Here is a 57,671-nt window from a genome sequence, read left to right as displayed (position 1 = left end):
CTCCACCTCGTCCATAGTAAGCTCTATAGTAATTACGATCTCTGCGAATTACCTCTGTAAAGTCGATAATTGCTTCATGGTAATTTTCGAGGTCTTTGTGACAACAGCCTCTTCTTTGGTGGATTTTAATATCTTCTGGGTCTAAACGAATGCTTTGGTTAAAATCTTGAAGCGCTGCCTGATAGTTTTTTAACTTAATATAAATATCGCCTCTCAAAGTGTATGCTATCTCATTCACGTCACTATTATTAATAGATAAAGCTTGATTGCAATCATCTAGTGCCCTCTGTAAGTTACCTGTAATCTCAAATAAGGATGCACGAAATGAATACCCTTGAGCAGAATTAGGTTGAAGTTTCAAAAATTCATTGCAATCTTTAAGAGCTTCTTGATTATTTCCCAACTTTTGCCATGCAATTTGTCTGTACCAGTAAACTTGGGAGTCATTAGGGGTTAGTTGCAATAATCGGTTGCAGTCTTCAATGGCTGCTTCGTAATTTTGACTTTGAATATGTAACTTTGCCCTGATACGTAATTCTTCACTTTCATCCGAATTATTCATGTTAAATAGTTCCTTTTAAAACTCTACTCATGGCTTTTTTATAGTTAAAGTAAATGAAGCGATCGCCCCCTGCACCCTCCGCATCCTTTGCATTACCGCATGGTAGATTCGAGGGAGCGATCGCCCAACCTTTAACTTTTCCTGTAAATGTGGGCGATCGCAACTTTTCTCAATCAATCCTTCCATTTCTGAAGCGTAGTTGCGTAGAAATTCGCTTTACGCCAAGCTTCCTCAGCAGATGAGGCTTTACCAGCAGATTCATTTCCAACATATACTTCGCCAGTATCCTCGTCCCAATAATAATCGTAAGAAGAATCTGTCGGCGTTTTAACTGTACCCATGTGTTTTCTAGCCATAACTACTCCCTTGATTTTTATAAGATTCAACTCAATCTCAGTATTAACTGAACTCTAATTAGCAGGTTTCCTGAAGCGATCGCCTAACATTTAACTTTTCTTGTAAATGTGGGCTATCGCCACTTTTCTAATCACAATTAATCCAGTAATGAGTCCAACCAACTACTAACTCCTTCATCAACGGATGCACCTGTAGTTCCATACAGACTGTTTCCGTAGCCTGCTCTTGTGTCATCTTCCCTCCTAGAACCACCATATTTTGCGTATATTTCTTGGCGTACACTTCCCTCCGTAGTTCTAACATACCAACTCCCATTTTCTTTGTAATAGTGAACATGGTTTTTTGAACCACTATAATTCCGGTCAATATCATCTTCAGTTTTGCCCAGTAGAATCTGAGTTCCACTTCTATCCACTTTGTAGTAGCAATCATTACCAATTTTTTGAGCATTATCAGGCCAATCAGCCATCGACTTTTTCCTTATTAATAATACTGACTTGATATTAAGTATAGTACAAGGATGAGTTTGGCAATATCGGAAATGTCGGGACTTTTCCCAGACAGCCCGATCGCAAATGTCGGAATCATGTCGGAAATGTCGGAATCATGTCGGAAATGTCGGAAAGATCGGATATAATACGACAAATCGCAGCACACGACTGACCTATGGACATCGCAGAAGTCTTAAAACTCGCGGACGAGCTCATCTTCGCGAAGACGGGAGAACATATAGACTATCTGCAAAAAGCTATCCTTGAAGGGACATTCCAAGGTCGGACATATCCAGAAATTGCTGAAGCGACTCATTCCAGTGAAGGCCATACCAGAGATATCGGTTCGGAATTATGGCAAATACTCTCAAAGGGATTGGGAGAAGATATTACTAAAAGAAATTTTAGAGCAAGAATAGAAAAGGTAGAGTTTAACAATTTTTCATCGGCTACCGTTAAAGGAGATGTAACAGTTAATAACGTCAATATTTGTCAAGAAAGGGCGAGAAGTCCAACAGAACCCCAAAACCCCCAACAAACTCCCAAACAACTCCACATAGATTTAGGCGACGCACCCGAAATCTTCACCTTTTTCGATCGCACTTCTGAACTCTCCACCCTCGAAAACTGGATAACGGGCGATCGCACTCGCCTCATCGCCCTCCTAGGAATCAGCGGCATCGGCAAAACAACCCTCTCCCTAAGCCTGATCGATCGCATAAAAACCCAATTCGATTACGTCATCTATCGCAGCCTCCGCTTTTCCCCAACCCTCGATGCAACCCTCACCAACCTGCTGCAAATCTTCTCCCAACAATCAGAAATTCCCCAAAACATCGAAACCAAAATTGCCCAAATCCTCGATTACCTGCGAAAATACCGATGTCTGATTGTCCTAGATGACGTGCAAATGCTTTTTAGCAGCGGACAAGTCGCAGGACAATATAAAACTGGATATGAAGATTATCAGTTATTTTTTAAACTAATTGCCGAAGTTTGTCATCAAAGTTGTTTGATATTGAATAGTTGGGAAAAACCCAGAGAAATTGCCCGATTATCAAAAGAGTATCATCCCGTGCGATGTTTTGTATTGGGAAGTTTAGGAGTCGCAGCTAAAGAAATTTTGAACTCACAAAAGTTATCCGATCAGGAAACATGGTCAACTTTGATTGATATTTATCAAGGCAATCCTCTGTGGTTGGAGTTGACTGCAACGCTGATTCAAGAGTTGTTTGGGGGGAGAGTTTCTGAGTTTTTGCAGTGCGAGATGCCGATTTTAGATGAAGGGTTGCAATCTCAGTTATCTCAACCTTTTGCGCGTTTGACTGCGGCAGAATTGGCAGTGATGATTCACCTAGCTAATCAACCTGAACCCGTTGCTGTGTCGCAAATTTTCAACAAAATACCGTTTTCGCCGTCAGAAATAGTCAATGCAGTGCGAACTCTTGGAAATCGCTTTTTATTGGATGCTGTAGAAGAGGAACAGATAACTTTGTTTAGTTTGAATCCTGTGATGAAACAGTATGTAAAAACTCAGTATTCTTAGTCCGCGTAGGCGGACTTTGTTTGTGTAGAAGCGGTTTCAACCGCCGAGTGATAAAGGGGGGAACAAACCCGGATTTAATTTAAGTGCGATCGCACCCATTCCCGAAACTCTCTAATTCTCGCATTCTCTCCCTTTTCTGAGTCTAGGTGCATAAACTGTGCGAGCTCTTTGACAGGAAACGAGGCAAATGCCAAACTGGTTTCCGACTCGATATAACCCGTATCATTTAAAATGTTAATTATTAGTTTCCCCTGCTTCCAAATCCAAACCTCCGGCACTTTTAAGTCCGCATAAACCGCCATTTTATTAATAGATGAGCTAGTCCAATCAATTTCCACAGCTAAGTCTGGTGGCGGGTCATTTTTGAGATCGATTGTTAATTTACCCCGCATTAAAGCTTCATTTTGAATATAAAAACATTCATCAGCTTCGTTGCCAGCTTTTTTCGGTTCCGAACGCCAAGTAGATGATTTTAATCCGATAATTTCAATCCCAATTTCCTCAGAAAGTGCTACAATTAGCCGACCGAGAGTCCAGCTATACCTTTCATGTTCTGGTAAAGGTACAATAAGTTCCAAAGTTCCTTGGTAGTAAGTCATGCGCGGCGTTGAACGTTCCGCAAATATTTCTAACAAGTGTTCGTAGGTTTCCCAACTGATATCATGTAAAACCAGGTGAGAACCTGCAAGCTCTTCTTTACTGTAGGTCAGGGTTTGAACCATTGCAAATACTCCACGAGAACTTTAACTCTATTTTACTGTATTGAACATTGGACAGGTGCGATTCCCTGCGGGATAGCTTCGCACGCGCGTACATTACCAGATTGATTCAAGATTCAAAATAAATCCGGGGAGAACATCTTCACCGGATACAGTGGCTGGAGATTCTAGCACTTCAACTTCTTGATTCAGACGGTAAATTTCTACTTGCCGCGATTTGCGATTAATTAACAAACCCAAACCTGCACCATTATCTCGATACTCTTTCATCTTATCCTGAGTTTCTTTCAAACTATCGCTGGGAGACATTAACTCAACGACAAAATCAGGACAAATGGGGGGAAATTTCTTTTGTTGTTCAGGAGTTAGTGCATTCCAGCGTTCTAATTTTACCCAAGAAGCGTCAGGAGAGCGATCGGCCCCATTAGGAAGTTTGAAACCGCCAGAAGAATCAAAAACTTTACCCAGTCTACTTTGGTTATTCCAAATCCAAAGCTGTGCCGTTAATCCTGCATTGCTGCTGCTAGTTTCTCCTCCTGCTGGTGACATGATAATTAATTCTCCCTTAGCTGTACGCTCAAATCTAATATTTTTATTTTTTTGACAGAGATCGAAAAATTGATCGTCTGTCAGCTCAATAATCGGGTTGAGGTTGATGGTGATGGCAGTCATAGCGGTATTTTTTGTGGCTAAACGACCTTTAGTAACGATCGTAGCATATTGAGTGAGTCTTGAGGCAATACGGTTCAGTTAAGAACAATTTGATATCCAAAAGATACCTATATGTCCCATAAAACCATGAGACTAAATTTGTCGGAGAGCGTTAACTGAACCGTATTGGGTCTTAAGGGCGATCGCACTCCCATTCATCAAAACCATCCCAAAAATATAAGGACACAGCATTGCTGTGTCCCTACAGATTAAAGGCGATTGTCCGAAATTCGGATGCTTATTCTACCCCCTCAATCCGGTCTTCCACCTCCTGATAAAGTTCACGCAAGCGATCCAAATTACTCTCCGAAGTCTCCCAATAACCCCGGCCATTCACCTCAAGCAAAGTGCTCACAATCTTGCGGAAAGAATGAGGATTCAGATTCAGCAAACGCTTCTGCATCTCCTCATCTTGGATAAACGTACCGTTCACATCCTCATACACCCAATTATCCACCGCGCCCGCAGTCGCACTCCATCCAGTCGTATTCACCAGACGCTTAGAAATCTCCCGCACGCCTTCATAACCGTGCGATAACATCCCCTCATACCACTTCGGATTCAGCAGCTTAGTCCGCGAATCTAAACGCACGGTTTCTGATAGCGTCCGTACCTGCGCGTTGGCTGTTGTGGTATCAGCAACAAAGGATGTTGGTTTCTTGCCATCTGCGCGCAAACTGCCGATTAATTTAGTCGGATCGGAGTCAAAATAGTGCGACACGTCGGTTAGGGAAATCTCGGCAGAATCCAAGTTTTGGAATGTTACTTCAGCAGTTTTTAAGGATGATTCAAAAATCTGCCTGTCTTGTTCCATTGTTCCGGGATTGTCGGAAGAAAAGGCGAAGGATTTGCGGGTTAAGTACATTTCCTGCAACTCGGCTTCGCTTTCCCAAGTGCTGTTTTCTACCGCTAAGTTGACGTTAGATGAATAGGAACCAGAGGCATTGGAAAATACGCGGGTTGCTGCTTGTCGCAGGTTGATTCCCATTTCTTCGGCTTGCTTCAAGGCGTGTTTGCGGACGAAGTTCATCTCTAATGGTTCGTCGGCTTCCGCTGCCATTTTCACGGCTTTATCTAACAAATTCATTTGGTTGATGAACAAGTCGCGGAATACGCCGGAACAGTTAATTACTACGTCGATCCGAGGGCGTCCCAACTCTTCTAAAGAAAGCAATTCGAGTTTGTTTACCCGGCCCAAAGCGTCGGGAACTGGCTTCACTCCCACCATCCACATTACTTGGGCGAGGGATTCGCCGTAAGTCTTGATGTTGTCGGTTCCCCACAACACAACGGCGATCGTCTCTGGGTAATTTCCGCCGTTATCAACGCGCTGTCTTTCTAACAGCCGATCGACTACAAGCTTAGCAGACTTAACCGCCCCCGTTGTAGGGATTGACTGCGGGTCCAAAGCGTGCATATTCTTGCCAGTCGGCAAAACATCCGGGTTGCGAATCGGATCGCCACCGGGGCCGGGCAGAACATACTCGCCTTCTAACGCGCGCAACAAAGCGCCTAATTCGTTGTCGGCACAAACTTGCTGCAAGCAGAATTCCAGATACTCAAACAGCGGTTTAATCGGTTCTGGATCGATTTTTTTGTAACCTGCGGCGTGCAAAGCTTCAACCCAAGGTGTTTTCTTGCCCATGTTGAAGAAATTCAACTTAGAAACAAGGGAAACTCTACCCTCAGCGTCGGTTTGTTCCTTCACCAAAGCGCCAACGGCATCCCGACAGGCCAAGGTGATGTTTTGCAGCAATTCAACATCAGTTAAAATGCCTTTGTCGCTGTTGGTGTAAATTTCGCCGATATCGCGTCCGAGACTGTTAGCAATAATCCGTGGCAAGCTGATCAGCCCGTCTTCTTCGCGGTCTAAATTGGCGATATTTACCAAAGTTGCGATCGCCTCTTCAGCAGTCGGCGGCTTACCGATAACGTGCAAACCGCAAGGTAACAACCGCGACTCAATTTCCATCAACTTGCGGTAAACCAAGCCAACTAAATTGTCCCGTTCCTCCGCAGTCATTCCCGCAGCAACCCCTCTTTCTTGTTCCGGAGGTAGGGCGATATCTTTGTCTAAATTCACCAAACGGCATTTTTCGACGATCGCATCCACAATCGGCACACCGCGCCCAGTCTCTTTCAAAGTTTGATAAGAAGCAATTAACTCGCTGAGTTCCTGCAAACCTTTGTACAAACCAGCATTTTCAGCCGGAGGAGTCAGATAACTGATTGTTTCAGCATAACTGCGGCGCTTGGCAATTGTTGCCTCGCTGGGATTGTTGGCGGCGTAATAATAGATATTGGGAATTTTGCCGATCAAACTGTCGGGATAACATTCCCCAGACATTCCCATCTGCTTACCTGGCATGAATTCTAGCGAACCGTGAGTGCCAAAGTGCAGCACCGCATCCGCACCCCAAATGCGCTCCAAATATGTATAGTAAGCAGCAAAACCGTGGTGCGGGCTGGCGGAACGAGAGAATAACAACCGCATCGGATCGCCTTCGTATCCAAAAGTAGGTTGCACGCCGATAAACACATTGCCGAAATGTTTGCCAAAAATCAGCAAATTTTGTCCGTCGCTGTTCAAATGTCCCGGAGGCGGGCCCCAATTTTCTTGCAAGCGTTCCGAGTAAGGAGTGAATTCTTCGTATTCAGCTACGGACATCCGGTAAGCAACATTTAATTCGGGACTTTGGTATTGGGCTGTTGCGTCGTGGATGACTTCTTGCATCAGTTTTTCGGCGGAATCCGGCAATTCTGGCAAGTCGTAACCGTTGCCTTTTAAGGCTTTCAATACTTGGTAAATCGAGCCGAAAACGTCCAAATAAGCGGCTGTTCCGACGTTGCCTTTGTCCGGCGGGAAACTGAAAACTGTGATCGCAACTTTTTTATCTAATTTTGGTTTGCGGCGCAGCATTGCCCACTTCATAGCGCGCTGGGAAATTGCTTCGATTCTATCTTGTAGGGCGATCGCCTTGCCAGTTGCGCCATCACGTCCCGACAAAATAATCGGTTCGATCGCGCCATCCAACTCGGGAATGGCAATTTGCAAAGCAACTTGAATCGGGTGCAAGCCTAAATCGCTATTTTCCCACTCTTCCGTCGTTTGGAAAACCAGCGGCAAAGCCACCATGTAAGGGCAGTTTAGCTTTTTCAAAGTCTCGATCGCCTTCGGGTGATCTTGTTTCGCCGGGCCACCCACCAAAGCAAAACCAGTCAGAGAAACCACCGCATCAACGATCGGCAGCGGTGCAACACCTTTGGTCCCAACTTCCAAGAAAAAAGTTTCGACTGGTTTCGAGAAGTCCAAACCGCCGGCAAAAATCGGCACCACCCGCGCCCCCATTGCCTCCAATTCCTGCACCATTGCTACATAGTGCGCGTCATCTCCGGTGACTAAGTGAGTCCGCTGCAACACCAAGCCGATGCAAGGTGCGAGGGGGTCTTTGAGGTCTGCCGAAATATCTTTGCGGGCGTTGTACCAGGTGAGGTATCCTTTTACATCCTCAAACATCGACGGTGCCAAAGGATGCCAAATTCCCATATCCGGGTAGACAACGGGCTCTTGAAAAGTTAGCTGTTCCTGGCCTTTGAAGACATATTTATGTGACAGCATCAGCAAGAAGTTTTCCAAGTTTTCTTGGGAACCTCCCAGCCAATACTGGAAACTCAGCATGAAGTTGCGCGCATCTTGGGCTTTGTCAATGGGCAAATATTTCAGCACTTTCGGCAAAGTTTGCAGCAGTTTCAGCATTCCGTCTTGGAAGGAACTCCCGGATTTTTCCTTCCGTTTTTTCATGAATTCGCCGATCGCACTTTTGCTTTGTCCCAACTGTGCCATCGAGAAACTGCCCATTTTATTTAGCCGCATCACCCCTGGCATCGACGGGAAGACGACGGCGACATCCAAGCTGTCGCGCAGCGGTTCCACCGCCGCTACGACTTTTTCCGCCAAATCTTCGATGAATATTAGAGAAGCAATAAATACATTGGCATCCGCCACATCCCGCTTGAAGGCCTCGTAATTTTCCGGGCTGCGGAGTTCCTCGATCAGGTAGCCGCTGATTTCTATTGCCAAATTCGGATTTTTCTTGTTTATCGATCGAACCGCTGCCGACAGGGCGCTTTGATACTGCGGTTCCAGTACGACATAGACCACCTTCATTAGCGATCGCCCCTGCAAGTTTTCCGGCACAACGTGGCGAATGGTGGGCTTGACGTGAGTGAACATCCGGTTAGGCTCCTTTAAGATGCTGTTTTCGGGAATCGGGAATTTTTTTATCCCATAAGCATTTTTACCAGAAAACGCTTGCCATTAGGCGATTTGAGCCTGCACATGACACAATTCGACAAATTTAGGTCAACTTTTCGTTACATTTTTTTATAAATTCCTTGAGCAAATACTCCATTTTTTATTTACCAAAGTTTACTTGACATTATAGTTTTAATGTGTATAGGATTAATTAGTAGGATAAAAATAATTAAAAATTAACCAACAATTGAGAAAAAAATCCTGAAAAAAGTGCCACGTTTTGTAGAATAGATCGAACTTGCGATCGCTCAATTAACTGAGGAAAAAAAAGCATAAATTCGGCAGAATCGAGCCTTAGATAATTGCTGAGTTCGCAAAATAGATATGTTCCCAGTAATTTAAAACCCTTTCATAACGTCTGTTTTGTGTAAATTCCTGATCGGCGATCGAGTTCATGGAAAGCTAATTGCTATCAACTCTCAAACTCATCAAAACTTTAGGGGGAAAACATGGCTAACTACGCAATTTTCGACGAACAATTCTACCTCGCCTCATATCCTTGGGTCAAACCAGCCATTGACGCAGGAGTCATCTCATCTGGGAGAGAACACTTTGAAAAATTCGGGCGAGAAGGCGGTCTAACTAAAGTATCGCGTTATTTTGACGAAAATGCTTACCTTGCTGGGAATCCAGACCTCGCACCTTTCGTCCGCACCGTCAACCCAAACGCACCTTTTGCTACAGGCCTCGATCACTTTATCCAGTTCGGTTACGATGAAGGACAGCGCCGCACTCAAGTATCACCAGAATACAACGAAAGCTTTTATTTAGCAAACAACTCGGAACTTCAACCGTTTATTCAAAACGGAACTTTCAAATCAGGCTTCGACCATTTCATTCAATTCGGGGCCAAAGAAGGTCGGTTTGGGACTTCATTTTTTGAACCGGAATACTTAAAAGAAAACCCCGACATCGTGCCGTTTGTCAACTCTGGAAACTTGAGAACCGGCAGGGAACACTTCTTCAATTTTGGACAATTTGAGCCTGCCCGCGACGCGACTTTTGTCGGCACCCGTACCAACGATGTTTTAACTGGTGTTGGCGTGGGCGATGTCGAACTTGTGGGAGTGGAAGTAGGTATTGATCGCAACGGCAATCGGCAGTATGAAAGCTTTGGCACCAATGAATTCGATGTCTTGATTGGTGCCCCAGGAACTAATACATTCGTACTCGGAGTTCCTACTACAGCCGGGAATGTCACCCCGACACCGCTATATTTAGGTAACGGTCAAGCTACGATTCGCAACTTCGACATAGAAAGCGATTTTATCCAACTGCAAGGAACTTCTTTAAACGGCTACAGCCTGACTCCCATTGGCAATAATTTGTCAATCCAGCGTTTTGGAGATGTGCTCGGCGTGATTGAAGGAGGAGCAACCTTGGGTTTAACTTTCCAAGAATCTAACGGTAATGGTACTTTCTTGATTGGTTAGTCATTGGTCTTTGGTCATTAGTCCTTAGTCATTAGTCATTAGTCATTAGTTATTAGTCATTAGCTAATGCTGATGATTAATGATTTTTTATTGGTGGTGGGCGATGGTTCTATAAAAAAGTACGATCGCACTTTACATTCTTTAAACAGCAAAATATGAATTACGATATCTTCGACGAACAATACTACCTTTCGCAATATCCGTGGCTGAAACCAGCCATAGATGCAGGAATCATCAAATCTGGAAGAGAACACTTTGAAAAATTTGGTCAAGCCGCCGGCCTCACAAAAATATCGCGGTATTTTGACGAAGATACTTACCTTGAGGGAAATCCAGATATCGCACCCTTTGTCCGTACTCCCAACAATCCAAATGCGCCTTTTGCTACAGGCTTAGACCACTTTATCCAATACGGTTACGAAGAAGGACGCACGCGAGTATCGCCTGATTACGACGAAGCGTTTTATGTAGCAACTAACCGAGATTTGCTGCCGTTTATTCAGCAGAATTTTTTTCAAAATGGTTACCAGCATTTCATTCAATTCGGAGTACAAGAAGGTCGTCTAGGAACTTCTTTTCTTGAGCCAGAATACTTCGTTAATGTGTTTGATGCTATTAGCGCTGGAATCTTGAAAACTGGTCGGGAACATTACTTTAAGTTTGGGCAATTCGAGCCAAGCCGCGAGGCAACTTTTGTCGGAACTTCCGGTAATGACATCCTCACTGGTATAGGGGTAGGGAAGGTCGAATTAATTGGAGTTGAAGTAGGTTTTACCTATCCCGGCCCCCGAAATTATGAAAGTGACGGCAGCAATGAATTCGATACTCTCACTGGCGGTAGCGGCCGCGATAAATTCGTGCTCGGTGACATTGTTGGCTTCAGGGGAGGAACCCTCTCATCCAGACAGTTCTACATCGGCCCAGGTTTTGCTACAATTGAGGACTTTACTCAAGGTCAGGATATCATCCAGATAGGGATTCCCTTAGATCAATTATTGGTGTTTCCAATCAACAATAATCGAGATTTAGCTATCCAAACGAATGGCTTTCCAGTCGTTGAAAATGGAGTTTTCATAGCCAGTCGCTTTGACACAATTGCTGTTGTTGAAGGTGGCGGCAATCTCAATTTAAATTTATTACCAGGATCTAGTGTTATTAGATCTTTCCTTGGGTAGAAATCTCGCAGCTATTCAGAATTTTCTTTGGGATGCTGTCGGTGCGATCGCCCATTTTGCGAATGTGCGATCGCACTTTTGTCTTTTCCCTAAAAATAATAACACAGGCTTAATAATAATTAACTTGACATAGTGAGTTCGTAGAGTTATTTATAGTGGGTCAAGTTTAATCGACAAGTAAGCAGACTAAGCTTGGAGCCAAAATTATGACTAATTATGACATTTTTGACGAACCATACTACCTGGCGCAATATCCTTGGGTGAAACCGGCTATTGATGCAGGAGTTATAAAATCTGGGAGAGAACACTTTGAAAAGTTCGGTCAAGCCGCCGGTCTCACCCAAGTATCGCGGTACTTTGACGAAGAAACCTATCTAGCTCAAAATCCAGATATTGCTCCTCTGGTTCGCACCCCAAACAATCCAAACGCGCCTTTTGCGTCTGGCCTCGATCACTTTATTCAGTTTGGCTACGAACAGGGTCGTACCCAAGTATCGCCTGACTATGACGAAGCGTTTTATGTAGCAACTAACGAAGATCTGGTGCCGTTTATTCAGAATGGAACCTTTAAAAATGGCTACCAGCACTTCATTCAATTCGGGGCAAAACAAGACCGTTTTGGTACTTCATTTTTTGAATCAGAATACTTAAGGGACAACCCCGATATTCTACCGTTTGTCAACTCTGGAGCTTTGAAAACAGGTAGGGAACACTACTTTAATTTTGGGCAATTTGAGCCTAGTCGCTCTGCGACTTTTGTCGGAACTCCGGGCAATGATATCGTCACTGGTTTCGGTGTGGGGAATGTCTCATTAATTGGAATTGAAGTCGGTTTACAAAGCAACTTCAGCTACGGTTATGAAAGTTATGGCAACAATGAATTCGATACTCTCATTGGCGGTAGCGGCCGCGATACATTCGCTCTCCAAGGCATTTCAATGGGTAGGACATTGGCCACAAGTACACAGTTCTACATCGGGCCAGGTTTTGCCACTATTCGGAATTTTACCCAAGGTCAGGATAATATTCTGCTAAAAGGAATTCCCTTAGATCAATTATCAGATCGATTATTGTTGTCTTCCATCAACAATAACCGAGATTTAGCTATCCAAACTCGCCAAGTCGGTGTATCTGGCAGCGGTCTGTTTGACACAATCGCTGTTATTGAAGGTGGCGGAAATCTCAGTTTGAATATAATCTACTCACAAGTAAATATTTTTCTTAATATCCTTTCACTTGAGTAGAAATTTTGAAGATATTCAGGATTTGCCTGATTGCTGTTGTCGGTACGATCGCACATTCGCAAAATGGGCGATCGCACTTTTGTGTTTGCCCTAAAAATAATCAAACAGGCTTAACAATAATTAACTTGACATACTGAGGCAGTAGAGTTAGTTATAGTGGGTCAAGTTTAACCGACAAGTAAGCAGACTAAGCTTGGAGAAATAATTATGACAAATTATGACATTTTTGACGAACCGTACTACCTGGCGCAATATCCTTGGGTGAAACCAGCCATTGATGCAGGAATCATCAAATCTGGAAGAGAACACTTTGAAAAGTTCGGTCAAGCCGACGGCCTGACCAAAGTATCGCGTTACTTTGACGAAGCTACTTACCTTGCCGGCAATCCAGACATCACACCCTTTATCCGCACCCCCAACAACCCAAATGCACCTTTTGCGACGGGCCTAGACCACTTTATCCAATACGGTTACGAAGAAGGTCGATCGCGCGTATCGCCAAATTATGACGAAGCGTTTTACATAGCAAATAACCAAGATTTACTGCCTTTTATTCAGAATGGAACTTTTAAAAATGGCTACCAGCACTTCATTCAATTCGGAATCAGAGACGGTCGGTTTGGTACTTCTTTCTTTGAATCGGCATACTTATGGGCAAACCCCGATATTGTGCCCTTTGTCAACTCTGGAGCCTTGAAAACTGGTCGCGAACACTACTTCAATTTTGGGAAAAACGAGCCTAGCCGCTCTGCGACTTTTGTCGGAACTTCCGGCAATGATATCGTCACTGGTGAAGGGATAGGGAAGGTCGAATTATTTGGAGTTAAAGTAGGAGAACGATCGACAATCTTCGGGGCGGAGAGTGACGGCAGCAATGAATTCGATACTCTCATTGGCGGTACCGGTCGCGATACATTCATGCTCGCCTACACTTTTTCGGCGGGCATAAGCGGGATTGTAATCCAACCGTTCTACATCGGGCCAGGTTTTGCTACAATTCGGAACTTTACCCAAGGTCAGGATCAAATCCTGGTTCCCTCTCGTTTTTTAGATAACTTCTTGGTGTTTCCCATCAACAATAATCAAGATTTAGCCATCCAAACGAACGGGGTTTACGTCCGTAGAAATGGAGTTACCAGTAGCTTTGACACACTTGCTGTTATTGAAGGTGGCGGAAATCTCAAGTTGAATTTATTACCAGAATCTTCTTTTGGGACACTTTTACTTGGATAGAAATATCGCAGCTATTCGGGATTGGTATTGGTCTGCTGTCGGTGCGATAATTAATTGTACCCTCCAGAAACCGGGTTTATCGAATAAACCCGGTTTCTAAGTCTTTAATGCCGATCGCGCGCTAGCTTCAAAACCTCAACCGTATCTTTGTGACCTTCCGAAGACGCCCAAATTAACGCAGTCCAAGTATTATTATCATACGCTTTGATATCAGCTCCTTTATCGATTAAAAATTCCACAACTTGAGTGCGCCCGCTACCTGCCGCACTCATCAAAGCCGTCAAACCAAAATTAGTTTTAGCATTCACATCCGCCCCCGCCTCCAGCAAAAGCTGTACAATCTCCGTATGTCCGGCAGCAGCGGCACTCATTAACGGCGTCCACCCGTCATTATCCTGACTGTTGGGCCCCGCACCTGCCGCCAGCAATTTTTTGACGATCGCCGAATTGCCAGCCTCAGCCGCAGTCGTCAAAGCCGTCGCACCTTCCTCATCCTTGGCATTGATATCTGCACGCTGTTTGATCGCACTTTCTACAGCCGCAACATCACCCGTCTTGACGGCATTAATTAAATCTGTCATAAAATCTCCCTTGCATCCTTTCAAATCTTAAATCCTATGGCAGTAGATATTTTAATCCTCTCCAACGGCCCCGGAGAATTGGCAACTTGGGTGCGTCCCGCCGTGCAAGCTTTGCGCGAGCAATTGGCAAACGCGGGCACTCAAGCCCGCATCTCTGTGGTGCTGTCCCCCTGTCCGCACGCCACCGGGAAAGAAGCACAAATCGCTTGTTCCTACCCAGAAGTTGACAGAGTGCAAGCACCGGAGCATTTTTTTCCTTTCCTATTATCTGGCAAAACTGCTGGAAATTGGGATTGGTATGAAACAGGAGTTGTTTTGTTTTTAGGCGGCGATCAATTTTTTACAGTTGTGATTGGCAAAAGGCTAAAATATCGCACTGTTATTTATGCTGAATGGGACGCGCGGTGGTATCGCTGGATTGATAAATTTGCGGCGATGAAACCTGAAGTTTTTGCTAAAATTCCCGAAAAATATGCTAATAAATTTACAGTTGTTGGAGATTTGATCGCCGAAGTAGGGAACGGGAAATCGGGCAGGGCGGGCACGGGGGCACCGCCCCTACGGAAAATAGAATTAATTGGATTGTTGCCCGGTTCTAAAGCGGCTAAATTAGCTTTAGGTGTACCGTTATGTTTGTCGATCGCCCAATCCATCCACCGCCTCCGCCCTGAAACTCGTTTTGTAATTCCCGTTGCTCCCACTATAGATCTAGAAACTTTAGCACGTTTTGCCGACCCGGAACAAAATCCTTGCCTGCATTTATTTGAGAACGCCAGCGCCGAACTTCATTTAACAGAACCGCCGTTTTTGGAGACAGCAAATAAGTTGCAAGTAGAACTTTGGACGCAGACGCCCGCCTACGATTTGCTATCAGAATGCAGCCTGTGTTTAACTACTGTGGGAGCGAATACTGCCGAATTGGGTTCGTTAGCTGTACCGATGATTGTTTTGATTCCGACGCAGCAATTGGATGCGATGAAAGCTTGGGACGGATTGCCGGGATTGCTGGCAAATTTGCCGTTAGTCGGTTCAGTTTTTGCGACGGGGATTAATTGGCTAATCTGGCAATTGGGAAAGGGAAAGCTTTATGCTTGGCCGAATATTTGGGCACAGGAGGAGATTGTGCCGGAGTTGATTGGGAAGCTGGAACCGGAAGTAATTGCTCAATTGGCGATCGACTATTTGAGCCATCCTGATAAATTAGCACAGATGGGCGATCGTTTGCGTGCGGTTCGAGGAGAATCGGGGGCGGCGAAAAAAATTGCTGAATTGGTTTGTGAAGAAATTGAGGTGCAATAATCAATAAAACCTCGTAGGGGCGGGTTCACCAACAATCTCTGACTGTAATTCATAATCTAAATAAACCCGCCCCCGCCCAACGGTAAATCTCAATCTGCATTATTCCAGTATTTTATAAATAAAGGTTGATACAGGCTATTAGTTGGGTGGGGGCGGGTTTTTGAGATTGTCGGTTTTTGGCAATTATTGCTGGTGAACCCGCCCCTACAGGAACTTAACCTCGATCGTGCTTAGCAATCACCCAAACAGCGTGGATCGTACCCGGAAACAAGAAAAAACAGCTTAGAACCAGGTTGATCCAAAAATCTCTGCCCATGCCGACAGTCATAAATACGCCCAGAGGGGGAACAAAAATTGCAGCGACTATGCGAATTAAATTGCTCATCTCAGTTAATCCCAACGAGTTTTCTCTTTCAATTTAACTTCACTGACTGACAGAGCCTTTCCCGAAAAACTTAGGCGGTGCTGCCATAGTGTAAACTTCGGTTTCAGCGGCGATTACCTGGCGCAAGTGACCGGGAACTTGCATCAACCCCAACAGTGTAATTCCGTCGAACATCCGCAACCCGCCAGTTGTTTTCTCGGCGAGTAATTTGTCAGTAACTTCGGGATCGGGTCGCGTATTTATTTCTTGATTAGAAGCTATCGCAAAACCCCAAGGAGCTCCGTAAGTAGAAATAAAGCTGGTGCAGGATTGAACATTGGAGAAAACAGATTTCAGGGTATTTACAATGCGAGCGTGCATTTTCATTTCTGCAGGAGAAACGGGGCCCGCTTGCACTACGAAATATCCGTTAGGTGACATTACGCTGCGAACTTTCTCAAAATACTCCTTGGTAAACAACTGGAAAGATGGGCCTTCTTCAATGGGATCGGACAAGTCAGAAATGACAATATCCCAATCATTGTCCGTTTTATCTAAATAGTCCAAAGCATCGCCGATTACTACTTCGCAGCGGGGGTCGTCAAAGGCATTTTGGTGCATTTCGGGCAGGTGTTCGCGGCAAGCTTCTACTACTTCGCCGTCAATGTCGATCATCACGACTTTTTCAACTGTTTTCCAGCGCAGCACTTCTCTAATTGTAGCTCCTTCTCCGCCGCCGAGAACGAGGACTTTTTTGGGTGAACCGTGACAAATCATGGCTGGGTGCACCAGGGGTTCGTGGTACAGAAACTCGTCGCCTGTACAAGATTGCCACTTACCGTCTAAAACTAAGCCTTTGCCGTAGGTACCGGTCTGAACTACGTACATTTCTTGATAGGCTGTTTTCTTGTAAGCGAGCACCGCGATAACGCCGTGGACGTAAATATCCCAGGGGGTAATGTACTCGCTCATCCAAAAGTCTGCACGAACTTCGCTACCTGACATCAATTACTCTCCAAATATAAACTGCTGTGTCGATGTTGTCACAAGTAGTAGTTCTTAACACAAAATGGTGCGGGTGTGTGAGTACGATCGACACATTAAAGTGAGATTTCGGAGGAATGGTATAGTGTGATTGCGTTCTGGGAGCAATTGGCTTGGTACTTGAGATTGCTTGTGGGCGATCGCGCGCCCAGTCGAGATCACTTTTCCCGTCGCCCCCGGTCGAGATCACTCACATTTAATATTTTCGCCAGCAACGCCGGCGGGTTTTGTACAAAGGTTGTGTGAATCGGGCAATTTTTAGCGCTGGGCCCGCCTTTATAAGTTTGCGATCGGCCTGCTTATTTATCAATAATCGGATGAAAACCCCGCAAATGCGAGAGCGGGGAATAAAAGTAGCGATCGGTTTTCACCCGACTTGTTATTAATAACTTGACATTGAGAATGTATATTAGATATGATTTTTAGACCTAGCCAAATAAAGGCAGCGTTGAAGTTTTCGGGCCAAATTGCCGACGCGATGTGCGACAAAATTATCACTAGGTAAAGGGTGCAACTAAATTTACTGATTAAACTGTTAGGGCACTATTTTTAGGTTCAAAATAATAGCCGATGGAACCAACAGACTGGGAAAACAGAATCAAAGAGCTGGAAAATGAAAATCGAAGGCTGCGGGAAAAACTCGAAAATTCGGAAACAGAACGGAGCAAATTACAAGCCCTTAATCAAGAAAAAGAATCTTTGCTAAAAAAGCTCACGGAGGAATTTAGAGATTCCGAAAATATTTTAAAAGCAAGAATGTCTACACTAGAAAAAGCTTTGCAAAACCAGCAAACAACGCAGCTCAAATTGATCGAAGCTGAGAAAATGTCGGCTTTGGGCATTTTGGTAGCTGGTATTGCCCACGAAATCAACAATCCCGTCAACTTCATCTACGGCAATATTACCTATGTCAATGACTACGCTGGCGACATTTTAACATTGCTAGCAATGTACCAGGATAGGTATCCCGAAACAGATGCAGAGATTGAAGCTTTTCTGGAAAAAATTGACATCGACTTTTTGCGCGAAGATTTGTTGAAAACTCTTTCGTCAATGAAAGTGGGCTCCGAGCGCATCCGCGAAATTGTGTTGACTTTACGCAACTTTGCGCGGGTAGATGAAGGTGAAAAGAAACCAGTTAACATTCACGAAGGAATTGACAGCACCTTGTTAATTTTGCAGCACTTAACTAAAGAAAAATCCGGTTATTCCGCTATTAATCTTATTAAAAATAATGGAGACTTGCCCAAGGTAGAGTGTTATGCGGGGCAATTAAATCAGGTATTTATGAACATTATTAATAATGCTGTTGATGCCCTGCGGGAGCGAGAGCAAAAGTCTTCAGTGGACGATATCGAAGCCAACCCTATCCAGATGACAATTACTACTTCTATTATTTCCGATAATTGGGCAAGAATTAGCATCAAAGATAATGGTCTGGGAATGAATGAATCTGTAAAAGCAAAAATTTTCGATCCGTTTTTCACCACCAAACCAGTTGGTCACGGGACGGGTTTGGGATTGTCAATTAGCTATCAGATTGTTGTGGACAAACACGGCGGGAGGTTGGAGTGCATATCCGCAATTGGAGAAGGGACTGAATTCGTGATCGAGATTCCGATCGCCAATTCCCGCAGCTAAGATCGATCGATCGAGCTAAACTGAGGGATAATGAAAACTCCCTTTGACCGCGGCTCCTCCTAGTTTGATGTGCAACCCTATGTCTACTGTCACTTTTGGTTTGTCAACCCCTATAGCGGCAGAGGCCGGGGCATCCTACGGCAGCAGCGAACCGCCACAACGCCCCACCGTGCAAGCAGAGTGGATCGAGGTATTGGTGGACTCTCCTTTCAGGGTTGCGGGGGACTCCCCTGGGGAGGAAAACAAGTTATTTACCTATCGTTTACCTGCGGAACTTACCGTGCAACCAGGGGATATCTTGAGTGTACCCTTTGGCAGTCAACAGGTAGGGGCGATCGCAATTCGGTTCATTTCTCAACTGCCGCCCGACTTAGATCCGGCGCGAGTTAAAGATGTCGAAGATGTTGTCAGTACAGGTTTTTTCCCACCGACTTACTGGGAATTGCTCGATCGCACTGCCACCTATTATTGTACACCTTTAATTCAAGTAATTAGAGCCTCGCTGCCGCCCGGTTTGTTAAGCCGTTCCGTGCGCCGAATTCGCTTAATTAAGGACGCAATTTCTCCGAATGCCGAAACATTTCTCAATCCCGCCGCGAGTCAAATTTTGCAATTGCTGCAAGCTCAAAAAAACGGCGATTACACTTGGCAATACCTCCAGCGCCAAGTTAAGGGAAGTTATCGGGGATTGAAAGATTTATTGAAACGCGGTTGGGTAGAAAGTTATTTAGAACCTCCCAATCCTCCCAAACCACAACTCAAACCGGCAGTGACATTAATTGCTAGTGCATTTGTCACAGATTTAACCAAGCGGCAACAAGAAGTATTGGAAGTTTTGCGGCGCGGCGGCGGTGAAATGTGGCTGAATGATTTGTTGAGAATTTGCAGTGCAAGTTCTTCGGTTGTAAAAGCTTTGGAGCAAAAAGGTAGCGTTGTAATTGACCAAAGGGAAGTTCTCAGGGGCGATCGCGGAATTTCTCAATTGCCCGATGCACCCAAAACTTTAACTCATTTTCAAGCTGAAGCTTTAGCGTTTATTAACTCTTTTTCGGGATTCCGTCAAGTGCTGCTGCACGGCGTTACAGGTTCCGGGAAAACCGAAGTGTATTTGCAGGCGATCGCCCCAATCTTAGCCAGCGGCAAATCCGCCCTCGTGCTCGTTCCCGAAATCGGCCTCACACCGCAACTTACAGACAGATTCCGAGCCCGTTTTGGCGAGCAAATTTGCGTGTACCACAGCGCCCTATCCGACGGCGAACGTTACGATACATGGCGTCAGATGCTGACTGGAACCCCGCAAATTGTCATCGGCACGCGATCGGCCATTTTTGCACCTTTACCTCACCTCGGCTTAATTATCCTCGATGAAGAACACGACAGCAGCTTCAAACAAGACCAACCAGCCCCCTGCTACCACGCCCGCACCGTTGCCAAATGGCGCGCCGAATTAGAAAATTGTCCCTTAATTTTAGGTTCCGCAACGCCAGCATTAGAGACTTTGGTGGGGACGCGCCGAGATTATTACTCGTTACCAAATATCCATTATTTATCATTGCCCGATCGCATTTATTCCCGGCCGATGCCGCCTGTGGAAATAGTCGATATGCGCCAAGAATTGCGGCAAGGAAACCGCTCAATTTTTAGTGCTTCCCTGCAAAACGCGCTGGAACAATTGCAAGCAAGACAACAGCAAGGTATTCTATTTATTCACAGAAGAGGACACAGTACCTTTGTCTCTTGTCGAAGTTGCGGCTATGTAATGGAATGCCCGAATTGCGATGTTTCCCTGTCTTATCACCACGTCGGCGAAGGAACAGCAGAAGTGTTGCGGTGTCACTACTGCAACCACACGGAACGACACCCGCAAAACTGCCCGGATTGCAGTTCTCCTTACTTCAAAAACTTTGGTAGTGGCACTCAGCGAGTCGAACAGGAATTAACGAGATTGTTTCCCCAATTGCGGGCAATTCGGTTTGACAGCGATACCACTAGAAATAAGGGGGATCACCGCAGATTGTTAACGCAATTTGCTAATGGGGAAGCTGACATTTTGTTGGGTACGCAAATGCTGACGAAAGGGCTAGATTTAGCTGGAGTCACATTGGTGGGAGTTGTGTCGGCTGACGGGTTGCTGAACTTATCAGATTATCGGGCCAGCGAACGAGCTTTTCAAACATTAACTCAAGTCGCGGGGCGTGCGGGCAGAGGCGACGATCCGGGGCGGGTAATTATTCAAACTTACACTCCCGAACATCGGGTTATTCAAGCAGTTAGGCGGCACGAATATGCGGGTTTTGTGGAAACAGAATTGGCAGAAAGAGCGGCGCTGAATTATCCTCCTTCGGGGCGGCTGATTTTGTTGCGGTTGAGCAGTGTAGATGCGGCGGAAGTTGCGGTGACGGCGGTACAATTAGCGTCTGTTTGTCAGGAGTATATTGAGCGATTGTCTGTACCGGGGTGTGAGTTGTTGGGGCCTGCACCGGCGGCGATTATGCGGGTGGCAAATCGCTATCGGTGGCAGATTTTGCTGAAGTTGCCTTTGGATGAGTCGGTGGATTTGTCTGATTTGATCGGGTTGCGCGATCGCACCCCGCGTTCTGTTAGTTTAACTATTGATGTCGATCCGTTGAATTTTGGTTGATTGGTGGTGGAGAAATGCGATCGGGCACAGGAGAGGGCGGGCACGGGGGCACCGCCCCTACGATTATTTTGGGGTAGGGAAACGGCATTGCCGTGTCCTCCGTTATATTAATTCTGGTTGCATTGGAATGATTTAACCGCAGAGAACGCAGAGAACGCAGAGAACGCAGAGGAAGAGATGAGAGAGATGAATAATTCCGATAAATATCGGATTTGATATTACTTAAACATCCGGGTTGTGCCACTCTCGCTCGATTTTTTCCAAGTCTTTCGCGGCTCCCAATTGTTGAAAAATTTGATGGGCACTGTTGTAATGTTGTTGGGCAAGTTCTGGGTTGTTGCGTTTGCGTTCAAGTCGTGCTAAATCGTAGTTGGCATCGGCAATTTTGCTAGGTTCTCCTAGTTCTTCTAACTTCGCTAAAGACTCTTTTAAAAGGGGTTCTGCTGCATCCAAGTTACCCCTAAGCATCTCAATTTCTCCCAAACAACCGCTCAAACTTGCCATACCGGAGCGATCGCCCAATTTTGTCTTAAATTCCAAACATTGTCGGTACAATTTCTCAGCTTCATCCCAATTGCCGAGATTTTTCTCTATATTTCCCAATAGTCCCCAACAAATTGCCATACCAGACCGATCTCCTAATTCTGTCCTTAATTGCAAAGATTGCTGATACAATATCTCCGCTTTATCCCAATTGCCACGTCTTAACTCGATATCTCCCAATAGCTCCCAGCAAGTTGCTATACCAGAGCGATCTCCCAATCCTCTCTCAACTTCCAAAGATTGCCGGTACAATCTCTCCGCTTCATCCCAATTGCCGCGATTTCGCTCGATATCTCCCAATTGTCTCCAACAAGTGGCCATACCAGAACTATCTCCCAATTCTGTCTTAAATTCTAAACATTGTCGGTATAATCTTTCAGCTTCATCCCAATTACCACGCTTTAGCTCAATATCTCCCAATACTCCCCAACTACTTGACATAACAGAGCGATCGCCTAATTCTGTCATAATTTCCAAACATTGTCGGTATAATCTCTCGGCTTCATCCCAATTGCCACGCCATCGCTCAATATCTCCCAATTGTCCCCAACAAGTTGCCATGCCAGAGCGATCTCCTAATTCTGTCCTTAATTCCAAACATTGTCGGTACAATCTCTCAGCTTCATCCCAATTACCGCGATTTCGCTCAATATCTCCCAATTGTCCCAAACAAGTTGCCATACCAGAGAGATCGCCCAATTTTGTCATCAATTCCAAAGATTGCCGGTACAATCTCTCTCCTTCATCCCAATTGCCACGCTTTAGCTCAATTTCTCCCAATAATAAACTAATTATCATAACAAAGGGAACATCTGGCAATTCACTGAATTTTTCTAAAATTTGTTGATAATACCACTCAGCCTCATTCAGATTCCACATTTCTTTTGCTACCCATCCTAACAGTAAATAGGCAATAGCTTGCAAGTAAATATTCCCTACTGCTTGTGCAATCTCTAAATATTCCTGATAAAAAACCTTTGCTTGTGACCAATCCCGCAACTTCTGAAAGACATTACCCAAACCATATAAAGCATTAGCTTCCCCGTGGCGGTTTTCCTGTTTGCGGGCAATTTCCAGCGATTTTTGATAGGCATTCACTGCCGCCAAAAATTGTTGCTCTTGCTGATAAGATTCTCCCAATCCCTGGTATACTTGAGCTTGCAGCGCTAAATTTTTTGTTTCAACAGTCAACTCCAATGCTTTTTCTAAATATTCTCTCGCTTTAGCTGGCTTTTCTTGACTGAGATAAGCAACTCCTAATTGATGTAAAATGTTGCTGCAAGCACTAGGATTTTTTTCAGAACCAGAATGGCTCGGACTGTATTCCATCAACAAAGACTCTAAAAGTTCTATTCTTTCTTTCTTCTCCGGTGGGTTTAATGTCCTAAAAATTTTTTCCAGATCGAGAGTTCGAGCAACGGCTTCATCTCTAGTAGCTTGAGTAGTTTTAAACAGAAATACCCCCGATTTCCACGCCCAAAAATCCGGTGCAAACTTCGCCAAACGAGTAATCGCATAGTCCGGCAAAACAAACAGGATCGGATGCGGAACGCTGGTTTTATAAGCATCTCGCACCCAATTAAGGTCTTGTAATACCGGAGGATATTCGTCAAATTTGCCGATCGACTTTTCCAATCCCCGCACAATTAAAACTAATTTTTTATTTGGCTCTCGCTTAATAGTAGGTAAAATCTTGATAATTTCATCTCGGAGAAAACGCAAATTCTCATCAAAACTCACAACTTCAAATTGAGTTTCTTGAGAAATCGGATGAGTTTTCAATCCCTCAATTAACAAATCCGCTTCAGCATTAAAATTAACTTCTGCAAACCCGATAGTCAAATTATCCGAAAAATCAACAAACGTCAAAAGTTGAGTAAATGCTTGCTGATTTACAGCTAAAAATCGCCCAATTTGTTGTGAATTACGATCGTTCTGGGTTAACATTGGATTCTCTGGCATCTCGGAGAGCTTTTTGGAATTCTTCATTTTGCTTCACCACCGGATTCGGATAGTTCCATCGATTTTTGCCGTTGTATTCCAAAACCGAAAGATTGAATAACATCAATTCACTGATTTCATCTTTATTAATATTTTTTGTCAAACAAACTTGAGCTAAAAGTGGATAATGATTTTGCGGGATAATCCGTTCAAAATTAAATTGTTCTTGTTTGATTGCATAGGTAACATCTTCAGCCATTATTTTATCGTGACCGCGACCTCTAGCTGTTATGGAAGCAGTTCGCATAATCTGGATGAGTTGGCGAACATGACCGCCGCTGGCTTTTGCCACTTCCAGCAATTGTTCGCGGGACTCAAAGATTGTGTCAACTTCAACTCGACGTTCGATTAAACTAGCCATAGCATTTAAGCTAACTTCATTGTAGTTTAAGTCACAGCTATCTCGATTAAATTCATAAATATTGACCATAGGGACAATGTGAGGACAATCAAAATTCTTGACGGCATTTTGAGACGAGTACAGAGCTCCCAGCGGAACTGTATAAATCATCGTACAGTTCAGTTCTTGAAGTTGAGCGGCATAGTCAAAAAATAAATGGTTTGCCACCTTGGGAGGAACGCGGTCTAAATTATCAAATATAATTAAAAAACCTTTATAGTTGGGAAACTTTTTACGCAGCTTTTTGACAGCATCATTTAACAGCAAGTTAATATCGGCTTTCAATCGAGAGATATCTTTTTCTAAAGTTTGGCGAATTGTTTTTTTCTGCTTATCAGAACCTTTGATTTGTGCCAGTAACTTGACCAACAACTTCGCTAAAAATGGAGCTTCCGGCCCCAAAGTTGCTTCTCCTTCGATACTGATTGAACTTTCAACTGTTCGTTCTGTTTCTTCGGTGACATCCTTAAACCAAGCCTCAAAATTATCCATCAGCCGAGAATCTAATTTCAGCCCCAGCCGCCGCATTTCAAACTCAACTCGCTTAATGGCAATTAAATAGAAATCTGTATAACCGACATCATTAATATCTGTCTCTTCGTTGACTTCCAGATAAATGACGCGATAATCTTTTTCCCACTCTTTTTGAATTCGCTTCAATTCGGTACTTTTGCCACAGCCGCGATGTCCGGTAAACAGGATTGTGGTAAACTGTTCGGGTTCTTGACAGTCTAAAATATTACTGACACCTGCGATCGCTTCGGTTTTGCGAACATCCGATAAATCAACATAATAGCGATCGAGATCTGCACCTTCTAAGGATTGGAGAGGATTACAGACTTGATAAGCAGTTTTGAGGGTAGTTGCGCGGTTGATAGGATTAGTGGTCATAAGTTTTTAATTTAGTATATTTGTTGCAGGAAACCTGAACAATGTATCAAAGTTAAGTTGTTTATGTACTTGTATTTTAGCAAAATAGGTTCGCAGTCAGGACTAAAGTCCTTAGAAAAAAAAGGACTGAAGTCCTTACTACAAACTAATGGGTAATATACCAGTTTTCAGCCGAGTGAAGTACAGATTCAACGGTAGGGAAACGGCACGGCGCCGTGTCCTTGATCCTGTCAACAAGGGCGTTAAACCCGCAGTCCGGCAGGGGTTGAAACCCCTGCCTCAAAGCAAAAGTCCTCGCTATGAGGACTGAGAAAAAGACTGGTAAACCGATTAGTCCTCTTCAGAGGACTTTCGCTATTAGACAGGGAATTCATTCCCTGGCGGACTGCCGGGTAGGCGGGAGGACTGGCGGACGAAAAGCTTAAGTTGACACGCCTTGGGCACGGCGCCGTGTCCGTACTGTAAATCCTACCAACTAAGGCAAATCCGTACTCCCCATCAGATAAAGGTCGCACTCCCGGGCCACGCCGCGCCCTTCATTAATCGCCCAAACCACCAAACTTTGTCCCCGGCGACAGTCTCCAGCCGCGAAAACTCCCGGAATGCTGGTTGTATACTTTTCGTGATCCGCTTTCACGTTGCTGCGCGCGTCGCGTTCCAATCCCAAGTCATCCAGCAAGGGCTGTTCCGGGCCGAGGAAGCCCATCGCTAGCAAGACAAGCTGTGCGGGCAACACTTTTTCGGTGCCGGGGATGTGTTTCGGAATGAACTGCCCTTTCTCGTTTTTCGCCCACTCCACCTCAACGGTGTGCACGGCTTTGACATTGCCGTTTTCGTCGCCCTCGAACTTTGTCGCCGTGGTGAGATAGCCGCGGGGGTCGTCGCCGAATTTGGCTGCCGCTTCTTCTTGGCCGTAGTCGAGGCGGTAGACTTTCGGCCATTCGGGCCAGGGATTGTTGGCGGCGCGTTCCGAGGGCGGTTTGGGCAGGATTTCTAGCTGTACCAGGCTTTTGCAGCCGTGGCGGATGGAGGTGCCCACGCAGTCGGTGCCGGTGTCGCCACCGCCGATGATCACGATATCTTTGCCTTCGGCGGAGATGAAGTTATCGTTTGTGCTCTTGTCTAAAACTGCTTTGGTGTTGGCTGTCAGGAAGTCCATTGCGAAGTGGATACCTTTTAATTCGCGGCCTTCAATGCCCAAGTCGCGCGGTTTGGTGGCGCCGGTACAGAGCACAACTGAGTCGTATTCTTTTAGCAGTTGTTCTGCTGGTAAGTCTTTGCCGACTTCGGTGTTGCAGACGAATGTCACGCCTTCGTCTTCGAGGACTTTCAGGCGGCGCATGACGACTTGTTCTTTGTCTAGCTTCATGTTGGGGATGCCATACATTAGCAGGCCGCCTGGTCGATCGGCTCTTTCGTATACTGTTACCCAATGACCAGCTTTGTTGAGTTGCGCGGCGGCGGACAAACCGGCGGGCCCGGAACCGATGACGGCGATTTTTTTGCCGGTGCGTTTAGCGGGGGGTTCGGCGGTAATCCAGCCTTCATCCCAGCCTTTGTCGATAATCGAGGCTTCGATGTTTTTAATCGTGACTGGCGGGTTGTTGATGCCGAGCACGCAAGCGCCTTCGCAGGGTGCGGGACAGACGCGGCCGGTGAATTCAGGGAAGTTGTTCGTTTTGTGGAGTCTGTCTAGGGCTTCTTTCCACAGTCCGCGATATACTAGGTCGTTCCATTCGGGGATGAGGTTGTTAATCGGGCAGCCGCTTGCCATGCCGCTGATAATTGTGCCCGTGTGGCAAAACGGAATGCCGCAATCCATGCAGCGCGCGCCTTGGGTGCGGAGTTTGTCCTCATCCATTGGCAGGTGAAATTCGTCCCAGTTGTGGACTCTCTCGACTGGTGAGAGTTCGGAGGGCAATTCGCGCAAGAATTCGATAAAGCCTGTTGGTTTTCCCATAGTGGTGTTCTGGTTAGAATTTACTATTCTGTCAGTTTCTCAAAGGTGAAGCTGGCGGGCTTCTGAATTAACTATTGTGATCTAAATTGTGTGCGATCGCACCTCAGATTGAGCAATTTGTACATGAAATCTTTAATATCGCCGGGAGTCGGGGAATTGTCGGCAGCGGTAAAATATAGATAGATGGACAGCAAAGAAACCGGGTTTTTTACGGGGATTAAAGGTTTTAAAGGTTTTGATGCAGTATTTTCGTCCATCGGGAGCATCTCACCTTTGCAGCCCTCCGCTAGAAATTGGAGTTTTGAGGCAGGAGGCAGGAGGCAGGAGGCAGAAGGAAAGAGGCAGAAGGAAGGAGCCAGAAGGAAGGAGCCAGAAGAAGTATTTTTACAAATATGAGATGCTCCCCCTCCATCAAACCCGGTTTCTACGTAATTTCAGCATGGCTTATTCTCCGACGATCGCATTTACCGATAATCCCACATCTGGAAACCCTCGCGGGTTAACTCGGACGGCCCGCCAGCGTCAACTTTCAAGCGCCGTCCCCATCAGGAGGGCTCGAAATACAATACAAAAAGTTACAGGTCTTGCAAAATATTAATTTCAGGATATACTACTGTAAATCGGTCAGATATATGGAGTTAATACCATCAACTCCTAAAATAGGTACACAAAGTCATGAGCATTACAATTGAGAACGTATCGAAACACTTCGGCTCCTTCCACGCCATTGACAACGTGAGTTTGAAAATAAAAAACGGCTCTCTAGTCGCGCTTTTAGGGCCTTCCGGTTCGGGGAAATCGACTCTGCTGAGGATGATTGCCGGACTCGAACCGCCGGACACGGGTCATATTTACTTGATCGGCGAGGATGCTACTCAGCAGTCGGTGCAGGAACGGCATATCGGTTTTGTGTTTCAGCACTACGCTTTATTCAAACACATGAGTATTAGGAAAAATATTGCTTTTGCGATGGAAATTCGCAAAGTTCCTAAAGACTCTATTCGCAGGCGGGTTGATGAACTTTTGGATTTAGTGCAGTTGACAGGTTTGGGCGATCGCTATCCTTCGCAACTTTCCGGGGGCCAGCGGCAGCGGGTGGCTTTGGCGAGAGCTCTAGCAGTTCAACCAAAAGTGTTGCTGCTAGACGAACCTTTTGGAGCATTAGATGCTAAAGTCCGCAAAGAATTGCGATCGTGGCTGCACAACCTTCACAAAGAAGTTAACATCACCACAGTTTTTGTGACTCACGACCAAGAAGAAGCTATGGAAGTAGCCGATGAAATTGTGGTAATGAACAAAGGTAGAGTCGAACAAGTTGGCACTCCTGCTGAAATTTACGACAAACCGGCATCAGCTTTTGTGATGAGTTTTATTGGGCCGGTCAATGTGCTGTCGAATGCTGCAGGTTTGTTCGCCAGCAACGCCACAACGGCTCGCAATAATGGAGCCGCTCATTCGGACGTAGTGTTTTTGCGCCCCCACGACGTGGAAATTAAAACTAAGCCGGAGTCTGGTTTTTCATTAGCAAAAGTCAGTCGCATCATTCATTTAGGGCGGGAAATACAAACCGAGTTAGTGTTAGAATCCGAGCAGGTAGTAACAGCTTACGTGAGTCGCGAGCGCTTCGATTCTCTACAGTTAAAGCGAGATCAGCAGGTTTACGTCAAGCCCAAACACGCAATGACTTTCCCTGCTTATTCAATTTAAATCAGCGGCTGCATCTTACGCAAAATACTATCGGGGAGCTTTTACAAAACACTCCTCCCACATCGTTACCAGGCTTGTGCCTGGTAATGCTGTCTCGTGGCTCTAAATCGGAGGCAGAGCCTCCTGAAATTCATTCCCAGGCTCTGCCTGGGAACGAGAAAACGAGAAAAAAGAGAAATCTCAGGCAGAGCCTGGGACGGAGAACTAGAAACAAGATAGGTGAAGAATATGACTGCTAACAAATTCTTGAATTTAGCAACTAGCACTTTACTTAGTTATCGCCGTTACATCCAGGCAGGATTAACACTTTGTGCAGGATTGGGACTCTCTGCGATCGCTTCTTCAGTTGCGTACAATTGGGAATACAAATCCATGCAAGCCGAACTGCAAGATCGGCTGGACAAAATAGCTACAGACATTCAGAGAGATGTTAGCGGCAATTTAGAAATAATTCGGGCTGCTGGAGCATTTTACAGCGTATTTGACGGCGTTCAAAAATCAGAAATGAAGACATTTGTTGGTTCTGCCCTCTACCGCCATCCGAGCCTAAAGGCGATCGCTTGGCTGCCCCGTGTTTCTGACTCTCCGCAATTCCTGACTGATGAAATAGATTTAGGTTTAGATTTGACTGCCAATCGGCTAGCGTTAGAAAAAGCGGCCAAAAGACAAGAAATCATCGCGACTGACCGCCAAAAATTGCCATCACAAATTCACCCCATCGTCTTCGTCTTCCTGCCAATTTTTAGTCAAAATTCTCCAGGCGATTCCGCAGCATGGTCGCCCAATTTAGCTGGTACAGATCCCGAAAATTTGAAAGGTTTTGCTTTCGGAATTTTGCTCGTCGATGCTATTGTTAAATCCGCTTTGCAGGAAACTCAACTCAACTTTGTCAACGTTTATCTTCAAGATGCTATGGCTCCTGAAGCAGAAAGGTTTCTTGCCTTTTATGAAGCCAAGACAAAAAGGATAATTACCGATGAAAACATTAAAAATAAAATCCAAATTGGGGAAAGAGCTTACTGCCCAGACGGCAGCAGTTGCACCCGCATTCTCAATATTGAAAATCGCAGGTGGTTGCTGCAATTACGGCTAACGCCAGAGTACATTAATCCTCTAAAATTTTGGCGCTCTTTGACGGTTTTAATTGTGGGGACAATCTTAACTTTGGTGGCGACACTTTATCTGATGAGCTTGTTAACTTATACCGAAAAAATTGAAAAGATCGCAGCCGAAGGCAGGGCCAAATCTCAACAGTTAGAGCAAACTTTGCAAGAGTTGCAACAAACTCAAGCTCAACTAATTCAGCAGGAAAAAATGTCTAGTTTGGGTTTATTAGTTGCTGGTGTCGCCCACGAAGTTAACAATCCTATTAATTTTATTTACGGCAATATCCACCACGCCAGGGCATATACTAGCGATTTGTTGGAGTTGGTAAAACTCTACCAAAAACAATATTTACACCCTCCCTCGGAAATTTCCGAGTATTTAGACAATATTGACTTTGACTTTCTCAGCAAAGATTTGCCGCAACTGCTGTCTTCGATGAAAATAGGAGCAGAGCGCATTGTTCAAATAGTCCAATCTTTGCGGAATTTCTCTCGCTTAGACGAAAGCGAAATGAAACCTGTCAACATCCATGAAGGCATTGACAGCACTCTGCTAATTCTGCAAAGTCGCCTGAAAGCTACAGACGATCGCCCGGCGATCGAGATTGTTAAAAACTACAGCCATTTACCTTTAGTAGAGTGCTATGCCGGACAATTAAATCAGGTGTTTATGAATATTCTGGCTAATGCGATCGACGCCCTTGAGAGTTACAACCTCGATCGCGGGCCCAAAGCAGCGCAAGCTAATCCGATCGCGATCGCCATAACCACAGAATATTCGATCCCCGATAAAATAATTGTGCGGATATCTGACAACGGCCCCGGTATGGCAGAAAATGTCAAAAAACGGCTGTTTGACCCGTTCTTTACGACTAAACCTGTGGGAAAAGGGACAGGATTGGGACTGTCAATCAGCTATAAAATTGTCGTAGAAAAGCACAAAGGTGCGCTGCGCTGCGATTCGACACCGGGATTGGGGACCCAATTCTCGATCGAGATTCCGCTGCGGCAAGAAGTCAGACAAGCTGTACCGTTTGTTTCGCGGAAAATATCGGAGGCAGCTTAGAAAGGGCTGGGGAAGGAAAATTTTTTCCCCATTAACTACTGTAATTCGGTCGGGTTATAGTATTATATGTAATAATGCCACAACCAATACTGCTTTATGCAGCTTAAACCGTTGGCACTGCCGATACTGTATAACCCAAACACGGCGAGACTAAATATGTTCAGTGACTTGCAAATTATTTACGAACGCGACCCCGCAGCGCGCAACTGGCTGGAAGTATTATTTTGCTATCCCGGACTGCAAGCAATTTTTTTGCACCGGATAGCAAACTGGCTTTATTCCGTTGGCCTGCCGTTTGTACCGCGCTTGATTTCCCAACTGAGTCGGTTTTTAACAGGTATTGAGATCCACCCAGGTGCGACAATTGGTAGGGGTGTGTTTATCGACCACGGCATGGGGGTGGTAATTGGCGAAACTGCGATCGTTGGAGATTATGCTGTAATTTATCAAGGAGCGACCATTGGCGGCACGGGTAAAGAAATAGGAAAACGGCATCCAACGCTGGGAGAAAATGTCGTGGTAGGAGCCGGTGCTAAAGTTTTAGGCAATATTCAAATTGGCAATAATGTTCGGATTGGTGCGGGTTCGGTAGTGCTACGGGATGTCCCTAGCGATTGCACAGTTGTGGGAATTCCCGGCCGCATTATCTGTCGGAAAAAGCAGGTGGAAGATGCTCTCAATTCTCAAGGAATACCGGATTTGGAAGCTCAAGCAATTCGAGCTTTGTTCGATCGAATTAAGGATTTAGAAGACCAGGTTAATTTTTTAAAAGCTCAACTCTCTCCGCTCACCACAACTGAATCAGAGCAACCCGAGGTCGAAAAACATAAATTATTCCTGTCTTCTGATTTATTCATTACACAGTTTTTAGACGGTGCAGGAATCTAGTAAATCTTTAATTTACAGAGATTTTTGCCAGCCACACTATCCTGCTGTCATTGGACAAACTAACTTTTATTCTTTCAGTAACTGGTTATGACTATTGCTTCTCTTTCCACTAAAACTTTTGATGAAACGAGCCGCCATATATTTCCTCGCCGCTCGCACTTGCCCAACAGAAGCAATGCTCTGTGGCGAATTGAAACTGGAGTAGTGCGAACTGTAACGTGGCTTGAAGATGGCACAATTATCACCTTGGGATTGTGGGGACCTGGTGATACGATCGGCAAACCGATATCAAAATGCGATCCTTTTCAAATTGAATGCCTCACTAAAGTCGAGGCAATTTTACTATCAGGCGATCGCTGGCTAAATAGAGATATTTTGCTCCGTCACATTCAGCAGGCTGAAGATTTTATGGTAATGCGAGGTTACAAAAGAGTTGATTTTATGCTCTATCAACTATTAACTTGGCTGGCTAAGAGGTTTGGTTCTGAGGTAGAGCAAGGACATCTGATCGATATGATTTTAACGCATCAGGACATTGCAGAAATTATCGGTACAAGTCGCGTAACTGTCACTCGCACCCTCGGTCATTTTGAGCAGCAAGGCTTGATCGATCGTCTGCCACTCCACCGGATTATTCTGCAACCTTCGGAGGTGTGGCACTACGAAATATAAATGGATATTAACTGTTAATAGTTTACGGCCGCTGATGTAGGCGGTAGGAATGCGATGCCAAAGAAATTATGGGTGGACAAGGCGATATGGGAGCCAATACATAGTTATATAGACAACAGATAATTTGTATTAAATTTAGGTTAATTAAATTAACTCATCGACTCGTCAATAAGTTCAAAAGCAAGGGCGCCGATCGCACTTGCTTTTTTCTTGCTATTGATTTCTTTCTTCTCACTGCCGTGAGTATGAACTCATATGTTGCACCATTCTCAATTAGCCTTTTATGAACAGGCTTTCCGGCCTGTTCCACAAGAAAATTTATCTTTTGTGGAACAGGCCGGAAAGCCTGTTGCTGACAATGGTGCAATATCTCAGTATGAATCAACTTAACGATGACACAGCATATATCCGCCTACCTACTTAGCAGTTACTTTAAGGGGGCGGTATTGCCTCTAATATACTCGCTCCCTGCAACATTTGAGACTTTCGGGATCTACCCGCTTCTGGGTATTCCCAAGACGGTGCAAAGGGCGGAACCAAGAAGGGGCAAGCTTTCCACCCACCCTGTACCCCCACGCCGAGCATCAGGCAGTTTCCGCCCCTGTGCCCGTGCTGCTCGTAATACCGACAGTGCCGACAGCTTAAACCTACATTTACGTTGCTCACGGGATTTCTCCAACCGTTTTTGTAATAAAAATATACTAACACCTGTACACCTACCGGAATTGTGTACTATGATATAATGTACAATTTAAACTCGATCGCCAGTGGGGAATGTGGAACTATCTTCTAGAGTACAATATGCCCTGTTAGCGCTCTTGGAACTGGCGAGCCACTACCCGAAGGATTCGCCCCTAACAGTAAACGAAATTACTGCTTCTCAAGAGATACCCGAACGCTATCTAGACCAAATTCTTGCTGTGCTGCGGCGTGCAAGTATTGTCCAGAGTTTGCGGGGTGCTAAAGGCGGTTATTTGCTGGCGAAAGAGCCTTGGCAGATTACTTTGCTAGAGGTGTTTTCGACACTCGAAGGATCCGGCAGCTGCCCGACCCAAAAAGTTTCGGAATCTGTAACAATTGAAAAAACTGCGGTGCTAGAAATTTGGCAGGAAGCTCAACAGGCATCTTGGGCTGTTTTGGGGAAATACACATTACAAGATTTGTGCGAACAGCGGGATGTTCGCAAACAAGCACATCCCATGTACTACATTTAAAGGGAGAGAAATTAAGCCATGAGAATTGCTAAGGATGTTACAGGAATAATTGGCAGAACTCCTTTAGTTCAGCTCAATAAAATTCCCCCAGCCGAAGGAGTAGTTGCTAAAATAGTGGCCAAATTGGAAGGGATGAATCCGGCTGCTTCGGTAAAAGATCGGATTGCAGCAAGCATGATTCAGGCGGCAGAAGATGCGGGGTTAATTAAACCTGGGAAAACAATTTTAGTTGAACCGACTTCAGGCAATACTGGAATTGCTTTGGCAATGATCGCGGCGGCGAAAGGGTACAGTCTGATTTTAACGATGCCCGATACGATGAGTACGGAACGCCGATCGATGCTGAAAGCTTACGGAGCTCAGTTGGAATTGACGCCCGGACATGAAGGGATGTTAAGCGCGATCGCCCGTGCGGAAGAAATTGTAGAAGAAACCCCCGACGCTTTCATGCTGCAACAGTTTCGCAACCCCGCTAATCCAAAAATTCACCGGGAAACAACGGCCGAGGAAATTTGGGAAGATACAGAAGGTAAAGTAGATTTTTTAGTTGCTGGAGTTGGCACCGGTGGTACTATTACGGGAGTTGCTGAAGTAATTAAACCGCGAAAGTCTAGTTTTAGGGTAATTGCAGTTGAACCAGCCAGCAGCCCCGTGCTTTCTGGAGGCAAATCTGGTGCTCACAAAATTCAAGGGATTGGTGCAGGATTCATCCCGGAAGTGTTGAAACCAGAGTTAATTGATGAAACAATCGCAGTTAGCGACGCAGATGCGATCGCCTACAGTCGCCGACTTGCCAGAGAAGAAGGATTGTTGTCAGGAATCTCAGCAGGCGCGGCTTTGTGTGCCGCAATTCAAGTCGGCAAGCGTCCCGAAAATGCTGGAAAATTGATAGTTTTTGTGCAGCCTTCTTATGGCGAACGCTACCTCAGTACAGCGCTGTTTAAAGATTTAGAATTGCCGACCGTCAGTGAACTCGAAGAATTAGTCAGCAAGTATTAAATTGTAGTAGGGGCGAGCGTCATTACTGCGACATTGCTATCAGCTTAACCCGAAAGACCGCCAGGGAATTAATTCCCTGGCTCAAAGCGAAAGTCCTCGCTATGAGGACTAATGAGTTAATAGTCCTCTTCAGAGAACTTCAGCTTTGAGGCAGGGGTTTAAACCCCTACCGGACTGCACCGAAAGCGCATATTTGTTGACAGCAATACTCCTGACCGAAAGCATCCAGGATACAAGCCCCCGAATTTATCCGTAGGGTCAATGCTTCAATCTAAAATCTAAAATCTAAAATCTAAAATCGATTGACCTTACCCTACTTTTCAGACTTGATACAACTTCCAACTAGCCATTGCCAACATTCCGTAAATCACAAACTTTAGCGGGCGTTGAGGCATAATTTGGCAGAATTTAGCACCTACTAAAACTCCGGGCACTGAACCCAACCAAATCGGCAAAACTAAACTCCAGTCTACCGTTCCGAGGCTGAGGTGTCCCAGAGATGTAAACATCAACAAAATTGCCGCCTGCGAAATATCTGTACCCACCAATTTAGAAGTATCCAGGCGGAAAAAAGCAATCAGCAATAGTGCAAACATCGAACCGGAAGACACGCTAGTGATTCCCACTATGCAGCCTAAAATTGCTGCCGCACTCACAGTACAAATACGGCCATAATTAGTATTTAAGTCCCATTTAGGGGGCGAAGGCAATTTAAAACTAGGGAAAAATGTTTTGACCACTAATTGGGTCAGGGATAAAGCGACAATTAGTGCGATCGCTACTCCGAGACAGCGCAGCAATATGCTGTCTAAGTCCTGACTTCCGCTGGATTTGATGCAGTGTAAAATCCACACGCCAGTCAGCGAACCGGGCACGCTGCCCAAAGCCAGCCACTTAACTATTTGCAAGTCGAGGGTCTTTTGCTGCCAGTGTTTGAAGCCACCAACAACTTTCATCAGTGTGGCTGCTACGACATCCGAACTAATAGCAATTGATGCCGGAATCTGGAAAACAAAAATTAACATTGGGGTGATGAGCGACGCTCCGCCAACTCCGGTCAAACCAACGATAATGCCAACAAAAAAGCTGAGAAATGATAGTAATAAGTAGTTCACGTTTATGCCCAAAAACTGTGTATTTAACCGCTGCCAACCAACCAACCAACCAACAAATAGATAGATAGATAACTGGCGCGACTCCTGCAACACAGCTACACAGGCAAAGTATTACTCGCATTTCAATATTTTTAACCCAAAATTTTGCTCTTCAACGCTTGAAACTTACCGCGTGTTCAGCTACAAAGTTTAGGGTAAAAGTAAGTAAATGCAAATAAACAAAACTACATTAATTGTAGTGTAAAAGCTCCCTGATTTTATTATATCTACCTGTGTAACTGATTGAAAACCCTGGATCTATTTATGGGGTTTATATTCGGCTTTTTACCTTGAAGTGACGAGCGTCAAAGGTAAAACAGAGCTGATGTTAACCGAGTCCTTGCCGGAAAAGAAATCGGGAGTATCGAGAATATTAAAATGAATCAATGCCACAATGACAAGAGTGAAGGCTGTTGAGGAAACTAAACCCGTCAATAACTCTTTTTTGAGGTTCTTTTCCTTGGGTTTGTCTGTAAAAACATCTAAAGTTCCTAGCTGCATCAACAGAATTCCCGCAATATTGGAAAGCCAGTAGCCGACAATTGTGCAAGGAAACAGTAAATCTGGGGAAAGCCAGCTACAGATATACCCAAAGGCGTAGGCAATTGGCAGATTGAAAAATATGTCGTTCCACCAACACAGCGGTGATAGCAAATATCCAATTGCCAGAAGCAACCCGCCTCTGATCTTTTTAAACCAGACTTCGTTAAAGCCCTTAGCTTGTGGCAACTGTTGGCTTAGTTGTCCTGCAATCTGGTACTCTTCAATCACTTTTTTAGCGTTTTCCACGTTAATAGCTCATTACTCGATCGACTTACCGTAGTTTAACAGCCCAAATCAATTATGTCTAGTAAGTCAATCAAGTTACCGTATTTTGTGGAGTCGGCTAAATCTACTTTGTTTCCGGTACAAAAATATCTATCCGAGAGAGGTTGTTGAGAATGCTGGCTGGTGATAATTTAGGCGCCGATCGACAAATTGAAAGTTTCCGGCAAATGCTTGACAGTTTGCCAAAGATATGCAGTGTCGATGCCCCAGTAAAATTGCAGGTAAACGAGCAAAAGCCCGATCGCGACTGTCACGCCCAGCAATTTAGGGACTATTTTCGCGACAGTCTCCAGCACTACGAATGCTGCCCAGATAGCAGCACCTAAGATGAGAATGGAAGCGATCGTGGCAACTGTATCGCTGTTCATGGTTAACTCCTGTTGGCAATCAATCGGGTATTACAAAACTACTTGGGCTCAGTGCAACTGCCAAAATCGAATAAATTACTCCAATCCCCAATAAGCCCACAGCAAAACTGAAAAATAAAACCATGGCGTCTGGGGGATTGTAGGTATCGTGGTCAATTTGGTGGCGAACGGTGAAGTAATGCTTAGTTGAGATTAAGACTGTCGCCCAACCTATTAGAGAGAAAATTAAACCCAACTTCCACCCCATCGCCTGACGGTAATGTACGGGCATTTGCACGACGCGAAGTCGGATGATGACGACGCCAAACCCCATGAGTGCGATCGCGGCCCGCATCCATGCTAAGAAGGTGCGCTCATTTGCCGATCGATCGATCGCCCGCGACAGATTTTGCTGCTTTGGTTTCTCATCATCTACTTGCATCGGTTTGAACGATAATTGCACGCGATCGAACTCTTTAATATTCATATTAAACCGCCACCATTATTCAGGTGCCATCAAACCAAATGAGCTAGAAGGAACGGTGAACATATAATAAATTACCCCAGCCCCTAGGATTGCGATCGCGAGGCTAAAAAGAATTACCCAGCGATCGGTAGGTTCATAAGTATCGTAATCGATATCGTGACGGACGCCAAAGTAGTGCTTAGTTGAGAATAACACCGTCAGCAAACCCACTGCTGAAAAAAGCAAACCCAACTTCCAGCCATTGCCGGGAGTTGGGAGTAGAGGGGGATGAAAGGTGCGAAGGCGCACGATAACTACGCCAAAACCCATCAGCGATATTGCTGTCCGCATCCATGCTAAATAAGTGCGCTCGTTTGCCAAGTGATCCCGCACCCGCGACGGATTTGGTCGCTTAATCTTTTCTGTATTTACTTTTGTGGATTTCCAATTTAATAGCATAGATCAACCTTTTAATTTTAACGGGAAATGAGAAGGTAAACCGATATATTTTCGCTGAGACGATTATCCGCCGGGGAGCGATACCCGGCGGGATTTTGCGTTGCAACGGGCTTTAAAAAGCCGATCGCATTACAACTTCACTAAAACTAATCATTTTCCTCAGTTGGTGCGTTGGGAACTTGCGTATCTATGTAAGCCTGAGTCACATCAGGAACAAACCAATTCGCATCCCCAGGCTGGAAAACCTTAGCAGTAGGAACGTTGAATTCTACAGCCCCCGTAGCGGGATTAGCTCTGGCTACAACTTGAGTGCCGTCAACTATCTTAACAGCTAGACCGCCAGTCAATTCTTCTGAAGGTTGATCGGTCGTTCTTAAATCGGTTGCTTTGACATCGCTGGGTAGATAAATTCCATCGCAATCCCATTTATGTTCAGTTGTTTGGCCGTCAGCTAGAAAATAAAGGGCATTCTCGTAAGAAGACTCCGCTGCTTTTTTGCGTTTCGGGCCGTAGACAGCCAGGGTTTTTCCTGTCTCGTTGCGGCACTGACCCCAAGGTTTTCCAGTTTCTAAAGTGTATTTTTGAAACTCCAATTGAGAGATTTTTTGCTGAAGTTGCTCAGGGGTATAATTCTGGGCGGTATCGGGTGCGTCTTTCGCTGCCTTGAGAGTGTTCAGAGCTTGAGTCACCTCTATGTAGTCGGGATTGCTCGCATATTTCGGCGTTTTTGGAGCGTCGGCCCAGGAGGGAGGAACGAATACTAAATTGGCGGCCATTACCAAGAGCACTAAAACAAATTTGAAGATTTTCACAATTTTTCTCCTTTTCTCGATTGTCAGGTTTTTTCCAACTTTCTGTTTGCTTGCTATTTTAGGACTTAGGCAAAAACAATATCTCTTTAACTGGTTTGCCTGAGAAACCAAATTTTGCAGAAGCAAAAAATCTGTTTTTTTAGGATTATACCTATTGTCTAAGTCGCTCTGCGTGGGGTAGGGGCGAAGCTATCGGGCGAGCTTTTAGGGATTCACACTCAAGTTTTTAGCTCGGTTTGATTCACCACTACTGGAGTCATTGAGACAAGAGGTATATTGTTGCCTAAGTCTGGCAATTAGCTAGCTCAAAAGATGGTTTCAAGTTTCGTGACTACTTGAGGCTAAATTAGTTTGAAGCTGCTTTTAGCTTGGTCACTCACTTCATTATTAACTTAGCATATTGGTTGATAACTTTCAAGCAATTTATCGTCATTTTTAAGCAAAAAATTGTTAAGAAAAAAGTGATGAGTTAGGACTTATGACCTATTGCAAATTATCTACCTAGAGAGGGATGAAAGTAGCGAAACATTGGCCGATCATTAGTTAGATTAAAATGGCGGGAGCAGCCGATAACTACCACTTTCAATCAGGATGAATATTCCCAAACCAATCAAGACAAAAGGGACAACAGCCTTGGTATAGCGAGTCAAAATATGGGCGATCGCCCTTTGGCGAGTTAACCGGTAAGCGGCATAAGACCAAACACCTACCATCACCGAGAAAACCGCCAAAATCACTACCAAGCTCGGCAAGTCGCTGCTAGCAAACAGCGGCAAATAGATACCGATGTTGTCTCCCCCGTTAGCCACTGTTACCGCAGCCACATTCAAAGTTTGGGGGTTGAAAAGATTCGCTAATTTTGACACAGCAGATGAGTTAGATTGACGGTTAAATTCGCCCGATACTGCTTGTACGTCATTTTCCTCATTTTCTCTCTTGACTAAGTGACTGATGCCGATCGCGATCGGAACCAAACCCAGCAAACCAATCCAAGCTTTCGGAACAATTAACCCACCAAAAAAACCGGGCAAACTAGCAGCGATGAGTGCCGCAAATCCGAGGTACTTACCGACAAAGATATGCCGGGGGCGGAAAGTATCATTTACCTGGGCGAAGAACAGCATCGAAAGCACCATATCGTCGATATTGGTTGCGGCAAAAGATGTAATCCCGGTAATAATCGCTGCTGCAATCCAATTCATGTGGTGTCTCTGCAATTTTTCTAAACTTCAGTTTCGCTGGCGTTACCTCTGCTCATAGTTATCAAACAGAAAGCGCAACCAACTAAAGATATTATACTTAAAGTTGGGCTGGCCAGAGTGCCGCTTTTAACCAGAATCGCCATTCCCAATCCGATTAAAACAAAAGGCACAAGCTGATTGCCGTAGCGAGTCAAAGTATCCGCGATCGCCCGCATCTGAATTAACCGATAAGCAGCGTAGCACCAAACGCCCACCATGCTGAAGAATACGGCGAGAATCACCGCCAAACTTTCTAAAGTATTGCTAGCAAAAAGCGGCACATATATCCCGATATTGTCGCCCCCATTTGCCACCGTCACCGCTGCTACGCTGTAAGTTTGAGGAGACAAAAAACTGCTAAAAAAAGATTTCTCAGATTGCTCTAATTCTGCCTCAGCTTCCGAATCATCAGTATCTGGATTCAGCAAGCGGCTAAGCCCGATCGCAATTGGCAGCAAACCCAGCATTCCGATCCAATCTGGCGGAAAGATTAAGCGGCCAAAAAAGCCGGGAAGGCTAGCCAAAACCAGTGCAGTAAAGCCCAGAAACTGACCGAAGACGATATGCCTGCGCCGAAATACTGCATTCACCTGCGAGAAAAACAGCAGCAGAATCAGAATATCGTCAAGGTTTGTAGCCGTAAAAGCCGTCATACCCGTAGAAATTGCTGTTAGTAATTCATTCATTTCTGTGTCTCCTCAGATTTTTTATTTCGTTCTACTCGCTGGGATCGTATCTTAGGAACGGGCATCTTGCCCGTTCCACACAAATTAAATTTTATTGTGGCTAGTTGCTCCTAGCCTGCCCTTGAAAGGCCGATCGACAATGCTGCAATATCTCAGTCAAAACCAGTTGCTAAAAACTCTTCGTCCTGGCTGCGAACTGGTAACTGCTAATCAAAAACCATCACTGTCAAAGGGGACTGTTTTCAATCGAACACCACCGTAAATTGCATTTTCTTCGTCAAATTTGGCATGAATTGCGTCAATACCATGCTCCATCGAACGCACAAGTCCAGGAGAGCGCCGCCGCTGCAACACAAACCACCCGCAAGTAGCAACCAAATACATCAAGAACAAGTAAGGAAACGCATCGTAAGGAGCTTCGGGAACAGGGAACATAGTGCTGCCTGGAATGCCCACACTGCCCGCAATCGGAATCATCATAAATGCGATCGCCACAGCCGAAAACGCTACATCTCGCACGCGCAATTTACCAATTTTGTGCAGGTAAACCGGAGCTGCGATCGAAATCAAGATGTATACAGTTAAAAATCCGTAGCTGCAAATTGCCCCCAAATAACCCATACAATCGAACAGTTTGATGTTAAACATAGACATCACAGCAGGCACCAAAAATGTCATAAATGTACACATCGTTACTGCAACGTGGGGAGTTTTATTAGATGAATGCGCTACACCTAGTGAAGAGTGAAACAAACCGTGGCGCGCCATCATAAAAAACACTCTGGCGGCTGGATTGATGCTGCCGAGCACGCAAGCAAAAAAGCTAAATAAAGCGCCGAAAGCCACTAACTCTCCCAGCCAACCCATGCCCACTTGTTGCGCCAGAAAAGTCAGAGGTTCTTCACTATTAGTAATAGAAACTCCAGTACCGCTAAAACCCAAAACCTCAATATAGGTCATCAAAATGAAGAATAAGCCTGCCATGACAGCACTGCCCATGACAGCCCTGGGGATATTTTTTAAGGGTTTTTTCGCTTCGTCGCCCAGAGATGTAGCGCTTTCAAAACCAGAGAAACCAAACATTACTAATACAAGTCCCGTCGCTATATTGCCGGGAGTTACGCCTTCCAAAGTTAATTGCGACATATCCAGGGCAAAACCTTTGTGCGCCCAGATGATCATTCCCAAGATAAAAATCGCCGCCACTGATGCCCCCTCCAGCCACAGCATCGCCATAGCTGAGAGTTGGATATCTTTATAACCTGCATACCAAGCAACGCCGGCCCCGATCGCTAACAGCGTAATCGGCGAGGGATGGATGCCTAAATGACCGATGAAAGTACCCGTAAAGTTGGCAAAACCACACAAAACGGCCATCGCAGTAAATAGATAAGCGAGTACCAAACTCCAGCCGCAAATTACGCCGGCCGTCGGGCCAAGTCCTTTAACAATATAAGAATAAAGAGAACCGGCAGAAGCCGATCGACTCGCAAATTGGTTGATATTGATGCTGACAAACACTAGGCCGATCAAGCCGATGAGAAAGCTCAGCCAAGCCCCGTTACCCGAAAGAGCGACGATTAAACCTATATTAGATGCGGGTATAGTTGTAGGTGCTATGACGGCAAAGGATTGAGCTAAAACCTCCCCGAAGGATAGGCAGTCCGGCTTTAAGCCGTGTGCACTCTGATTTTTTGGCGTTTTCTTGGTCATTTATCTTCTCTCTTTTTGTCGATCGACTTTTGGCGATCGGCTTAAACTTGTCGGTGCTGCTTCAGCATCGGGCCCTGCGTTAGAAGCTTAAGTATCACCTTAAGGCTCTTGACAGGTAGAATCAAATGGTATTTTTTATCGAATTAATAAATACAAGTGATGCAGTGCCACGGCCCAAGAACTGTTGGAAGACGAGACCTATCTGTCGCCACCAGCCCAAACCCTTGATGTTAAAAGGAAAATTAAATAGCGGCTGGCGACCGTGCTTTTCTGGGAATTCCAGCCTGTACCAGAGACTCGAAAAGTTCAGGTCAAAGTTTAGTCGCCAGAGATTTTTATCTCAAAAAATAACTGTATTTACTAAAAGGGTACTCAGCATGGCCGGAATGACACTTGACCAACTGCGAGTTTTTCTAGCTGTCGCGGAACACCTGCACTTCAGCCGCGCAGCGGAGGAACTTTACATTACCCAACCCGCTGTCAGCGCGACAATCCAAAGCTTAGAGGCGCAATACGGAGTAAAACTATTTCACCGCATCGGCCGCCGCATCGAAATCACAGATGCTGGGAAGTTGCTGCAAGTTGAAACTCAGAAAATTCTCGACCAAGTTGCTTTGACTGAGAGAGGTTTGCGGGAGTTGAACGACTTGCAGCGAGGCGAATTAAACTTGGGTTGCAGTCTGACCATTGGCAATTATTGGTTGCCTGATAAACTTAGCAAGTTCAAACAAAAATATCCTGGTATTTGCGTGAATTGTACTCTGGCCAATGCCGAAGAAATTTGTGCGGGGACGGCGACGGGAACATTTGATTTGGGTTTAGTGACGGGAGACATCAAAGCTTCGCTTAAGAGCACTCTGGAGGAAGAAGTTGTAGGCAGCGAACGCTTGCTGATTGTAGTTGGCAAATCTCACCCTTGGTTTGAACGTGCAGAGGTTAGTTTAACGGAAATTGTGAAAACGGATTGGGTGATGCGAGAAGCTGGTTCTGGAGTTCAGCAAATGTTGGAAAAAGCTTTGCAAAGTTGGGGCATTAATCCCCAGGAATTGAATGTAACTTTAGTTTTGAACAGTAGTGAAATGGTAAAAGCAGTGGTGGAAAGCGGCACAGGTGCAGCGGCTATTCCTGAATTGATGGTAAAAAAAGAATTGCAGCTATCTACACTGCGAGCAATAAAAATTTCAGCTATCGAACCGAGTTCAAATGTATCTTTTGAAATAATTAAACCTGTTTTGAAACTGAAACACCGACAGCGCTTTCAAACGGGAATTGCTAAAGCCTTTGAACAGATATTAACTTAAGGTGCTGGTAATATCATGTCTGATCGATCGCCCATAATACATAAGCCGGGGCGGGTTTGTGAGATTGTCCGTTAGGGGCAAATATTATTGGTGAACCCGCCCCTACAAGAATCAGGGTAATCGACCGGACATGATATAATTGGTAATTCAGGACATACGCACGAATACTCAAGAAACCGGGTTTTTTACCGACATAAAAAGCTAAATTCCCTGTATTTTTGTACTGGACTTGTGCACCGATGGTCAATCGATTTTAGATTTTAGATTTTAGATTAAAGAATTGAAGCATTGACTTGCGCGAGATAAATACGTTCGGCAAGTTTCATCGGATACAGGTTTTTTATTTCTGGACGGATGAATCACGTGGCGGGTATCCTGGATGCTTTCGGTCAGAAACCGGGTTTTTTTCCGAAAATCCTTCGTTGTAGGTCACAGATTAGGTAAAAAACCCGGTTTCTTTGGGCTGATGCGTCCAGGGCTGTTATCTCTCAACCAATTTCCTCAAGTCCAATAAATTTTTACCCCCATCACCAACAATCAGCGGCAATTTCCCATCCCATTTTTCTATAGCCTGCCTTTCCAAAAGTTCGGGAGTCAAATTGTCCCGCAGCAACCTTTGCACTTCGGCTTCTCCCTTGGCTAAATTCACCTTAGCCTCAGCCTGTTTTACTGCCTTCAGCGCTAAAAACTCCCCTCTTTTTGCCTCCTGTTCGGCAATTTGTTTCGCCTCCACCGCCTCGCTAAACCGCTCAGAAAAGTGAACGTGTACTAAAGAAATATCGTCAACGGCAATGTGATATGTAACCAGCCTCAAGGTCAAACAATCATCAACGGCGGCTTTAACTTCTCCCCGTTTAGTAATAATTTCTTCAGCCGTGTATTTGGCCATAACTGCTTTTAATACTTCTTCAACTGCCGGATCGATAATGCGAGCTACGACTTCTTTTTCGTCACCTATTTGTTGAAAAATAGCATTTGCTTCTTCTGGGATAATGTGCCAGTTGAGCGCTACATCCGTGAAAACATCTTGCAAATCTTTTGAGGAAGCTTCAGCGGAACTTTCCTGTTTTTGTACCCTGACGCTCAACTTTTTTACAGTATAAACTGTGGGGACTATTACGTGAATTCCTTCTCCTAGTACCTGTTCTTGCACTTTACCAAACTGCATCAGCACGCCCCGTTCTCCGGCGTTGACTATGATAAAAAATTTGGACAAAATAGCTAGACATACTATTACTACAGCTAGTTGAACAGCTAGGTAAAACTCTTTATTTTTTTTATTGCTGGATTTGAGTGAGTCAACGTTACTGCTGGATTCTAAAACCATATTCCACCCCGGTCGCACTTAATTCTCTGCTCAAGATTGACTTAATAGATATTCTATTTTCCTGCCATCAACAACTGTTCAAAATCCGCTGCAGCCAAAGGATGGCCAAACAAATATCCTTGCATTATATCGCACTTATAGCGCCAGAGAAAATCTTTTTCGGCTTCTGTTTCAACTCCTTCGGCAATTACCTCAAGACAGAGACTGTGTGCCATTTCAATAATAGCTTTCACAATCGCTGCATTTGTGCAACCATCGGTGATATTGCTGATAAAACAGCGGTCTATTTTTAAAGTATCGAAGGGGTATTGCGTTAGATAGCTTAAAGAAGAATATCCAGTTCCGAAATCGTCAAGAGATATACAAACTCCCAAATTTTTCAAATGTTGCAAAGTCGCGATCGCACTTTCGGCATCTTCTACCATCAAACTTTCTGTCAGCTCTAATTCCAAACTGCTCGCTTCCAAACCAGTTTCTGCTAAAATTTGGGCAACTCTGCAGCTGAGATCCGGTTGGTGAAATTGGCGCGGCGACAGATTCACCGCTACCCGCAGCCCCGAAAAACCAGCATTTTGCCAAACTTGCATTTGCTTGCAAGCTGTCTGCAAAACCCATTCGCCTAACTGTATAATGAAGCCTGTTTCTTCGGCATGGGGAATAAATTCTGCGGGCGAAATCAGCCCTTTTTCTGGATGCAGCCAGCGCACTAAAGCTTCTGCGCTCATAATCTTACCTGTCTGGACATTGACCTGCGGCTGATAGTAAACTTGGAATTCTTCTCGTTCCAATGCGTCGCGCAAACTTGTTTTTATCTGCTCTAATTTGTCGGTGGCCTCTTGGTTCAATTCGCTGCTTGGCGATCGCAAAGTATTGTATTGTTCGGCGAGAGCTTCTTGTTTTTTCAAGCGGCTCGATATCGCACCCACAAGTTCAGCTTTACTAAAAGGTTTAGTCAGGTAATCATCTGCTCCCAATTCCATACCTTGCCGCATTTCAGAGCGATCGGCTTTACCCGTGAGAAAAACAAAAGGTACTGTAGCAGTAACAGGATTAGCTCGCAAGGCCATCAGCACCCCATACCCGTCAAGTTCTGGCATCATCACGTCGCAAATAATCACGTCGGGAACATTTGACACCGCCGCATATAAACCTTGTGCTCCATTTTCTGCACCCGTCACGTCGAAACCTTCAGCTTTGAGGAGTTTGAGAATATTCTCCCGAATTACTTGCTGGTCCTCAATCACTAGAATCTTTTTCATACGTCATTCCCTGAAAGCGGTATAATTGATAGGCGTTACTGAACGCGATAAGCGTCCCAATAACTGAGAACGCACAGCTCGATGGGCCCAAAAGCCGAATATTTTCCGACACAAATAGCAAACGCCTGAAAAACGCTAATTTTTCAAGCACAACTAGATTAATGTTTCTCTGCTTACTCAGTGCCGTCCGTATTATTACGAGGTTAATTAATAATCTCTCAACTAATTCTAGGCGATCGACAGTTAGCAGCGCCTTAAATAACTGCTAAACTAATTGTGCCGCCTGAACGATTGTCTGCAAACAATCTCAGCCTATTTATACCAGTTGCCAAAAACCATGCAACTGCAAGCAAGTTCCAAACCCTTGCAGAGTCAGTCTTTCCCCCTTCTTCAATGTAAAATCTCAACTTTTAAATCTCAAATGGTATTACCTACTGGATTCCCTGAACCCGCACAGATTGGGGTGATAGAAGTTAAGCAATATCCTCAGTACCGCGCTGTCACCTACACCCACGCGGGCGATTTGCGACAAGCGACAGGAATCGCCTTCAATCCCTTATTTCAACACATCAGCAACAACCAAATTGCGATGACAACACCAGTAGAAGCGCGCTACACGGAAACTTCCGGGCAAATCGATGCAGTTCCCCAAGCTGAAGTTTCGTTCCTCTATCCCGCACCAAATATCGCCCCCAGTAGCGTTAACTCCGCTGTAGAAATCACGGATACTTCGCCGATGACGGTTGTCAGCATTGGCGTGGGCGGGGCCTACACTTGGGAAAGCTACGAAAATAACCTCCAGAAACTTAAAGATTGGCTTCAAGAACATCCCGAATATGAAATAGTCGGGCCGCCGCGCCGCTTTTTTTACAATTCCCCGATGACGCCGGAAGCAACTAAAATCAGCGAGGTACAAATTCCCATCAAGTCCCGCTGACGTGAACAACTAATTCGCGAATGTGACCCCGCTGGCGGTGTTCCCACAGGTAAATTCCCTGCCAAGTTCCTAACAGTAACCTGCCGCGATCGATCGGGATTTGTTCAGAAGTATGAGTCAGCGCAGTGCGAATATGGGCCGGCATATCGTCTGGGCCTTCGGCATCGTGAATGTAGCGATCGTCCTCCGGTACCAGTTTAGCCAAAAAGTTAGCCAAATCCTTAAGTACATCCGGGTCAGCATTTTCTTGAATCACCAAACTAGCAGAAGTGTGGCGCAAAAATAAGCTACAAAGTCCCGTTTTAATACCTGAATTCGCCACCGCATCTTCTATCTTAGGAGTGATTTTGCACAGAGATTTCCCTGTAGTTTGAATCTTGAGTATCTGTTGATAGTGAGTCATAGGATTTGGGATGTGGGATTTGAGATTTGGGATTTTCCAAGAAACTCTTGCAAAAATATTCTCCTATTGTTACATCTTACTTCTTCCTTTTTTATTATGTAGGTTGGGGTTGAGGAACGAAACCCAACACTCATTAATTGGATGTTGGGTTTCGTTCCACGGGCCCAACCTACCACTACCACTACTACCACTACTACTGGTATATTAGACCTCTCCAATAATTATTGTGGAACAGGCATCCTGCCTGTTCAAAACTTACTATTCGGTCGAGGTCTAATAAAAATAGTCTACAACAGCTTGGGCGATCGCCTCCGTACCATTTTTATCCAATTTATCCGACAAACGGGGCGGATGCAGCGGTTGTCGCAAAAACTCCCAATCCCCCTCAAAAAACTCCGTCGCCGTCACAATTTGATGTTCCGCATAATTTTGAAGCCATTCCAGCAACACCGCAGCTTCTGCAAAACCTTCTCTCATTATAGAAACAACAGGTATTTCCAAGCGCAAAGCTTCCGCAAAAGTGCTGTATCCCGGTTTAGAAACTAAGCGCCCGCAGACAGGCATAATATCAACCGGACGGGGTAAAATCGGGAGAGATTTTGCAAACTCCTGATTTTTGACTTTAATCAAATTCGGCAAATCGGGTGCTCCCGCATCAAAAGTAATAAATTGCCAGTCGCTAAATTGCTGTAAATTTTGATAAGGAATTTCCTCTAAACCCAATCCGCCGAAAGTCAACAATACAGTTTTTTCCAGCGGTGTTTCGATGCCGAATACTTCCCGAATTTTTTCGTTACTATAGCGAGGATTGCCACCAGTCAAGCCCACATCTTGAATATTTGGAAAAGCTGTCATCGGTTCGTGCAAAGGAAGACGAAAAAGCCGATCGCACATTCCGAAACATTCACCAATCCAATCTGCCATTTCTACAAATTCCCCGCCCCAATCTCGATAGATAAAATCCCACCCAAAATTGCTCATCATCCAGCAGGGAACCCCAGCCGCTGCCGCCATTCGCGTTGCCAAAGGAGGAATATCTGCCAGCACCAAACCCACCCGATTTTGCTTGATAAAATTAACTTCGCTGGCAATTAGGGAATTTTGCTTTTTCCGAATTTCCCGCAATTTTTCCAGCGTCGCGTCTTTATCCATATTCAAACTGTCAGCTTGCACGACTCCGACATCAAAAGCGCGGGGACGGTGGATAAAGTCGCCCGTAATATAAGATTCTAGCAGCCAGCGAGGTGCTGTTGTTGTGATAATTAGTAAGATATCTGGATTTAATTCTTGAATTTTTGCAGCTACCGAGGAGACTCGGACAGCGTGGCCGAATCCGTGATTTGTGATGGCAATATATAATGTTGGTCGAGACATTGATAATAGGGAATTGGGAATTGGGAATTGGGAATTGGGAATTGCGAATTGGAGGTAGAGACTGGAAGCCAACAAGGCAAAGCTTCAACCGACGTACAACCAACAATGACACAATTAATAACTAATGACTATCGAATATGCAAGAACTCATCAATCGGACGCGCCCTCAGACCAAACAGGCAATTGATTAATCTTGTCCAGGGTTATATCTACATACTTTTTACCGTCCGCTGCTAGATTTTCCCCAAAATATCCCTCATCGCCGTCATGCTTGTGAGGGCCGCTCAAAGCTGCTGCATAGCGGCCTTGCAAACGAGCTTGGTTGAAAGGAGAAGTCGCGTACCAGTACCAGCGACTCGGAAAAACTATGCCGCCAATATCCTCAATTGAATCGCGAGTGCCGTGAAAGTGGAAAATGCGATCGGCCTCTGCAAAACCATTTTCTCCCGAAAACACGCCCCCAACCGAAACAACCGTAATTTCTGCCTTCAGCCATTCTTTAAGATAGCGAGTAGCACCCAAAGCAACTTGTGCACCGCCGCTAGTGCCAATTAAAATAACTTTCAAAGGTTTTTGAGGATTAACTGAAATGGGAGATTGAGCATTCATGCGATCGATAATTGCCTTAGCCATTCCCTGATTGTATGCAAATCCGTAGCGATAATCTAGAGAAATTGCAAACCTCCAGAGATTGCGAATTTTGATGAATATATCCCCCGCAATCGGCCCGCTTTTTGCCTGTTCTGCAAACCGCCAAAAAGGAGCTAGCCACCGCTCTCCTCCTAAACTTTTGTTAGACGCTGAATAAGGAAAAACATCGCCCACTGCTACACACTGCGGGTGACTTTTAACTAAACGCTTGAGAAAAAACTCTTCACCAGGGGTTAATTCATCCCCTGAAAAATCGCCAACTCCCGGTAAAAAGATGATATAACAATTGAGCTGCCAAGACTTGCGGGCTTCTAAATTGCCCTTGTTTGAGGGCAGTATCTCCCGTGGATTTTTCTTGATACCAAACGTTTCGGCACTTTGATTCAGCCACCATATAACAGTTCCCACCGGCGAAAGAATGCCCCAAATTATCAGGATTACACCTGCTATGAGCAACAAATTTAAACTTCCCCCGCGCAGCCATGCAAGTATCCGTAAAATCAATCTTAGCATTTAATAAAATCTGGTAGAATGCCAATTAATTACCTAATTACCTACAAATAGTTCGGTGATTCTGCTGTATTAGAGCTTATTTTGTAAAAGTTGTCAACTATCTTGAGGAGCAGGAGTTCAACGTGAAGGGAGAAGATTCAATTGCAGGCTTGGGGGCAACGCTTTGGAACGCACTTTCATTGAACGGCAATTTTTACGAAAAAACTCCCTACACTCGCAGAACTAAGCGGATAGCTTTAACAATTGTAATTTTAGCTGCGCTGTCCCGCGTGTTGGGCAGTGCTGTCATTTTGTTAATCAATCGAACTGAGCTATCAGTGTTATTTTTAGCACTTTGGATAGATGGTTTGGCAGTCGCGGGGGGTTATTATTTTTGGACTTTCACTATCTTTAAAATCGGAGAGTGGCTGAAGCAGGGGCACGTAACTTATGGGGAGTTGTTGGTTCCGATCGGCTTTGCCTACGCCCCCCAAGTGCTGAATTTTTTAACGCTAATTCCCTTGCTGGGAGAAGGAATAGAGCGCATATTAGCTGTCTGGAGTTTGCTAGCTGTAATTGTGGCGGTTCGCCAAGGTTTGGATATTCAAACTCGCTGGGCGGTGTTAATTTGTTTTGTGGGTTGGCCGTTGATTCAAATTGCGATCGGCTTTGTGAAAGTAATTGAACAGTTGCTTTCACGATGGCTTTAATTCATCAATACGGCAGCAGTATAGTAAACTCGCTGCCCTCTCCAGGTTCCGACTTGCAAATTAACTTTCCTCCATGTTGTTCTACCACAATTTGATAACTGATAGACAATCCCAAACCCGTCCCCTTACCTACCTCTTTAGTAGTAAAAAACGGGTCGAATATTTTACCCCGCACCTCCGAATTTATACCTACACCATTATCAACAATGCGAATCGCTACTTGATGGCCTTCCGCGACTTCAGTCCAAATCTGAATTGTCGGAGTCTTTTTCGAGTCAACTTCACTCCCTCTTTGCCGATACAAAGCATCAATCGCATTAGTCAATACATTCATAAATACCTGATTAATTTCTCCCGGATAGCAGTTCACTAAAGGCAAATTGTCGTACTCCTTAATCACTTGAATATCAATTAATTTGTGATCCAAAATCATCAACGTGCTGTCGATACCTTCGTGGATATTAACCCATTTTCTATCTGATTCATCTAGTCGAGCAAAGTTTCGCAGCGACAGCACAATATCGCGAACCCTCGCAGCACCAACTCTCATGGAATCAATCATTTTAGTGAAATCATTCATCAAGAAATCTAAATCTATTTCCTCACTTTTATTTACTATTTCGGAATCGTAGTTGGGGTATTTATTTTGGTATAAACGTATTAAATCTAGTAAGTTTTGAGCGTATTCATTGGTGTAATGTAAATTTCCATAAATAAAGTTAATGGGGTTATTAATTTCGTGAGCAATTCCCCCTACCACTTCTCCTAAACTGGACATTTTTTCACTTTGGATTAGCTGCAATTGAGTGTGGCGGAGTTCTTCCAGTGCAGTTTGCAATTTCTCAGTTCTTTGCGCTACTCGCGTTTCCAGAATAGTATAAAAACGGGCATTTTCTAGAGAAATAGCTGCTTGTGCAGACAATATTCCCAAAATTTCTAGCCTGTCGCTAGTAAAAGCACCCTTTGTTAAATTATTTTCTAAATAAAAAATACCCGTAAGGTTGCCTTGATGGATAATTGGCAATACCAGGATAGATAGGGGTTGATTGCTCGCAATATACGGGTCAAATTGAAATTGATCTGTTCTAGTAGCATCATCTAAAACCAAGTATTTTTGAGTTATTTCTACATAGTTAATCAAGGAAATTGGGAGAAGATCGGATTCGGCAATCGGCAGAGATTGCAACAGAGTTACATCATTAAACTCACCTGTAAGTCCAGCTTCTATGAAGAATTGATTACCTGTCTTGGCAAGAAATAATACTTTTTGAGCGCCTGCGTTTTCCTTCACAAGCTGTACGAGTTTCTCTAGCAAGCGGCTGAGGATAATTTCGCTCGAAACAGCTTGAGATGCTTTGATAACAGTTGGTAAATCCAGCATCAAGCTATTGTCAACAGTAGTGGTAGCAGTCATGATATCAACATTTTTAGATATTGCTCCTTGATTGCGATCAACTAAATAATGATAACGGGATTCTAAGTATTTAACTTTTGCTATAGCTCCCCAGCGGATGTAGGCATAATAAGCTTTTGTCAGATAAGATCGAGCAATTATCTCTTTATCCAAAGATTGATAAAACTCTCCAGCTAATTCATAGGCTAATGCTTCTTCTTGGATGTAACCGTTAGCAGCCGCTCCTTTAATAGCGAAGTCATAATAATCCATTGCTGCAAGTTTATCGCTAAAAATTCTAGCTTTCTCAGCTTCAACTAAGTCGTACTTGTGCTGATAATTCATGGGTGCATGGTAGGCCCACTTTTTCATGATTTGCTGATTAGAGTTAACAATAGCTAAGTCTGCTTCTTGATTGTCACTGTCAGGATAGTGAGCGAGGATGGCCAGCGAATAGTAGAAATTGTGTACCCCAACAGTGATTAAGCCGATCGCCCCATCTGCATATTCTGCCGCTAATTTACCGCTGGCAACAGCCGGAGCATAATCTTTAAATAAATAAAGCAGCATCAATTTAGCAACATAAGCTGCAAACAGCGACATTCGATTATTTTCTTTTTGCCAACGCGACATCACAGCAGGTTCATCCAACCTGCAGCTAACTAATCGTACTTGCTCTGCTGTTTGGCTTCTTAAGCTTGAAGCAATTACTTGCCAAATTTTAGCATAACCTATGGCAAATTCGTGTTTATTTCTTAGCAAAAATTCCATATAAACCGTTTGTTTATCTTTGACATATTCTAGCGGTTCTCCTACCACAAATAAATTGGTGATATAGTGCATAGAATTATAAACTGCCCATTCTAAATCCCCAGTCTCGACACCAATTTTCATTCCTTCTAGAAAGGAAGTCAGTGTATTTTTAGTAGACTCTTTCCAGATTCTGATATGAGCATTAAACATTACATAAACCTTAGCTTTCTGTTGGCGAGCATTAAATTGTTCTAGCAGCTTTAAAGCGATTAGTCCAGCGTAGTAGCCAGCTTCGATGTCGCCTTCGATACCGCACAGCATCATTCCATAAAGAGTATAGGGAAAAGTAGCTAATGCTGAATGACCGCGATCAATACAAAGATTGACCATAGTCAAGACGAGGGAGGACACAATTTCTGGTTTGGCAATATAAGCAGGAGGATAGAGGGCTGTCAGGATTTCCATAGCTGCCAGTTGATAAGGATCTGTCATAACTGGCAGGTTTTCTAATTCCTCAAGTCGCGGCAATTTTTGCACTGCAATGGTTTGGTTATCTAATAGGTTTACTCCCAGCATTTCCAGCACTTCTAGACCTGTTTCAACAGCTTTTATCATCTGGCTTTGAGCCTGATAAAATAGGATTTTTAGCTGATACACTTTCACTATGTCAAGCTGGTTTTTAGCCGATCGCAAAATCACTTCTGCCAAAACTTCTGCTTGCTCAAAGTTGGTGTTTAAATATTCCGCTTCCAGCGTCTCTACATACAACCGCAGCGTCATACTATAGTGGCGATCCCAGCTATCAGATGCTAATAACGACATTCCCGCATTCAAATACTTAACAGCGGGTTCATAAGCGTTAGCTGCTTTTGCCTTATGTCCAGCCATTAAATTTAATCGTGCTAATTCATCTTTTTCTGATTGCCGGGTGAGACAATCAATTCCTACATTCAACTGGTTGATAATATCAAAAATTCTCTCTTCTACTTTATCGGCGGGCGTATTTTCAAATAGCAATTTACCGATGCTAAGATGAGTGGCTTTCTTTTCATCATCAGGAATCAGCGAATATGCCGCTTGCTGGACGCGATCGTGCAAAAATTTATAGCTGACTCGCGAAGAATCGAAAGTTAAATTAACTCCGGCTTCTCCATCTAAAAATAAAGGAATGAGGTAACTCTCATTCAATGGAAGTATTAACCCCGCTTGCAAAGCATCCCAGAGTTCAGTCGCAGTGACTGACGGAGATTTTGCGTTGACAGTAGAGAGAACATCTAGAGTGAAACTGTCCCCAACACAAGCGGCTAATTTCAAAATTTCTTGTGTAGTCTCTGGCAGTTGTTGAATGCGACTGGCTACCAGTTCAACTACACTCTTATCTGTGATGCCAATAGCCTGAATCTCCTCAATGTTCCACTGCCACTCCCCTCTTCTTCCGGGAGACAGCAGCCTGGTAAAGTCAAATATCAAAAGTTTTTCTTGATAAAGAGTGTTGAGCAATTGCGTCAAGAAAAAAGGATTTCCACCAGTCTTATTCCAAAGTAACTCCGCTAAAGGTTGAATTCTTTCTGAGTCATTCAATGTCTCAGAAATCAACTCAGTCACCTGGGCTAAAGAAAGAGGTTCCAGCACTAAATTGTTGAGAATAATCCCCGTTTCTTGAAGGTACTCCACTGTTTGCATTAAAGGATGTGTAGAGCTAACTTCATGGTCTCGATAGGCTCCAATTAATAGTAAATATTTGCTATCGGGGTCAGTTGCCAGCAATTCCATTAATTTCAACGTCGCTGAATCTGACCACTGCAAGTCATCGATAAATATGACTAATGGATGCTCTTTTTGCGCGAATACGTGGATAAATTCTTTGAATAGCCTGTTAAAGCGGTTTGGTGCTTCAGTTGGGGCAAGTTCGGGAACGGCAGGCTGTTTGCCAATTACCAATTCTAGTTCGGGAATCACGTCAATAATTACTTGTCCGGCATCGCCTAGTGCGGCTAAAAGTTTATGTTGCCAATCTTGTATTTTTTTGCTATTTTCCGCAAGTAATTGCTGGATCAATGATTGAAAAGCTTGAATTAAAGATGCGTAAGGTATATTCCGCTTGAATTGGTCAAATTTACCTGAAATAAAATAGCCCCGCTGTCTGGTGATGGGTTTTTGAATTTCGCTAACTACGGCCGATTTGCCTATACCTGCATAACCCGACACTAAGATAAGTTCAATTTGGGAAGCGGAAGAAGTTTCCTCACAAGGATTAGCTACACGTTCAAATGCTGCCAATAGTTCGCTGACTTGTGTTTCCCGCCCGTACAATTTTTGAGGAATCAACAACTGACTCAATATATCTAAGTTTCCGGGATTAAAATCGACTATCTTGCCTGTAGTTTCTAACTGATATAAACAAATTTCTAAATCGGCTAACAAGCCGCCTGCTGTTTGATATCTATTTTCGGCATTTTTAGCCATCAATTTCATCACAATTTGTGAAATTGCTGGTGGAATGTCTGAATTAATTTGATGCGGTAAAATTGCTTGAGAAGCTATGTGACTGTAAACTATTTCTAAAGGGTCGTTGCTCATAAATGGCAATTGACCTGTCAGCATTTCATATAAAGTGATTCCGAGAGAATAAAAGTCGGTGCGGTAGTCGAGGGTGCGGTTCATTCTCCCGGTTTGTTCGGGAGACATATAAGCAAAAGTACCGACGAGCGAGTTAGTATTATTAATTTGGGGATTTTCTTTGGACAATAGTGAAGCAATGCCGAAATCTGTCAGTTTAATAATTCCTGTGTGGCTGTTGAGGATGATATTGCTAGGCTTAATATCTTTGTGAATAATTTTTTGAAGGTGGAGATATTCTAATGTTTTTATGAGTTGGATGCCAAACCTCAAACAGGTTATGACTTCGAGCTTTTGTCTGGACATGAGTCGATCGAGAGATTCGCCCTCAAAGTCTTCTAAAAGCAAGCCGAGACGGTTGTCAAAGGTTTCTAGGCTAAGGACTTTAACTAGGCCCGGATGGTCTAAATGTTGGCGAATGCGATACTCGTGCTTGATCCGGGTAATTGCATCGAGGGTGGGATATTCAGCGTTCAGGATTTTGAGTACAGTTGTATCTTGGTGGGTGGGGATTTTTCCTCGATAAATAATCGTTTCGATACCTTCGTGGAGAGTGGAGTGGATTTGGTATTGGGAGAGAAATTGCATGGAGTTCTGCTGAGAGTTGAAAATATATCTGATTCGAGTCGCTGTTCGCTGTTGACTGTTGGCTGTTGGCTGACGGCACGACCACCCTCAACCGTCAAAAGTCTTGACATGGCAACTGTTATATGCTTAATTCAACCATGTACTTAGGCCAACAAAAATCAAGCTTTATGTACTGGGACAAGAATCTATTTATAGATAAAATGATAGTATTCATGGAATCAAGCCATTTTGCTACTATTATTCTCAATTAATATCCGATCGACAGCGGACGGCAACCACACCCCTACTATTCGGGTCTCCCCACTGTCCCTACCCCCTTAGCAAGATACATTGTTAAAGAAGGAAATACACAAAAATTTACATCTATAATTTGTGTAGTGTTCCAAATCGCTCCTCACCAGCAGCGATACAGCCCTCGCCAAGACAGTAGGATAGAAAAAATATGTTTGAACGCTTTACAGAACAAGCCATTAAAGCAATCATGCTAGCCCAAGAGGAAGCGCGACGCCTCGGTCACAATTTTGTAGGCACCGAGCAAATTCTTCTGGGGCTCGTCGGCGAAGGCACTGGCATCGCTGCAAAAGTATTACTGGATATGGGCCTCAATTTGAAAGAGGCGCGCAATGAAATCGAAAATATCATCGGTAGAGGTTCTGGGTTCCTCCCGCCGGAAATTCCTTTTACGCCCCGCGTCAAGCGGATTTTTGAGACGGCGCTGAACGAAGCGCGGCAGTTAGGCCACAATTACATCGGCACCGAGCACATCCTGCTGGGGCTGATTCAGGACGATGAAGGGGTGGCGGCGAAGGTGCTGCAAAACTTGGGGATCGATCGCCAGAGAGTCCGCACCCAGGTAATTCGTGCCGTGGGAGAAGTCGCGGCGGTACCTGGAGGTAGGGGAGATAGCGGCGATCGCAAAATCCCGACTTTAGAAGAATTTGGCACAAACTTGACCAAGTTAGCAGCAGCCGGCAAACTCGATCCCGTGGTGGGCCGCGAAAATGAAATCGAGCGCGTGATCCAAGTGCTCGGCCGCCGCACGAAGAACAATCCAGTGTTAGTAGGCGAACCGGGAGTCGGCAAAACAGCCCTCGCCGAAGGCCTCGCCCAGCGGATTGTCAATAGAAACGTCCCGGAAATTTTAGAAGACAAACAAGTAATCAGCCTCGATATGGGTTCGCTGATTGCTGGTACAAAGTTCCGAGGCGAATTTGAAGAACGGCTAACGAAAATCATGGCCGAAATTCGTGCTGCCGGCAACATCATTCTGGTCATTGATGAAATTCACACCTTAGTCGGTGCAGGCGCAATTCAAGGCAGCATGGACGCCTCCAATATGCTCAAACCAGCCCTTG

At 44.6% G+C, this 57,671-nt stretch carries 50 protein-coding genes (2 of these 50 running past the window's edge); 20 read left to right on the top strand and 30 right to left on the bottom strand.

Annotation, left to right across the window (positions count from 1 at the left end):
* From QUB24_RS04985 to QUB24_RS04970, 4 genes are all read right to left on the bottom strand, one after another.
* Positions 1–562, bottom strand: partial view of a YqaE/Pmp3 family membrane protein gene (locus tag QUB24_RS04985; RefSeq protein ID WP_333151252.1) — the 5' portion only. The gene continues 347 nt to the left of window position 1, outside the view; 562 of the gene's 909 nt are visible here — the first part of the coding sequence; the start codon lies at positions 560–562; the stop codon falls past the left edge of the window.
* Between the two features lies 1 nt (position 563).
* Positions 564–725: a hypothetical protein gene (locus QUB24_RS04980; RefSeq protein ID WP_333151250.1), complete on the bottom strand. Its 162-nt coding sequence runs from the start codon at positions 723–725 to the stop codon at positions 564–566.
* A 10-nt stretch (positions 726–735) separates the two neighbouring features.
* Positions 736–918 carry a hypothetical protein gene (locus QUB24_RS04975; RefSeq protein WP_333151248.1) on the bottom strand — a complete coding sequence of 61 codons (183 nt, stop codon included), beginning with the start codon at positions 916–918 and terminating at the stop codon, positions 736–738.
* Positions 919–1,055: 137 nt separating this feature from the next.
* Positions 1,056–1,388, bottom strand: coding sequence for a hypothetical protein (locus QUB24_RS04970; RefSeq protein ID WP_333151246.1), 333 nt, complete (start codon positions 1,386–1,388; stop codon positions 1,056–1,058).
* 197 nt (positions 1,389–1,585) lie between these two features.
* On the opposite strand from QUB24_RS04970, the gene QUB24_RS04965 reads away from it, so the two are divergent.
* A complete protein-coding gene (locus QUB24_RS04965) occupies positions 1,586–2,956 on the top strand; it encodes an ATP-binding protein (protein WP_333151244.1) in 1,371 nt (456 codons plus the stop codon).
* Positions 2,957–3,030: 74 nt separating this feature from the next.
* Here QUB24_RS04965 and QUB24_RS04960 read toward each other — a convergent pair whose 3' ends face one another.
* The 3 genes from QUB24_RS04960 to QUB24_RS04950 form a co-directional block, all read right to left on the bottom strand.
* Entirely contained in the window at positions 3,031–3,678 is a 648-nt protein-coding gene (locus QUB24_RS04960; protein ID WP_333151242.1) for a Uma2 family endonuclease, read from the bottom strand.
* Between the two features lie 93 nt (positions 3,679–3,771).
* Positions 3,772–4,347, bottom strand: coding sequence for a Uma2 family endonuclease (locus QUB24_RS04955; RefSeq protein WP_333151240.1), 576 nt, complete (start codon positions 4,345–4,347; stop codon positions 3,772–3,774).
* A 277-nt stretch (positions 4,348–4,624) separates the two neighbouring features.
* Positions 4,625–8,620 carry a magnesium chelatase subunit H gene (locus QUB24_RS04950; protein ID WP_333151238.1) on the bottom strand — a complete coding sequence of 1,332 codons (3,996 nt, stop codon included), beginning with the start codon at positions 8,618–8,620 and terminating at the stop codon, positions 4,625–4,627.
* 530 nt (positions 8,621–9,150) lie between these two features.
* Here QUB24_RS04950 and QUB24_RS04945 point away from each other — a divergent pair.
* From QUB24_RS04945 to QUB24_RS04930, 4 genes are all read left to right on the top strand, one after another.
* Positions 9,151–10,134 carry a calcium-binding protein gene (locus QUB24_RS04945; protein ID WP_333151236.1) on the top strand — a complete coding sequence of 328 codons (984 nt, stop codon included), beginning with the start codon at positions 9,151–9,153 and terminating at the stop codon, positions 10,132–10,134.
* Positions 10,135–10,289: 155 nt separating this feature from the next.
* The gene (locus QUB24_RS04940; protein WP_333151234.1) at positions 10,290–11,309 is read left to right on the top strand and encodes a calcium-binding protein; all 1,020 of its coding nucleotides are present in this window, start codon (positions 10,290–10,292) and stop codon (positions 11,307–11,309) included.
* Positions 11,310–11,515: 206 nt separating this feature from the next.
* Positions 11,516–12,553: a calcium-binding protein gene (locus tag QUB24_RS04935; protein ID WP_333151231.1), complete on the top strand. Its 1,038-nt coding sequence runs from the start codon at positions 11,516–11,518 to the stop codon at positions 12,551–12,553.
* 207 nt (positions 12,554–12,760) lie between these two features.
* Entirely contained in the window at positions 12,761–13,786 is a 1,026-nt protein-coding gene (locus tag QUB24_RS04930; protein WP_333151229.1) for a calcium-binding protein, read from the top strand.
* A gap of 104 nt (positions 13,787–13,890) precedes the next feature.
* Here QUB24_RS04930 and QUB24_RS04925 read toward each other — a convergent pair whose 3' ends face one another.
* Positions 13,891–14,367 carry an ankyrin repeat domain-containing protein gene (locus QUB24_RS04925; protein WP_333151227.1) on the bottom strand — a complete coding sequence of 159 codons (477 nt, stop codon included), beginning with the start codon at positions 14,365–14,367 and terminating at the stop codon, positions 13,891–13,893.
* 36 nt (positions 14,368–14,403) lie between these two features.
* Here QUB24_RS04925 and QUB24_RS04920 point away from each other — a divergent pair, with 36 nt between their 5' ends.
* Entirely contained in the window at positions 14,404–15,666 is a 1,263-nt protein-coding gene (locus QUB24_RS04920; protein WP_333151225.1) for a lipid-A-disaccharide synthase, read from the top strand.
* Between the two features lie 214 nt (positions 15,667–15,880).
* Here QUB24_RS04920 and QUB24_RS04915 read toward each other — a convergent pair whose 3' ends face one another.
* Together QUB24_RS04915 and QUB24_RS04910 are read right to left on the bottom strand one after the other, a co-directional pair.
* Entirely contained in the window at positions 15,881–16,051 is a 171-nt protein-coding gene (locus tag QUB24_RS04915; protein WP_333151223.1) for a YqaE/Pmp3 family membrane protein, read from the bottom strand.
* 39 nt (positions 16,052–16,090) lie between these two features.
* Positions 16,091–17,035: a fused MFS/spermidine synthase gene (locus QUB24_RS04910; RefSeq protein ID WP_333151221.1), complete on the bottom strand. Its 945-nt coding sequence runs from the start codon at positions 17,033–17,035 to the stop codon at positions 16,091–16,093.
* A gap of 609 nt (positions 17,036–17,644) precedes the next feature.
* On the opposite strand from QUB24_RS04910, the gene QUB24_RS04905 reads away from it, so the two are divergent.
* A complete protein-coding gene (locus QUB24_RS04905) occupies positions 17,645–18,715 on the top strand; it encodes an ATP-binding protein (RefSeq protein WP_333151218.1) in 1,071 nt (356 codons plus the stop codon).
* A gap of 79 nt (positions 18,716–18,794) precedes the next feature.
* A complete protein-coding gene (gene priA / locus QUB24_RS04900; protein ID WP_333151216.1) occupies positions 18,795–21,356 on the top strand; it encodes a primosomal protein N' in 2,562 nt (853 codons plus the stop codon).
* A 222-nt stretch (positions 21,357–21,578) separates the two neighbouring features.
* Here the strand turns inward: priA and QUB24_RS04895 are convergent, their stop codons facing one another.
* From QUB24_RS04895 to gltD, 3 genes are all read right to left on the bottom strand, one after another.
* A complete protein-coding gene (locus QUB24_RS04895) occupies positions 21,579–23,888 on the bottom strand; it encodes a tetratricopeptide repeat protein (RefSeq protein WP_333151214.1) in 2,310 nt (769 codons plus the stop codon).
* The gene (locus QUB24_RS04890) at positions 23,824–25,191 is read right to left on the bottom strand and encodes a P-loop NTPase fold protein (RefSeq protein WP_333151212.1); all 1,368 of its coding nucleotides are present in this window, start codon (positions 25,189–25,191) and stop codon (positions 23,824–23,826) included. Before QUB24_RS04890 ends, QUB24_RS04895 begins: the two co-directional genes overlap by 65 nt.
* Before the next feature lie 475 nt (positions 25,192–25,666).
* Positions 25,667–27,151 carry a glutamate synthase small subunit gene (gene gltD / locus QUB24_RS04885; RefSeq protein WP_333151210.1) on the bottom strand — a complete coding sequence of 495 codons (1,485 nt, stop codon included), beginning with the start codon at positions 27,149–27,151 and terminating at the stop codon, positions 25,667–25,669.
* A gap of 183 nt (positions 27,152–27,334) precedes the next feature.
* Between gltD and QUB24_RS04880 the strand changes: the two genes are divergently transcribed.
* The 6 genes from QUB24_RS04880 to QUB24_RS04855 all read left to right on the top strand — a co-directional run bounded on the left by QUB24_RS04880 (position 27,335) and on the right by QUB24_RS04855 (position 32,980).
* A complete protein-coding gene (locus QUB24_RS04880; RefSeq protein ID WP_333151208.1) occupies positions 27,335–27,547 on the top strand; it encodes a hypothetical protein in 213 nt (70 codons plus the stop codon).
* Positions 27,548–27,826: 279 nt separating this feature from the next.
* Positions 27,827–28,858 carry a sulfate ABC transporter ATP-binding protein gene (locus QUB24_RS04875; RefSeq protein WP_333151206.1) on the top strand — a complete coding sequence of 344 codons (1,032 nt, stop codon included), beginning with the start codon at positions 27,827–27,829 and terminating at the stop codon, positions 28,856–28,858.
* Between the two features lie 228 nt (positions 28,859–29,086).
* Positions 29,087–31,030 (top strand): ATP-binding protein, encoded by a 1,944-nt coding sequence (locus QUB24_RS04870; RefSeq protein WP_333151204.1) that lies wholly within the window; start codon positions 29,087–29,089, stop codon positions 31,028–31,030.
* Positions 31,031–31,186: 156 nt separating this feature from the next.
* A complete protein-coding gene (gene cysE / locus QUB24_RS04865) occupies positions 31,187–31,918 on the top strand; it encodes a serine O-acetyltransferase (RefSeq protein ID WP_445300383.1) in 732 nt (243 codons plus the stop codon).
* A gap of 87 nt (positions 31,919–32,005) precedes the next feature.
* Positions 32,006–32,590, top strand: a complete 585-nt coding sequence (locus QUB24_RS04860; RefSeq protein WP_333151200.1) for a Crp/Fnr family transcriptional regulator — start codon at positions 32,006–32,008, stop codon at positions 32,588–32,590.
* A gap of 255 nt (positions 32,591–32,845) precedes the next feature.
* On the top strand, positions 32,846–32,980 hold the full coding sequence (locus QUB24_RS04855; protein WP_333151198.1) for a hypothetical protein: 135 nt from the start codon (positions 32,846–32,848) through the stop codon (positions 32,978–32,980).
* Between the two features lie 42 nt (positions 32,981–33,022).
* On the opposite strand, the gene QUB24_RS04850 is transcribed toward QUB24_RS04855, so the two are convergent.
* Positions 33,023–33,256, bottom strand: coding sequence for a hypothetical protein (locus QUB24_RS04850; RefSeq protein ID WP_333102718.1), 234 nt, complete (start codon positions 33,254–33,256; stop codon positions 33,023–33,025).
* A gap of 110 nt (positions 33,257–33,366) precedes the next feature.
* Here QUB24_RS04850 and QUB24_RS04845 point away from each other — a divergent pair, with 110 nt between their 5' ends.
* Both QUB24_RS04845 and cysK read left to right on the top strand, forming a co-directional pair.
* The gene (locus tag QUB24_RS04845; RefSeq protein ID WP_333151196.1) at positions 33,367–33,804 is read left to right on the top strand and encodes an Rrf2 family transcriptional regulator; all 438 of its coding nucleotides are present in this window, start codon (positions 33,367–33,369) and stop codon (positions 33,802–33,804) included.
* A gap of 18 nt (positions 33,805–33,822) precedes the next feature.
* The gene (cysK, locus tag QUB24_RS04840) at positions 33,823–34,803 is read left to right on the top strand and encodes a cysteine synthase A (RefSeq protein ID WP_333151194.1); all 981 of its coding nucleotides are present in this window, start codon (positions 33,823–33,825) and stop codon (positions 34,801–34,803) included.
* A 320-nt stretch (positions 34,804–35,123) separates the two neighbouring features.
* On the opposite strand, the gene QUB24_RS04835 is transcribed toward cysK, so the two are convergent.
* The 9 genes from QUB24_RS04835 to QUB24_RS04795 form a co-directional block, all read right to left on the bottom strand.
* Complete coding sequence (locus QUB24_RS04835) at positions 35,124–35,918, bottom strand: sulfite exporter TauE/SafE family protein (RefSeq protein ID WP_333151192.1); 795 nt, start codon at positions 35,916–35,918, stop codon at positions 35,124–35,126.
* A gap of 324 nt (positions 35,919–36,242) precedes the next feature.
* Entirely contained in the window at positions 36,243–36,746 is a 504-nt protein-coding gene (locus QUB24_RS04830) for a hypothetical protein (RefSeq protein ID WP_333151190.1), read from the bottom strand.
* Positions 36,747–36,916: 170 nt separating this feature from the next.
* Complete coding sequence (locus QUB24_RS04825; protein WP_333151188.1) at positions 36,917–37,153, bottom strand: hypothetical protein; 237 nt, start codon at positions 37,151–37,153, stop codon at positions 36,917–36,919.
* A gap of 19 nt (positions 37,154–37,172) precedes the next feature.
* Positions 37,173–37,619, bottom strand: a complete 447-nt coding sequence (locus QUB24_RS04820; RefSeq protein ID WP_333151186.1) for a DUF202 domain-containing protein — start codon at positions 37,617–37,619, stop codon at positions 37,173–37,175.
* 15 nt (positions 37,620–37,634) lie between these two features.
* Entirely contained in the window at positions 37,635–38,057 is a 423-nt protein-coding gene (locus QUB24_RS04815) for a DUF202 domain-containing protein (protein WP_333068952.1), read from the bottom strand.
* A 146-nt stretch (positions 38,058–38,203) separates the two neighbouring features.
* The gene (locus QUB24_RS04810) at positions 38,204–38,869 is read right to left on the bottom strand and encodes a hypothetical protein (RefSeq protein WP_333151183.1); all 666 of its coding nucleotides are present in this window, start codon (positions 38,867–38,869) and stop codon (positions 38,204–38,206) included.
* A gap of 548 nt (positions 38,870–39,417) precedes the next feature.
* Positions 39,418–40,071, bottom strand: coding sequence for a cadmium resistance transporter (locus tag QUB24_RS04805; protein ID WP_333151181.1), 654 nt, complete (start codon positions 40,069–40,071; stop codon positions 39,418–39,420).
* 20 nt (positions 40,072–40,091) lie between these two features.
* Positions 40,092–40,796 (bottom strand): cadmium resistance transporter, encoded by a 705-nt coding sequence (locus QUB24_RS04800; protein WP_333151179.1) that lies wholly within the window; start codon positions 40,794–40,796, stop codon positions 40,092–40,094.
* Between the two features lie 210 nt (positions 40,797–41,006).
* Positions 41,007–42,509, bottom strand: a complete 1,503-nt coding sequence (locus QUB24_RS04795; RefSeq protein WP_333151177.1) for an APC family permease — start codon at positions 42,507–42,509, stop codon at positions 41,007–41,009.
* A gap of 377 nt (positions 42,510–42,886) precedes the next feature.
* On the opposite strand from QUB24_RS04795, the gene QUB24_RS04790 reads away from it, so the two are divergent.
* Positions 42,887–43,810, top strand: coding sequence for a LysR family transcriptional regulator (locus QUB24_RS04790; protein WP_333151175.1), 924 nt, complete (start codon positions 42,887–42,889; stop codon positions 43,808–43,810).
* Between the two features lie 13 nt (positions 43,811–43,823).
* On the opposite strand, the gene QUB24_RS04785 is transcribed toward QUB24_RS04790, so the two are convergent.
* The 3 genes from QUB24_RS04785 to QUB24_RS04775 all read right to left on the bottom strand — a co-directional run bounded on the left by QUB24_RS04785 (position 43,824) and on the right by QUB24_RS04775 (position 46,396).
* A complete protein-coding gene (locus QUB24_RS04785; protein WP_333151173.1) occupies positions 43,824–44,057 on the bottom strand; it encodes a hypothetical protein in 234 nt (77 codons plus the stop codon).
* A 234-nt stretch (positions 44,058–44,291) separates the two neighbouring features.
* A complete protein-coding gene (locus QUB24_RS04780) occupies positions 44,292–45,155 on the bottom strand; it encodes a prohibitin family protein (protein ID WP_333151171.1) in 864 nt (287 codons plus the stop codon).
* Between the two features lie 35 nt (positions 45,156–45,190).
* The gene (locus tag QUB24_RS04775; RefSeq protein ID WP_333151169.1) at positions 45,191–46,396 is read right to left on the bottom strand and encodes an EAL domain-containing response regulator; all 1,206 of its coding nucleotides are present in this window, start codon (positions 46,394–46,396) and stop codon (positions 45,191–45,193) included.
* Between the two features lie 421 nt (positions 46,397–46,817).
* On the opposite strand from QUB24_RS04775, the gene QUB24_RS04770 reads away from it, so the two are divergent.
* Positions 46,818–47,333 (top strand): heme-binding protein, encoded by a 516-nt coding sequence (locus QUB24_RS04770; protein ID WP_333151167.1) that lies wholly within the window; start codon positions 46,818–46,820, stop codon positions 47,331–47,333.
* On the opposite strand, the gene QUB24_RS04765 is transcribed toward QUB24_RS04770, so the two are convergent.
* The 3 genes from QUB24_RS04765 to QUB24_RS04755 all read right to left on the bottom strand — a co-directional run bounded on the left by QUB24_RS04765 (position 47,320) and on the right by QUB24_RS04755 (position 50,274).
* Positions 47,320–47,736, bottom strand: a complete 417-nt coding sequence (locus QUB24_RS04765) for a secondary thiamine-phosphate synthase enzyme YjbQ (RefSeq protein WP_333151165.1) — start codon at positions 47,734–47,736, stop codon at positions 47,320–47,322. The two genes, QUB24_RS04770 and QUB24_RS04765, sit on opposite strands and share 14 nt — an antisense overlap.
* Positions 47,737–48,009: 273 nt before the next feature.
* Positions 48,010–49,110, bottom strand: a complete 1,101-nt coding sequence (locus tag QUB24_RS04760; RefSeq protein ID WP_333151163.1) for a glycosyl transferase — start codon at positions 49,108–49,110, stop codon at positions 48,010–48,012.
* 150 nt (positions 49,111–49,260) lie between these two features.
* The gene (locus QUB24_RS04755) at positions 49,261–50,274 is read right to left on the bottom strand and encodes a hypothetical protein (RefSeq protein ID WP_333151159.1); all 1,014 of its coding nucleotides are present in this window, start codon (positions 50,272–50,274) and stop codon (positions 49,261–49,263) included.
* A gap of 122 nt (positions 50,275–50,396) precedes the next feature.
* On the opposite strand from QUB24_RS04755, the gene QUB24_RS04750 reads away from it, so the two are divergent.
* On the top strand, positions 50,397–50,963 hold the full coding sequence (locus tag QUB24_RS04750; protein ID WP_333037764.1) for a hypothetical protein: 567 nt from the start codon (positions 50,397–50,399) through the stop codon (positions 50,961–50,963).
* Positions 50,964–50,967: 4 nt separating this feature from the next.
* Here QUB24_RS04750 and QUB24_RS04745 read toward each other — a convergent pair whose 3' ends face one another.
* Positions 50,968–56,316: an AAA family ATPase gene (locus QUB24_RS04745; protein ID WP_333151155.1), complete on the bottom strand. Its 5,349-nt coding sequence runs from the start codon at positions 56,314–56,316 to the stop codon at positions 50,968–50,970.
* Positions 56,317–56,758: 442 nt separating this feature from the next.
* Between QUB24_RS04745 and QUB24_RS04740 the strand changes: the two genes are divergently transcribed.
* Positions 56,759–57,671, top strand: partial view of an ATP-dependent Clp protease ATP-binding subunit gene (locus tag QUB24_RS04740; protein WP_333151153.1) — the beginning only. 1,556 nt of this gene lie beyond the right edge of the window; the window shows 913 of its 2,469 coding nt (coding positions 1–913); the start codon lies at positions 56,759–56,761; its stop codon lies off the right edge, out of view.

Source organism: Microcoleus sp. B9-D4, from assembly GCF_036705105.1.
GTDB lineage: Bacteria > Cyanobacteriota > Cyanobacteriia > Cyanobacteriales > Microcoleaceae > Microcoleus.
This window is presented reverse-complemented; position numbering and strand designations above follow the sequence as displayed.

Coding starts and splice junctions, on each gene's coding strand:
- cysE (WP_445300383.1), top strand. CDS start 31,187: ATGTTCAGTGACTTGCAAATTATTTACGAACGCGACCCCGCAGCGCGC.
- QUB24_RS04895 (WP_333151214.1), bottom strand. CDS start 23,888: ATGAAGAATTCCAAAAAGCTCTCCGAGATGCCAGAGAATCCAATGTTA.
- QUB24_RS04955 (WP_333151240.1), bottom strand. CDS start 4,347: ATGACTGCCATCACCATCAACCTCAACCCGATTATTGAGCTGACAGAC.
- QUB24_RS04940 (WP_333151234.1), top strand. CDS start 10,290: ATGAATTACGATATCTTCGACGAACAATACTACCTTTCGCAATATCCG.
- QUB24_RS04745 (WP_333151155.1), bottom strand. CDS start 56,316: ATGCAATTTCTCTCCCAATACCAAATCCACTCCACTCTCCACGAAGGT.
- QUB24_RS04760 (WP_333151163.1), bottom strand. CDS start 49,110: ATGTCTCGACCAACATTATATATTGCCATCACAAATCACGGATTCGGC.
- QUB24_RS04960 (WP_333151242.1), bottom strand. CDS start 3,678: ATGGTTCAAACCCTGACCTACAGTAAAGAAGAGCTTGCAGGTTCTCAC.
- QUB24_RS04915 (WP_333151223.1), bottom strand. CDS start 16,051: ATGAGCAATTTAATTCGCATAGTCGCTGCAATTTTTGTTCCCCCTCTG.
- QUB24_RS04880 (WP_333151208.1), top strand. CDS start 27,335: ATGGACAGCAAAGAAACCGGGTTTTTTACGGGGATTAAAGGTTTTAAA.
- QUB24_RS04860 (WP_333151200.1), top strand. CDS start 32,006: ATGACTATTGCTTCTCTTTCCACTAAAACTTTTGATGAAACGAGCCGC.
- QUB24_RS04795 (WP_333151177.1), bottom strand. CDS start 42,509: ATGACCAAGAAAACGCCAAAAAATCAGAGTGCACACGGCTTAAAGCCG.
- QUB24_RS04815 (WP_333068952.1), bottom strand. CDS start 38,057: ATGCTATTAAATTGGAAATCCACAAAAGTAAATACAGAAAAGATTAAG.
- QUB24_RS04930 (WP_333151229.1), top strand. CDS start 12,761: ATGACAAATTATGACATTTTTGACGAACCGTACTACCTGGCGCAATAT.
- QUB24_RS04920 (WP_333151225.1), top strand. CDS start 14,404: ATGGCAGTAGATATTTTAATCCTCTCCAACGGCCCCGGAGAATTGGCA.
- priA (WP_333151216.1), top strand. CDS start 18,795: ATGTCTACTGTCACTTTTGGTTTGTCAACCCCTATAGCGGCAGAGGCC.
- QUB24_RS04800 (WP_333151179.1), bottom strand. CDS start 40,796: ATGAATGAATTACTAACAGCAATTTCTACGGGTATGACGGCTTTTACG.
- QUB24_RS04855 (WP_333151198.1), top strand. CDS start 32,846: ATGTTGCACCATTCTCAATTAGCCTTTTATGAACAGGCTTTCCGGCCT.
- QUB24_RS04820 (WP_333151186.1), bottom strand. CDS start 37,619: ATGAATATTAAAGAGTTCGATCGCGTGCAATTATCGTTCAAACCGATG.
- QUB24_RS04910 (WP_333151221.1), bottom strand. CDS start 17,035: ATGTCAGGTAGCGAAGTTCGTGCAGACTTTTGGATGAGCGAGTACATT.
- QUB24_RS04755 (WP_333151159.1), bottom strand. CDS start 50,274: ATGCTAAGATTGATTTTACGGATACTTGCATGGCTGCGCGGGGGAAGT.
- QUB24_RS04890 (WP_333151212.1), bottom strand. CDS start 25,191: ATGACCACTAATCCTATCAACCGCGCAACTACCCTCAAAACTGCTTAT.
- gltD (WP_333151210.1), bottom strand. CDS start 27,151: ATGGGAAAACCAACAGGCTTTATCGAATTCTTGCGCGAATTGCCCTCC.
- QUB24_RS04970 (WP_333151246.1), bottom strand. CDS start 1,388: ATGGCTGATTGGCCTGATAATGCTCAAAAAATTGGTAATGATTGCTAC.
- QUB24_RS04870 (WP_333151204.1), top strand. CDS start 29,087: ATGACTGCTAACAAATTCTTGAATTTAGCAACTAGCACTTTACTTAGT.
- QUB24_RS04875 (WP_333151206.1), top strand. CDS start 27,827: ATGAGCATTACAATTGAGAACGTATCGAAACACTTCGGCTCCTTCCAC.
- QUB24_RS04965 (WP_333151244.1), top strand. CDS start 1,586: ATGGACATCGCAGAAGTCTTAAAACTCGCGGACGAGCTCATCTTCGCG.
- QUB24_RS04775 (WP_333151169.1), bottom strand. CDS start 46,396: ATGAAAAAGATTCTAGTGATTGAGGACCAGCAAGTAATTCGGGAGAAT.
- QUB24_RS04765 (WP_333151165.1), bottom strand. CDS start 47,736: ATGACTCACTATCAACAGATACTCAAGATTCAAACTACAGGGAAATCT.
- QUB24_RS04945 (WP_333151236.1), top strand. CDS start 9,151: ATGGCTAACTACGCAATTTTCGACGAACAATTCTACCTCGCCTCATAT.
- QUB24_RS04975 (WP_333151248.1), bottom strand. CDS start 918: ATGGCTAGAAAACACATGGGTACAGTTAAAACGCCGACAGATTCTTCT.
- QUB24_RS04805 (WP_333151181.1), bottom strand. CDS start 40,071: ATGAATTGGATTGCAGCAGCGATTATTACCGGGATTACATCTTTTGCC.
- QUB24_RS04950 (WP_333151238.1), bottom strand. CDS start 8,620: ATGTTCACTCACGTCAAGCCCACCATTCGCCACGTTGTGCCGGAAAAC.
- QUB24_RS04935 (WP_333151231.1), top strand. CDS start 11,516: ATGACTAATTATGACATTTTTGACGAACCATACTACCTGGCGCAATAT.
- QUB24_RS04905 (WP_333151218.1), top strand. CDS start 17,645: ATGGAACCAACAGACTGGGAAAACAGAATCAAAGAGCTGGAAAATGAA.
- QUB24_RS04825 (WP_333151188.1), bottom strand. CDS start 37,153: ATGAACAGCGATACAGTTGCCACGATCGCTTCCATTCTCATCTTAGGT.
- QUB24_RS04925 (WP_333151227.1), bottom strand. CDS start 14,367: ATGACAGATTTAATTAATGCCGTCAAGACGGGTGATGTTGCGGCTGTA.
- QUB24_RS04770 (WP_333151167.1), top strand. CDS start 46,818: ATGGTATTACCTACTGGATTCCCTGAACCCGCACAGATTGGGGTGATA.
- cysK (WP_333151194.1), top strand. CDS start 33,823: ATGAGAATTGCTAAGGATGTTACAGGAATAATTGGCAGAACTCCTTTA.
- QUB24_RS04790 (WP_333151175.1), top strand. CDS start 42,887: ATGGCCGGAATGACACTTGACCAACTGCGAGTTTTTCTAGCTGTCGCG.